General features: G+C 72.5%; 51 protein-coding genes (2 of these 51 running past the window's edge). 23 read left to right on the top strand and 28 right to left on the bottom strand.

Annotated features, from left to right (window positions below):
• Both K5S26_RS01505 and K5S26_RS01500 read right to left on the bottom strand, forming a co-directional pair.
• Positions 1-393, bottom strand: the 5' end (the start) of a protein-coding gene (locus K5S26_RS01505) for a DUF6020 family protein (protein ID WP_221855322.1). It extends 1,293 nt beyond the left edge of the window; the window shows 393 of its 1,686 coding nt (coding positions 1-393); the start codon lies at positions 391-393; its stop codon lies beyond the left edge, outside the window.
• The gene (locus K5S26_RS01500; RefSeq protein ID WP_221855321.1) at positions 393-2,213 is read right to left on the bottom strand and encodes a glycosyltransferase family 2 protein; all 1,821 of its coding nucleotides are present in this window, start codon (positions 2,211-2,213) and stop codon (positions 393-395) included. The genes K5S26_RS01505 and K5S26_RS01500 overlap by 1 nt, the downstream gene beginning before the upstream one ends.
• Positions 2,214-2,374: 161 nt before the next feature.
• Between K5S26_RS01500 and K5S26_RS01495 the strand changes: the two genes are divergently transcribed.
• Together K5S26_RS01495 and K5S26_RS01490 are read left to right on the top strand one after the other, a co-directional pair.
• A complete protein-coding gene (locus K5S26_RS01495; RefSeq protein WP_221855319.1) occupies positions 2,375-4,024 on the top strand; it encodes a glycosyltransferase family 2 protein in 1,650 nt (549 codons plus the stop codon).
• Positions 4,025-4,032: 8 nt separating this feature from the next.
• Entirely contained in the window at positions 4,033-6,060 is a 2,028-nt protein-coding gene (locus K5S26_RS01490; RefSeq protein WP_221855317.1) for an acyltransferase family protein, read from the top strand.
• 18 nt (positions 6,061-6,078) lie between these two features.
• Here the strand turns inward: K5S26_RS01490 and K5S26_RS01485 are convergent, their stop codons facing one another.
• Genes K5S26_RS01485 through K5S26_RS01470 form a run of 4 tightly spaced genes read right to left on the bottom strand, consistent with a single transcriptional unit; the run spans position 6,079 to position 10,109 of the window.
• Positions 6,079-7,482 carry a glycosyltransferase family 61 protein gene (locus K5S26_RS01485; RefSeq protein WP_221855314.1) on the bottom strand — a complete coding sequence of 468 codons (1,404 nt, stop codon included), beginning with the start codon at positions 7,480-7,482 and terminating at the stop codon, positions 6,079-6,081.
• A gap of 26 nt (positions 7,483-7,508) precedes the next feature.
• On the bottom strand, positions 7,509-8,267 hold the full coding sequence (locus K5S26_RS01480) for an ABC transporter ATP-binding protein (protein WP_221855312.1): 759 nt from the start codon (positions 8,265-8,267) through the stop codon (positions 7,509-7,511).
• Positions 8,267-9,058, bottom strand: coding sequence for an ABC transporter permease (locus K5S26_RS01475; RefSeq protein ID WP_221855310.1), 792 nt, complete (start codon positions 9,056-9,058; stop codon positions 8,267-8,269). Before K5S26_RS01475 ends, K5S26_RS01480 begins: the two co-directional genes overlap by 1 nt.
• Before the next feature lie 46 nt (positions 9,059-9,104).
• Positions 9,105-10,109, bottom strand: a complete 1,005-nt coding sequence (locus K5S26_RS01470; protein WP_308122715.1) for a glycosyltransferase — start codon at positions 10,107-10,109, stop codon at positions 9,105-9,107.
• A 145-nt stretch (positions 10,110-10,254) separates the two neighbouring features.
• Between K5S26_RS01470 and K5S26_RS01465 the strand changes: the two genes are divergently transcribed.
• Complete coding sequence (locus K5S26_RS01465; protein WP_221855309.1) at positions 10,255-10,740, top strand: GtrA family protein; 486 nt, start codon at positions 10,255-10,257, stop codon at positions 10,738-10,740.
• A gap of 15 nt (positions 10,741-10,755) precedes the next feature.
• Here the strand turns inward: K5S26_RS01465 and glf are convergent, their stop codons facing one another.
• A complete protein-coding gene (glf, locus tag K5S26_RS01460) occupies positions 10,756-11,895 on the bottom strand; it encodes a UDP-galactopyranose mutase (RefSeq protein WP_221855307.1) in 1,140 nt (379 codons plus the stop codon).
• A 200-nt stretch (positions 11,896-12,095) separates the two neighbouring features.
• The gene (locus tag K5S26_RS01455; RefSeq protein ID WP_221855305.1) at positions 12,096-12,557 is read right to left on the bottom strand and encodes a DUF3817 domain-containing protein; all 462 of its coding nucleotides are present in this window, start codon (positions 12,555-12,557) and stop codon (positions 12,096-12,098) included.
• 323 nt (positions 12,558-12,880) lie between these two features.
• On the opposite strand from K5S26_RS01455, the gene K5S26_RS01450 reads away from it, so the two are divergent.
• The 5 genes from K5S26_RS01450 (at position 12,881) to K5S26_RS01430 (ending at position 17,575) form a co-directional block, all read left to right on the top strand.
• On the top strand, positions 12,881-14,158 hold the full coding sequence (locus tag K5S26_RS01450; protein ID WP_221855303.1) for an HNH endonuclease signature motif containing protein: 1,278 nt from the start codon (positions 12,881-12,883) through the stop codon (positions 14,156-14,158).
• A 97-nt stretch (positions 14,159-14,255) separates the two neighbouring features.
• Positions 14,256-14,750: a GtrA family protein gene (locus K5S26_RS01445; protein ID WP_221855301.1), complete on the top strand. Its 495-nt coding sequence runs from the start codon at positions 14,256-14,258 to the stop codon at positions 14,748-14,750.
• A complete protein-coding gene (locus K5S26_RS01440; protein WP_308122714.1) occupies positions 14,747-15,595 on the top strand; it encodes a glycosyltransferase family 2 protein in 849 nt (282 codons plus the stop codon). Before K5S26_RS01445 ends, K5S26_RS01440 begins: the two co-directional genes overlap by 4 nt.
• Positions 15,592-16,638 carry a glycosyltransferase gene (locus tag K5S26_RS01435; RefSeq protein WP_221855299.1) on the top strand — a complete coding sequence of 349 codons (1,047 nt, stop codon included), beginning with the start codon at positions 15,592-15,594 and terminating at the stop codon, positions 16,636-16,638. The genes K5S26_RS01440 and K5S26_RS01435 overlap by 4 nt, the downstream gene beginning before the upstream one ends.
• 10 nt (positions 16,639-16,648) lie before the next feature.
• Positions 16,649-17,575 (top strand): NAD-dependent epimerase/dehydratase family protein, encoded by a 927-nt coding sequence (locus K5S26_RS01430; protein WP_221855297.1) that lies wholly within the window; start codon positions 16,649-16,651, stop codon positions 17,573-17,575.
• Between the two features lie 15 nt (positions 17,576-17,590).
• Here K5S26_RS01430 and K5S26_RS01425 read toward each other — a convergent pair whose 3' ends face one another.
• The gene (locus K5S26_RS01425) at positions 17,591-19,777 is read right to left on the bottom strand and encodes a YfhO family protein (RefSeq protein WP_221855296.1); all 2,187 of its coding nucleotides are present in this window, start codon (positions 19,775-19,777) and stop codon (positions 17,591-17,593) included.
• 73 nt (positions 19,778-19,850) lie between these two features.
• Between K5S26_RS01425 and rfbA the strand changes: the two genes are divergently transcribed.
• From rfbA to K5S26_RS01410, 3 genes are read left to right on the top strand one after another with little or no spacing between them, the layout of a single operon-like run.
• The gene (rfbA, locus tag K5S26_RS01420) at positions 19,851-20,720 is read left to right on the top strand and encodes a glucose-1-phosphate thymidylyltransferase RfbA (RefSeq protein WP_221855294.1); all 870 of its coding nucleotides are present in this window, start codon (positions 19,851-19,853) and stop codon (positions 20,718-20,720) included.
• A complete protein-coding gene (gene rfbB, locus K5S26_RS01415) occupies positions 20,717-21,715 on the top strand; it encodes a dTDP-glucose 4,6-dehydratase (protein WP_221855292.1) in 999 nt (332 codons plus the stop codon). Before rfbA ends, rfbB begins: the two co-directional genes overlap by 4 nt.
• Before the next feature lie 5 nt (positions 21,716-21,720).
• A complete protein-coding gene (locus tag K5S26_RS01410; protein ID WP_221855988.1) occupies positions 21,721-23,133 on the top strand; it encodes a sugar nucleotide-binding protein in 1,413 nt (470 codons plus the stop codon).
• 64 nt (positions 23,134-23,197) lie between these two features.
• Here K5S26_RS01410 and K5S26_RS01405 read toward each other — a convergent pair whose 3' ends face one another.
• Positions 23,198-25,303: an LGFP repeat-containing protein gene (locus K5S26_RS01405; protein WP_221855290.1), complete on the bottom strand. Its 2,106-nt coding sequence runs from the start codon at positions 25,301-25,303 to the stop codon at positions 23,198-23,200.
• 100 nt (positions 25,304-25,403) lie between these two features.
• Between K5S26_RS01405 and K5S26_RS01400 the strand changes: the two genes are divergently transcribed.
• Complete coding sequence (locus tag K5S26_RS01400; protein ID WP_221855288.1) at positions 25,404-26,513, top strand: glycosyltransferase; 1,110 nt, start codon at positions 25,404-25,406, stop codon at positions 26,511-26,513.
• On the opposite strand, the gene K5S26_RS01395 is transcribed toward K5S26_RS01400, so the two are convergent.
• Complete coding sequence (locus K5S26_RS01395; RefSeq protein WP_221855286.1) at positions 26,488-28,263, bottom strand: glycosyltransferase family 2 protein; 1,776 nt, start codon at positions 28,261-28,263, stop codon at positions 26,488-26,490. The genes K5S26_RS01400 and K5S26_RS01395 overlap by 26 nt on opposite strands.
• Positions 28,264-28,392: 129 nt before the next feature.
• Here K5S26_RS01395 and K5S26_RS01390 point away from each other — a divergent pair, with 129 nt between their 5' ends.
• Positions 28,393-29,694: a UDP-glucose dehydrogenase family protein gene (locus K5S26_RS01390; protein ID WP_221855284.1), complete on the top strand. Its 1,302-nt coding sequence runs from the start codon at positions 28,393-28,395 to the stop codon at positions 29,692-29,694.
• A gap of 7 nt (positions 29,695-29,701) precedes the next feature.
• Entirely contained in the window at positions 29,702-30,619 is a 918-nt protein-coding gene (locus tag K5S26_RS01385) for a glycosyltransferase family A protein (RefSeq protein ID WP_221855282.1), read from the top strand.
• Positions 30,620-30,644: 25 nt separating this feature from the next.
• On the opposite strand, the gene K5S26_RS01380 is transcribed toward K5S26_RS01385, so the two are convergent.
• The 8 genes from K5S26_RS01380 to K5S26_RS01345 form a co-directional block, all read right to left on the bottom strand.
• Positions 30,645-31,406, bottom strand: coding sequence for an ABC transporter ATP-binding protein (locus K5S26_RS01380; protein ID WP_221855280.1), 762 nt, complete (start codon positions 31,404-31,406; stop codon positions 30,645-30,647).
• Positions 31,407-31,414: 8 nt separating this feature from the next.
• Positions 31,415-32,311, bottom strand: coding sequence for an ABC transporter permease (locus K5S26_RS01375; RefSeq protein ID WP_221855278.1), 897 nt, complete (start codon positions 32,309-32,311; stop codon positions 31,415-31,417).
• A 58-nt stretch (positions 32,312-32,369) separates the two neighbouring features.
• On the bottom strand, positions 32,370-33,449 hold the full coding sequence (locus K5S26_RS01370; protein ID WP_221855276.1) for a glycosyltransferase: 1,080 nt from the start codon (positions 33,447-33,449) through the stop codon (positions 32,370-32,372).
• 49 nt (positions 33,450-33,498) lie between these two features.
• Entirely contained in the window at positions 33,499-34,872 is a 1,374-nt protein-coding gene (locus K5S26_RS01365) for an LCP family protein (protein ID WP_221855986.1), read from the bottom strand.
• A 145-nt stretch (positions 34,873-35,017) separates the two neighbouring features.
• Positions 35,018-35,485 (bottom strand): 5-(carboxyamino)imidazole ribonucleotide mutase, encoded by a 468-nt coding sequence (gene purE / locus K5S26_RS01360; RefSeq protein WP_221855984.1) that lies wholly within the window; start codon positions 35,483-35,485, stop codon positions 35,018-35,020.
• Positions 35,486-35,615: 130 nt separating this feature from the next.
• On the bottom strand, positions 35,616-36,734 hold the full coding sequence (locus K5S26_RS01355; protein ID WP_221855274.1) for a 5-(carboxyamino)imidazole ribonucleotide synthase: 1,119 nt from the start codon (positions 36,732-36,734) through the stop codon (positions 35,616-35,618).
• Between the two features lie 93 nt (positions 36,735-36,827).
• The gene (locus K5S26_RS01350) at positions 36,828-37,367 is read right to left on the bottom strand and encodes a PH domain-containing protein (RefSeq protein ID WP_221855272.1); all 540 of its coding nucleotides are present in this window, start codon (positions 37,365-37,367) and stop codon (positions 36,828-36,830) included.
• Between the two features lie 116 nt (positions 37,368-37,483).
• Positions 37,484-38,224, bottom strand: coding sequence for a biotin--[acetyl-CoA-carboxylase] ligase (locus tag K5S26_RS01345; protein ID WP_221855270.1), 741 nt, complete (start codon positions 38,222-38,224; stop codon positions 37,484-37,486).
• 149 nt (positions 38,225-38,373) lie between these two features.
• On the opposite strand from K5S26_RS01345, the gene K5S26_RS01340 reads away from it, so the two are divergent.
• Both K5S26_RS01340 and K5S26_RS01335 read left to right on the top strand, forming a co-directional pair.
• On the top strand, positions 38,374-39,975 hold the full coding sequence (locus tag K5S26_RS01340; RefSeq protein WP_221855268.1) for an acyl-CoA carboxylase subunit beta: 1,602 nt from the start codon (positions 38,374-38,376) through the stop codon (positions 39,973-39,975).
• Entirely contained in the window at positions 39,972-40,217 is a 246-nt protein-coding gene (locus tag K5S26_RS01335; protein ID WP_221855266.1) for an acyl-CoA carboxylase subunit epsilon, read from the top strand. The genes K5S26_RS01340 and K5S26_RS01335 overlap by 4 nt, the downstream gene beginning before the upstream one ends.
• A gap of 301 nt (positions 40,218-40,518) precedes the next feature.
• Here the strand turns inward: K5S26_RS01335 and K5S26_RS01330 are convergent, their stop codons facing one another.
• The 4 genes from K5S26_RS01330 to K5S26_RS01315 all read right to left on the bottom strand — a co-directional run bounded on the left by K5S26_RS01330 (position 40,519) and on the right by K5S26_RS01315 (position 44,880).
• On the bottom strand, positions 40,519-41,562 hold the full coding sequence (locus K5S26_RS01330) for a hypothetical protein (protein WP_221855264.1): 1,044 nt from the start codon (positions 41,560-41,562) through the stop codon (positions 40,519-40,521).
• Complete coding sequence (locus tag K5S26_RS01325) at positions 41,559-42,803, bottom strand: sensor histidine kinase (RefSeq protein ID WP_246603409.1); 1,245 nt, start codon at positions 42,801-42,803, stop codon at positions 41,559-41,561. Before K5S26_RS01325 ends, K5S26_RS01330 begins: the two co-directional genes overlap by 4 nt.
• 4 nt (positions 42,804-42,807) lie before the next feature.
• Positions 42,808-43,455, bottom strand: coding sequence for a response regulator transcription factor (locus tag K5S26_RS01320; RefSeq protein WP_221855262.1), 648 nt, complete (start codon positions 43,453-43,455; stop codon positions 42,808-42,810).
• Between the two features lie 78 nt (positions 43,456-43,533).
• Positions 43,534-44,880 (bottom strand): class I SAM-dependent RNA methyltransferase, encoded by a 1,347-nt coding sequence (locus K5S26_RS01315; RefSeq protein WP_221855260.1) that lies wholly within the window; start codon positions 44,878-44,880, stop codon positions 43,534-43,536.
• A 66-nt stretch (positions 44,881-44,946) separates the two neighbouring features.
• Here K5S26_RS01315 and K5S26_RS01310 point away from each other — a divergent pair, with 66 nt between their 5' ends.
• Both K5S26_RS01310 and K5S26_RS01305 read left to right on the top strand, forming a co-directional pair.
• On the top strand, positions 44,947-45,606 hold the full coding sequence (locus K5S26_RS01310; RefSeq protein WP_221855258.1) for a Maf family protein: 660 nt from the start codon (positions 44,947-44,949) through the stop codon (positions 45,604-45,606).
• Between the two features lie 125 nt (positions 45,607-45,731).
• The gene (locus K5S26_RS01305) at positions 45,732-47,504 is read left to right on the top strand and encodes an acetyl/propionyl/methylcrotonyl-CoA carboxylase subunit alpha (RefSeq protein WP_221855256.1); all 1,773 of its coding nucleotides are present in this window, start codon (positions 45,732-45,734) and stop codon (positions 47,502-47,504) included.
• Positions 47,505-47,587: 83 nt separating this feature from the next.
• On the opposite strand, the gene K5S26_RS01300 is transcribed toward K5S26_RS01305, so the two are convergent.
• On the bottom strand, positions 47,588-49,021 hold the full coding sequence (locus K5S26_RS01300; protein ID WP_221855255.1) for an NAD(P)H-quinone dehydrogenase: 1,434 nt from the start codon (positions 49,019-49,021) through the stop codon (positions 47,588-47,590).
• Between the two features lie 94 nt (positions 49,022-49,115).
• Between K5S26_RS01300 and K5S26_RS01295 the strand changes: the two genes are divergently transcribed.
• Positions 49,116-49,940 carry a purine-nucleoside phosphorylase gene (locus tag K5S26_RS01295; RefSeq protein WP_221855253.1) on the top strand — a complete coding sequence of 275 codons (825 nt, stop codon included), beginning with the start codon at positions 49,116-49,118 and terminating at the stop codon, positions 49,938-49,940.
• A complete protein-coding gene (locus K5S26_RS01290; RefSeq protein ID WP_221855251.1) occupies positions 49,937-51,595 on the top strand; it encodes a phospho-sugar mutase in 1,659 nt (552 codons plus the stop codon). The genes K5S26_RS01295 and K5S26_RS01290 overlap by 4 nt, the downstream gene beginning before the upstream one ends.
• Before the next feature lie 54 nt (positions 51,596-51,649).
• Here the strand turns inward: K5S26_RS01290 and K5S26_RS18555 are convergent, their stop codons facing one another.
• The gene (locus K5S26_RS18555) at positions 51,650-51,892 is read right to left on the bottom strand and encodes a hypothetical protein (protein WP_246603408.1); all 243 of its coding nucleotides are present in this window, start codon (positions 51,890-51,892) and stop codon (positions 51,650-51,652) included.
• Here K5S26_RS18555 and K5S26_RS19350 point away from each other — a divergent pair.
• A complete protein-coding gene (locus K5S26_RS19350; protein WP_504739571.1) occupies positions 51,789-52,088 on the top strand; it encodes a four-helix bundle copper-binding protein in 300 nt (99 codons plus the stop codon). The genes K5S26_RS18555 and K5S26_RS19350 overlap by 104 nt on opposite strands.
• Positions 52,089-52,122: 34 nt before the next feature.
• On the opposite strand, the gene K5S26_RS01280 is transcribed toward K5S26_RS19350, so the two are convergent.
• On the bottom strand, positions 52,123-52,371 hold the full coding sequence (locus K5S26_RS01280) for a hypothetical protein (protein ID WP_221855250.1): 249 nt from the start codon (positions 52,369-52,371) through the stop codon (positions 52,123-52,125).
• Between the two features lie 177 nt (positions 52,372-52,548).
• Positions 52,549-53,469, bottom strand: a complete 921-nt coding sequence (locus tag K5S26_RS01275; protein ID WP_221855248.1) for a hypothetical protein — start codon at positions 53,467-53,469, stop codon at positions 52,549-52,551.
• Between the two features lie 225 nt (positions 53,470-53,694).
• On the opposite strand from K5S26_RS01275, the gene K5S26_RS01270 reads away from it, so the two are divergent.
• Positions 53,695-53,949: an HPr family phosphocarrier protein gene (locus K5S26_RS01270; RefSeq protein WP_221855246.1), complete on the top strand. Its 255-nt coding sequence runs from the start codon at positions 53,695-53,697 to the stop codon at positions 53,947-53,949.
• Positions 53,950-53,970: 21 nt separating this feature from the next.
• Here K5S26_RS01270 and K5S26_RS01265 read toward each other — a convergent pair whose 3' ends face one another.
• Positions 53,971-55,911 (bottom strand): BglG family transcription antiterminator, encoded by a 1,941-nt coding sequence (locus K5S26_RS01265; RefSeq protein WP_221855245.1) that lies wholly within the window; start codon positions 55,909-55,911, stop codon positions 53,971-53,973.
• Between the two features lie 155 nt (positions 55,912-56,066).
• On the opposite strand from K5S26_RS01265, the gene K5S26_RS01260 reads away from it, so the two are divergent.
• Positions 56,067-56,387, top strand: the 5' portion of a protein-coding gene (locus K5S26_RS01260) for a PTS sugar transporter subunit IIB (RefSeq protein WP_221855244.1). Its footprint extends 93 nt past the window's final position; only the first 321 of its 414 coding nucleotides appear in the window; its start codon is at positions 56,067-56,069; its stop codon lies beyond the right edge, outside the window.

Raw genomic sequence — 56,387 nt, 5'->3', positions numbered from 1 at the left:
CCACTGCAGCTGCTGCGTGATCGTGTCGGAGTCGACGTTGCCCGGGAAGTGCACGAGCAGCCAGACGAGCCAGCCCGCCAGGATGACGCCCGCCGAGGGCAGCGCCCAGCGCCGGATCGCGTCGCGGACGGACGGCGGGGAGACGGGCTCCGCGCCCGCGGAGGCGTCCCACAGCCGGTCGAGCCGGCGGGAGAGCGCGAGGAGCGGGGCGTAGACCAGCACGGCGACCCCGACGATCACGAACGCCGTGCCGACGGCGGCGCCGACGGACGACGCGAACCACTCCGCGCTCTCCGTCTCGCGATAGGAGTACCCGGTGACCGTGAACGCCGCGAGCGCGAGCGACAGGCAGGCGGTCGGCAGATCCCAGACGCGGCGCAGCCGGGCGCGCATCAGGCCTCCGGCTCGCGCCAGCCGCGCCACTGCTCGAACGACCCGTTCAGCAGCTGCGAGTCGCTGCGCTCCCACGTGTGCTTCGACGAGTGCCGGATGTACATGTACCCGAGCGAGTGCGTCCGGTAGCCGATGCCGCCCTGCGACTCGACGCGGATGAGCACGGACCGATCGGTGGAGTTCGGCGTGGGACGCCAGCCGCCGAGCGCGTCGAACGTCGCGCGCGACAGCAGCATCGCGCCGCCCGCCACCTGGTCGTGGTACCGCTCCGTCGCGAAGGTGCGGTGCACGGTCTGCTCCGCCTCCTCGAAGTAGAGGTACTCGGTGGTCTTGCCCACGACGTCCGCCCGCGAGTAGAGGTGCGCGAGCACGAGGTCGAAGACGTGGTGCTCGCTGTACCAGTCGTCATCGTCCAGCTTCGTCACCAGGTCGCCGGACGACCGACGCACGCCCTCGGCGAGCGCCGCCCCGAACAGCACCGTCCCGGGCACCTCCACCACCGTGACGTCGAGGTCGCCCAGGTCGAGCGCCGTCAGGTCGGGCGCGGCGACGCCGTGCGCGACCACGACCACCTCGACGTGCGGATAGGTCTGCGCGGCCATCATCTTCAGCACGTCGGGGATGAGCTCCGCGCGCATCGTCGACAGCACGACGCTCACCGACGGCAGGTAGCGGTGCCCGGTGCGGTGCTGCACGGCCGAGGCCAGCCGCATGAAACCGCCGTGATCGTGCATGGCGGCACGACGGAGCGCGACCGAGCGGCGCTCTCGCGCGAGTCCCTTGGAGGGGCGGTAGCGCTGTCGCGCGAGCTCGACGATGCGCGGCGAGAGCTGCTCGGGCGCCACCTCGACGTTGTCGGGCAGCGAGTGCAGGATCACCCCCGCCGCGGCCAGCTCGGCGAAGCGGGTGGTGAGGCCCTCCGGGAGGCTCCCCCGGACGCCGCGGAGCGGCGACAGGTCGACGGCCTCCACGCCGCGCAGCGCCGCGACGTCGCGCGCGGAGAGCGGGTCGGCGACCGGGAACTCGATCGGGGTCACCTCGGCGCCGGTCGGGTCGGCCGCCTCGAGCCGCGCGACGCCGCGCGGGCGGTCGAGCACGAGGCGCCGCGCCGGAGGCGACGGCTGGAAGCCGAGGAGGCGCCCGATGGGGTTGTGCACGTTGAGGTCGACGACCGGGAGCTCGACGCGCGGGGAGCCCAGCAGCGCCTCCCCGACCGTCAGCTGGTGCACCGCGTCCTCGGCCTCGCGCGCGAGGTCGGTCTGCGCGGTCAGCAGCACGTCCGCCTTGCGCAGGTGCACCCCGGCGAGGGCGGGCGCGATGGGCTCCAGCTGCGGCACGCGACGCCCGGGCAGCAGCGGCAGCACCGCGCTCCCGGCGCTCGGGTCGACGGCCAGCAGCGGGAAGCCGGCGCCGACCATCGGCGCGTCGGGGGTGAGGGCCGGGACGCAGGCGTTGATCACGCGCGCGAGCGACAGCGGCTCCTCGAGCGTCACGTGGACGGTCGCCGTCCGGTGCGCCGCGTCGTAGGAGACCTGCGCGTACCGGACCCGCGGGAGCGGGCCGATCGCCCCTCGCCAGCGCTGGAACGGCGCCTCCCACCGGTCCACGCGCACCCGGGCGTCCTGCGTGAGGACGTCGGCGGCGACGACCGCGAGGTGCCGCAGCGCGTCGACGTCCGGCACCCGGAGGCGCACCGGCTGCGGCTGCGCGTCCGAGGTCGCGGGCGCGACGATCGTGCGCGGGTCGGTCACGATGTCGTCGCCGTCGCGGTTCGACGCGTCCGTCTGGAGGGGGCGGCGGAACCAGCGGCGGGCTGACATAGGCGGATCGGCTCCTGATGCGACGGATGACGCTCGACGTGCGGCGTGGCCGCAGGCGCGGCGGGACGAGAGTCTAGCCTGCGAGCCTCGGCGCCCCGTGTGAGGACGCGCGGGCAGCGCGCCCCCATGGGGCGGTGATCCCCGTCGCCTACAATGATGCGGTGATCAGGCCCGCCGTCTCCTCCGAGCCCTCCCCCATCGTCTTCCAGAACCAGTGGCGCGACGTCTTCGACGGCACGCTCCCCGAGGGCTGGGAGCCGACGAAGTCGGTCTCCGTCGTCATCGCCGCCTACAACAGCGCGACCCTGCCGCTGACTCTGGCGTCGCTGGCCGCGCAGGACTACCCCCAGGACCTGCTGGAGGTCGTCGTCGTCGACGACGGCAGCGAGCCGCCGGTGGAGCTCGGCGACGTCGTGCCCGAGAACCTGCGGCTCATCCGCGTCGAGGAGGGCTGGGGCCGCTCGAACGCGACCGACATCGGCATCAAGGCCACCACGGGCGACATCATCTACTGGGTCGACTCCGACATGATCCTGTTCCGCGACAACGTGCGCCAGCACGCCAAGTGGGCGCACTTCATCCCGGAGGCCGCCACGATCGGCGACAAGGGCTTCATCGAGTCCTGGGACTACACGCCCGAGACGGTGTACCAGAAAGTGCTCGACGGCACGATCGGCGACGACTACGACCGCTCGACCCTGCACGAGCACTGGTCGATCCAGATCTACCGCGACACCGACGACCTGAACGCGTCCCACGGACGCAACTACTCGACGCACATGGGCGCGTGCGCGTCCGTCACTCGCGAGGTCTACGACCGCACGTCCGGCCAGGACACCCGCCTGCACCTGGGCGAGGACACCGAGATCGCCTATCAGCTGTGGCAGGCGGGCGCCGTGTTCATCCCCGTGCACGAGGCGCTGACCTGGCACCTCGGCCCCGGCACCGTGCAGAACCACGCGGCCAAGGTCGCCCGCGTCAACGACGCGCACTTCGCCCAGCGCATGCCGATCCCCCGCTACCGCCGCACCTCCGACAACCGCATCTGGGAGGTGCCGCTCGTCAAGGTCGTCGTCGAGGTCACCCCGGAGACGGCCCACCTCGCGCGCAACTGCGTCGACCGGGTGCTCACCAGCACCCTCACCGACGTGCACGTGCTGCTCGTCGGGCCGTGGTCGACGCTCGACGAGGGACGGCGCAAGATGCTCGCCGACCCCCGCACCGAGCTGTTCCTGGTGCAGGAGTGGTTCCGCACCGACAACCGCGTGCTCTTCGCCGAGGAGGTGCCCGACACCGTCTTCCCGGCGCCGTACCGCGTCGACCTCCCGGTGACCGTCGGGGTCACGAGCGACAGCCTGATGCAGATGTACCGGCAGATCGACGGCAACCGCCTGGGCGCCGTCCGCTACTTCACCCCGGGGCACACCAAGGACGAGTCCGTCACGATCTGGGACTCGGCCGCGGTCGCCCGCTCGCGCCGCTACCTCGACGGCGAGGCCGTCCTGGAGGACCTGGTCGACCGCATCTGGGGCTTCGAGTGGGGCTCGAACGACACCGCCCAGCTCGTCGACCTGCGTGAAGCCGACCTGTCGGAGCGCGTGACGCGCGTGGAGCCCGGCGTCGCTCGCCTCGAGGCGGAGATCGCCGTGCTGCGCGAGGTCGCCGAGCCGGCGTCGCTCCCCCGGCAGATCGCCCGTCGGGTCAACGCGATGTCCGGCAACCGGCTCGCTCCCGCCGTGCGCCGCGTCAACGCCCGTCTCGGCGGTGCCCCGGCCGCCGCGCTGCGTCGCCTCCGCGGCATCCTGCGCTGAACGACCGGATGCAGTCCCGAGGAGACACCGCACGGCAGCAGGGCTTCCGCCCCGACATCCAGGCCCTTCGCGCGCTCGCCGTCCTGAGCGTCCTGCTGTACCACCTGTGGCCGGAGAGCCTGCCCGGCGGCTTCGTCGGCGTCGACGTGTTCTTCGTGATCAGCGGCTACCTGATCACGTCCCACCTGGTGCGCGAGCGGGAGCGCACCGGGCGCATCGCCGTGGGCCGGTTCTGGGCGCGACGCGCGGCTCGGCTCCTCCCCGCATCGCTGCTCGTGCTCGCCGTGACGGCGCTCGCGGTCCTGGCCTGGGCGCCCCGCTCGCTCTGGGAGCGCTTCGTCGCCGAGATCACGGCCTCCGCGCTCTATGTCCAGAACTGGCGCCTCGTCGCCGACAGCGTCGACTACCTCGCGGCGGAGGACAGCGCCTCGCCGGTGCAGCACTTCTGGACGCTCTCGGTCGAGGAGCAGTTCTACGTCGCTCTGCCCCTGCTGATCCTCGCCGCCACGCTGCTGCTGCGACGGCTGCCCTGGCGCGCCGTGGTGGTCGGGACCCTCGCCGTCGCGACGGCGGCGTCGTTCGGCTACGGCCTGTGGCTCACCGACTGGTCGGCGGGCGCCGCGTACTTCTCGACCTTCACCCGCGCCTGGGAGTTCGGCATCGGCGCGTTGATCTCGTTCGTGCCGTTCGCCGGCAGGCGGGTCGCGGCGCACGGCCTCGCGCTCGGGGGCGTGGCGCTGATCGTCGCGAGCACGGTGCTCCTGTCGGGCGAGGTCCCCTTCCCGGGCTTCGCGGCCCTGCTGCCGGTCGTCGGCGCCGCACTGATCGTCTGGGCGGGCGGCACGTCCTTCCTGATCCGTGCCGGGTCGACTCCCCCGGTCCGTCTCCTCGGCGACGTGTCGTACGCCGTGTACCTGTGGCACTGGCCGCTCATCGTGATGCTGCCGTTCCTCACCGGCCACACGCTCACCCCGCTCGAGAAGATCGGCATCGCCGCGGCCTCCATCCTGCTGGCGTGGCTGTCGACCCGGTTCGTCGAGAACCCGGTCCGGCTCTCTCCGCGGCTGCTGTCGGGGCGACGCCCGCTGGTGGTCGCCGCCTGGGCGGCGGGCGGCATGGCCTGCGTCCTCGCGATCACGGTGACGACCGGCGCCGTCGTGCGCGAGGAGGAGGCGCGCGACCGGGCGGCGGTCGCGGACGTCCTGGCCGCCCCGCCCGAGTGCCTCGGCGCCGCGGCGATGGCCGCCGGCGGCTGTGAGGCTCGCGCGCTCGACGCGACCTCCCTCGTGCCCGCCCCCGCGATCGCCGAGGCCGACGACGCCAACCGCGACGAGTGCTGGTCGAGCGGGGACGACGACTCGCTCAACGTGTGCACGCTGGGCCCCGAGACGGACTACGACAGGCGCCTGGTGGTGATCGGCGACTCCCACAACAACGCCTATCTGAGCGCGTACGAGCGCATCGCCGAGGAGCGCGGCTGGCGCCTCGATGTCATGGGCCACGCGGCCTGCTACTGGACGGACACGCGGACCGAGCTCGCGACGCCGCAGCAGACCGAGGCGTGCGCCACGTGGCGCGGGCGAGTCGCCGACTACGTCGCCTCGGCCGAGGACGTGGACGCCTTCCTCGTGACCCGGTCCTCGGGAGGGGTCGACGCGGACGCCGAGACCGTCGACGGCATGGTGTCCGCCTGGGCCGCTCGACCGGACGAGGGCATCCCGGTCCTCGCGGTTCTCGACAGCCCGCGGCTGCCGTCCGACACCGTCCAGTGCATCGAGTTCGATCCGGCGCAGGCCGACGCGCGATGCGGCCGGCCGATCGACGAGGTGCTGTACGACGACGGCCAGGCGGAGGCCGTGCAGCGCGATCCGAACGCGACGGCGATCGATCTCACCGACCTGTTCTGCGCCGACGACGTCTGCGCTCCCACCATCGGAGGTGTCGTCGTCTACCGCGACGGCCACCACCTCACGGCGACCTACGCCGCGACGGTGGCGCCGTTCCTCGCCGAGCGCATCGAGGCGGCGCTGGGCTGAGGCCGGCCCGCCGTCGGCTCAGGCGCGCTCGACGCGCAGGACGGCGTCGTCGCCGACGCTCTCGCGGTGCACGGCGAACGAGCCGCGCGCCCGCAGCTCCGCCGCGGCGGAGTTGCCCGGGACGTCGTCGTCGAGCAGCCAGACGGTGCCCTCGTCGGAGAACGCCGCCGTGTCGTCGACGTCGCGCACGACGGCGGAGGCGTCGTCGCCGCAGACGCGGATCAGCTCGTAGGGCTGCGGCTCCGTCACGAACAGCTCCGCATACTGGGCGAACGGCAGCTCGTCCACGCGGCCGGCGAGCGAGCGATAGGCCCGCGGGTCCTCCTCCAGGCGGGTGCTGACGACGAGAGCGGTGCGGGCGCCGGACGTCGCAGCGGGGTACGCCGTCCGCGCCCCGACCACGAGCAGCCGCGAGACGCCGCGGGAGCGCGCCACGGCCGCGGCCGCCCGGTCGCCCGGACGGGGCGGCGACGGCAGCGCCGGCGGCTCGTCGAGCGCGTCGAGCAGCGCCGCCGCGCTGCGGTTGACCTTGGTGACCTCGCGTCCCTCCGCACGCAGGATGCGCTCGCCGGCGAGCGAGTGGAAGTCCTGCTCGAGGCCGCGCGCCTCGCCGATCGTCCGGAAGTTGCGGTGCTCCGGACCGCGACGACGGATGACGCGCAGGCGGCGCCCCTCCAGCTCGGCGAGCAGCAGCACGCCGTGGAAGGCCGAGCCCTCCTCCCCCGCGATCACCTCGGCGCGGGACAGGTGGTCCAGCTGCTCGCGCACGCTGAGGCGCTCGGGGTGGATCACGAACCACCCGGCGGCCCGCAAATGCCGCTCGGCGGCCTCGGCGCTGACGTCCCGCACGTCCGAGTCGATCGCGCTGCGGGACAGCCAGATCCGGCGACCCGGCTCGCGAGGCGGGCCGACGTGACGTGCCAGGAAACGCGCATGGTCGGGATGGATCCAGTCGTCGTAGCGGTACCCGATGTCGGGCACGTGCAGGGCCGCGAAGCGCGTCGGCCGCGTGACGAAGCGGACGGGGTTCGTGAGGCCGAGGATGTCGAGGATCTCCCTCTGCCACGGTCGGAAGCTCTCGTCGTCGCCCCACGAGTGAGCGGCGGTCCACACGATGGGCAGCTCGGGGTGCTCGGCGGCGTACCAGAGGCGCGCCAGGCTCTCGAGCAGGAAGTGCCCGTAATGCATGTGCAGGTCGCCCGCGTAGACGGCCTCGGGGACGTCGCCGTCATCGATCTCCGGCAGCAGGTCCTGCGGGATCGGAGAGCCGCGCAGGCCCGAGCGGCGATCGGTGGCCGTGCGGTCGACGTACTCGCCGTCGCCGTCGAAGACGCCCATCAGCAGCTCGTCGGGGCGGTCGTCCCTCGTCACCACGGGGTAGACCACGGCGGAGGTGACGAGACGGGTCGCGAGGCGGTCCATTCCGATCACTGTAGTGCCCGGTCCCGTCACTCCGCGTTGTCGGCGTTGTAGCGGTCGATGACCTCCGCGATCGGCGCGTCGAGAGCCAGAGCGTGGTCGCGGATGTAGAGCCCGCGCGTGCAGAAGCGGCGCAGGTCCTTCTCGTTGTGGCTCACGAAGAACAGCGTGCGCCCTTCCGCGAGCAGCTCGTCGATGCGCCGGTAGCACTTGGCGCGGAAGCTCTTGTCGCCCACCGCGAGCACCTCGTCCACCAACAGGATGGGCTCGTCGAGCTGCGACACGACCGAGAACGCCAGGCGCACCTTCATGCCGTTCGAGAGGTGCTTGTAGGGCGTCTCCTGGAAGTCCTCGAGCTCGGCGAACCCGATGATGTCGTCGTAGCGCCGGGCGACCTCGGCCTTCGCCATGCCGTGCAGGCCGGCGGTCAGCCGCACGTTCTCGCGCACCGTGAGATCGCCGACGAAACCGCCCGTGATCTCGATCAGGGGCGCGACGCCGCCGTTCACGCGCACCTCGCCCTCATCGGCGAGCAGCACCCCCGCGACGAGCTTGAGCAGCGTCGACTTGCCCTGCCCGTTGCGCCCCACCACCCCGATGGACTCGCCGGGGCTGACCGTGAACGACACGTCGCGCAGCGCCCAGAACTCGCCGGGGCGGCTGCGGCGCGACGCGTCGGCGAACATGTCCTTGATGCTGCGGCGCCCGCGCCGGTTCCGCCGGAACCGCACGCCGAGGCCGGTGACCTCGATGGCCGTCCCGCCGGCCTCCACCGCGCCGTGCGTCATCACAGCTCCTTCAGCAGGGGACGCTCGAGGCGACGGAACGCGAACACGCCGACGGCGAGGAACAGCAGCGACATGGCGGCGGACACGCAGACGGCGAACGGGTCCCACGCCTCGGGGAAGAAGCCGACGCGGTAGAGGGTGAAGATGCCCGCGAGGGGGTTGAACGCCATCACGTCGGGCAGGTCGCCGGGCAGGTCGGCGGTGGCGTAGATCACCGGGGACGCGTAGAACAGCGCTCGCAGCACGAGCCGGGTGGTGCGCTCGAGGTCGGCGAACAGCACGCACAGCGGCGCCACGAGCAGGCCGATGCCGACCAGCAGGATCGCCTGCAGCAGCACGCCGAGCGGGAACAGCAGCAGCCCCCAGCCGACCTGCGCTCCGCCGAACACGGCGAAGAGCGCCAGCACCGGCAGCGCGAACAGGAACTCGATGCCCTTGCTGAGCACGATCCGGTTCACCCAGATCGAGCGCGGGATGGCCGTCGAGCGCACGAGCTTCGCGTCCTTGTTGAAGGCCCGCGTGAAGTCCGTGACCGCCGAGTTGAACCAGACCCACGACAGCAGCGCGGTGATCAGGAACACGATGTAGGGCTCGAGCCCGACGGTGCGCTCGAAGACCATCGTGAACACGAACCAGTAGATCGCGCTCATCACCAGCGGGTCGAGCACCGACCACAGGTAGCCGAGCCAGCTCGTCGCGTAGCGCACCCGAAGGTCGCGCGCCGAGAGCAGCCACAGCGAGTGCACGTAGCGCCGGGCGGTACCGGGGGCTCCGACGACGCTGCTGGTCACGGCAAGATCCTATGCGGGCGTCGTGTGGGGCACGCGCAGACGCGGCTCACGCGGGAGGCGCGTACGTCAGATAGGTCAGCCGGCTCATCTCGCGCCGCGACCGGAGCACGCCGTCCAGAACCAGCCCGATGACCCAGGCGAGCGCTCCGAACAGCACGAACCCCAGCGCGAGCACCGCGGTGGGCAGGCGCGGCACGAGGCCGGTGTCGAAGTACTCGACGATGACGGGGATGCCCAGGACGACGCCCACCAGCGCCAGGAGAGCGCCGAAGATGCCGTAGAACAGCAGCGGGCGCTCGTGTCGGATGAGCTGCCCGATCAGGGCCAGGATGCGGAAGCCGTCGTGGTAGGTGCGCAGCTTGCTCTCGCTGCCGGCCGGGCGGTCCTTGAACCCGACGGCGACCTCGGCGTGCGGGACCCGGATGCTCATCACGTGCACCGTCAGCTCGGTCTCGATCTCGAACTCTCGGGAGGCGGCCGGGAAGCTCTTCACGAACCGGCGCGACATCACGCGGTAGCCGCTGAGCATGTCGCTGACGTGCGTGCCGAAGACGCTGCCGACCAGCCAGTTGAAGCCGCGGTTGCCGAGCTCGTGCCCGGGGCGGTAGGCCGTCTCCGTCTCCTGGCTGCGCACGCCGAGGACGTGGTCGTACGGGCCCTCGCGCAGCACCCGGATCATCTCCGGCAGCGCCGCGGCGTCGTACGTGTCGTCGCCGTCGATCATGACGTAGACGTCGGCGTCGACGTCGGCGAAGGCGCGCCGCACGACGTTGCCCTTGCCCTTCAGCTCCTCGTGCCGGACGATCGCCCCGGCCGCGCGGGCGACGTCCGCCGTGGCGTCGGTGCTGTTGTTGTCGTAGACGTAGACGACGAGCCCGGGCACGGCCGCGCGCAGGTCCTCGACCACCTTCGCGACGGCGAGCTCCTCGTTGTAGCACGGGACGATCGCGGCGATGACCGGCTCCGTCTCGGGCCGGGCGGCGGTCGCGGGCGTGGCGTTCGCGGGCTCCAGGTTCTCAGGGGCGTCGAGCGTCGTCATCTCCGTGGACACATCTCCCTTGCATGCCGATCCGGAGGTTCCGGGGAACATAGAATCGGGGCTTGCGACGCGCGCCCACCGGCACCGTCAGAACCGCTTGAGAATATCACGCGGCGCCCCCGCTCCCCGTGAGCGCCGACCCGGAGGAGACACCCCCATGAGCCGATCCGCGGCGCAGCAGCACACCAGACGGGCCGGGGCGTTCCTGGTGATCGGCGGCCTCGCGTTCCTCGTCGACTTCGCGGTGTTCAACCTGCTCGCGTTCTGGGTGACGGGTCACGGGCCCCTGTACGACCAGCCGGTGATCGCGAAGACCATCGCGATCGTCCTGGCGTCCGCCGTGACCTACGTCGGCAACCGCTACTGGACGTTCAACGACCGTCACCTGCCGCACCGGTGGTCCCGCTACGTGCTGTTCGTGCTGTTCAACCTCATCGCGATCGGCCTGCAGCTCGGCTGCCTGGCGTTCTCCCGCTACGTGCTGCAGCTCGAGGGCCCGCTGCCCGACAACATCTCGGGCACGCTGATCGGCCAGGCTCTGGCGACGGTGTTCCGCTACCTGACCTACGACCGCTTCGTGTTCCCGCATCACGAACAGCCCCAGGAGAGCGATCAGGGCGCGCCCGTGTCGAGCGCGCCCTGATCCTCGATCGTCGCCTCAGACGTTCAGCTGGTTGTTCCACATCGACAGCGCCGACCCGATGGCCATGTGCATGTCGAGGTACTGGTAGGTGCCGAGGCGGCCGCCGAAGTGCACGTCGCTCTCGCCCTTCTGCAGCTCGCGGTAGGCGAGCAGGCCCGACCGGTCGTCGGTCGAGTTGACCGGGTAGTACGGCTCGTCGTCGCGCGTGGCGAAGCGTGAGAACTCGCGCATGATGACCGTCTTGTCGGTCGGGTACACGTCCTTGCGCTCCGGGTGGAAGTGCTTGAACTCGTGGATGCGGGTGTACGGGACGTCGGCGTCCGGGTAGTTCATCACCGAGGTGCCCTGGAAGTCGCCGACCTCCAGCACCTCCTCCTCGAAGTCGAGCGTGCGCCACGACAGCTCGCCCTCGGCGTAGTCGAAGTAGCGGTCGACCGGGCCGGTGTAGACGATGGGCAGCTGGCCGACGAGCGCCTTCTTGTTGAGAGGCTGCGACTCGTCGAAGAAGTCGACGTTCAGCTTCACCTCGATGTTGGGGTGGTCGGCCATCCGCTCGATCCACGCGGTATAGCCGTCGGTCGGCAGCCCCTCCCACGTGTCGTTGAAGTAGCGGTTGTCGTAGTTGTAGCGCACGGGCAGGCGGCTGATGATGTCGCCCGACAGCTTCTCGGGCTCGGTCTGCCACTGCTTGGCCGTGTAGTGCGCGAAGAACGCCTCGAACAGCGGCCGGCCCACGAGGGCGATGCCCTTCTCGACGAAGTTCGCCGCCGTCTTGGCGTCGAACTCGCCGGCCTGCTCCCTGATGAGCGCGCGCGCCTCATCGGGGGTGTACGCCGAGTCGAAGAACTGGTTGATCGTGTGCAGGTTGACCGGCAGCGCGAACACCTGGCCGTTGTGCGTCGAGTACACCCGGTGCACGTAGTTCGTGAACGTGGTGAAGCGGTTGACGTACTCCCACACGGTCGGGTTCGACGTGTGGAAGAGGTGCGCGCCGTAGCGGTGCACCTCGATGCCCGTGGTGGGCTCGTTCTCGCTGTAGGCGTTCCCGCCGATGTGGTGGCGGCGGTCGATCACGGTCACCTTGCGGCCCGCGTCAGCTGCGCGCTCCGCGATCGTGAGGCCGAAGAAGCCCGATCCGACGACAAGCATGTCCATGGCGGCGATCACATTCTCTCTGGTCGTAGCGTCGTGGAGTGCTCGCGGGCCCTGGGCGCACCGGGAGCGGGCGCGATCCGGCCGCGCCGTGACGATCCTAGACGCCGCTGCCTGGGCGCACGCGGAGCGCCACGTCGCGGAGCCGACCGTCCCGGGTCCGAGCCGGTGCGCAGCAGCCGTTCATGTCACGCCCGTCCATGTCACGCCCGTCCGGGAGGCCCGACCACCAGCAGGACAGTGTATGCCGCGACGATCCCGACGGCGAGGACGACGGCAAGCGTCGCGGGGCGTCGGACGAGCCAGCGAAGGAGCCGGTCTCCTGGGCGCTGGTCACGGGGGTCGTCGGTCGCTCCGGTCCGCCACTCCCCCGCGAGCAGCCCGCGCCGTCGCAGCACGATCTCCGTGGGAACCGTCGCGTAGGGGACGACGGCGGCCGCGACCGCGCAGAACGTCGGCACCACCGCCCAGCGGTTGTTCCATGCGACCAGGACGGCCGTCGCGCCGTAGCAGAGGAAGACGAAGCCGTGGATGCCGCCGCCGATCGTCACGGCGACCGGGAGGTCGAAGGCCGCGCGCAGGACGAGGCCGAGGATGAGCAGCGTCCAGGAGACCGCCTCGGCGAACGCGAGCGCGCGGAACATGGTCGACGGGGTTCGGAACACCCTCGAACCCTATCCAGCTGACTCAGACGACTCCTGCGCGGGCGCCGTCCATCGACGCCGGATCACCGTGCTGCGGGTCGAGTCGGCGACGGCCCGAGACGGATCGAGGTCCCGCACGCGAGGGGGCGATGTCCTTCGGCCGGGGCCCCGTCGCACACGCGTCGATGCCCGTCGCACCGGCGCCGACGAACCGTCGGCGGGACGCGGCCTCGGTCAGGGAACCCGGGACGACCTTCGAGCAGCTCGCGTGCGAACGCGGCGTGGAAGCTCCCGGCCACGGCATTGTCGTCTCGAAAATCGAACATTTGTTCTATACTCGAGACATGTCCCGTACCCCGTTCGAAGCCCGGTGGGAGCTGTCGGACGCCCAGCGCGAGCAGGTACGGACGATCAAGGCGGCTCTGGCGCAGATCGAGAACGCGCGGGCGGGGCTCGCCGCGATCGAGGCGGGGCTGCACGCTCAGGCGCACGCGATCGCACGCGAGGTGCTGGACGCGATGCCGGGGACGGCACCCTCGGCCTATCAGGTGCCGTTCCGGTCCATGGCGGCCGACCTCGCGACGGTGCAGCACGTCTCCGACGGGGTGGTGCGCAGCCGCATGGACGACGCCATCACCCTGGTCGAGCACTTTCCCGCCGTGTTCACCGCGTTGTCCGAGTCGCACGTCTCCGCCGCGCATGCTCGAGCGATCTGCGACGAGGGAGCCCGACTCGCGGAGGCCGGGACGCGGGCACGGTACGAGCAGATCGTGCTGAGCCTGGTCGACACCACGCCGGCGAGGCTGCGACGCATCTGCCAGGTCGTCGCCGAACGTCTCCTCCCCGAGCCGATCGCCGAACGCCACGAGGCCGCCGCCGCAGGACGCGCGCTGTGGCTCGCGCCCGCCGATGACGGGATGGCCGAGATCCGTCTCCTGGTCGATGCGGCCCTCGCCGCGGGCATCGAGGACCGCGTCGCTTCCATGGCTCGCACGGTCAAGGCCGGCACCGCGGGCGCCGCCGTCGACGAGCGCACGCTCCCGCAGATCCGCGCCGACGTGGCCGCCGATCTGCTGCTCACCGCCGCTCCCACCGGTCACGGCGAAGGACTCGACGAGATCCGCGCCACCGTGCACACCGTGCCCGCCGAGGTCATCTCAGGCGACGACACCCGGGCCGCGCATCTGCACGGCGGGGGCATCGTCGCCCCGGCCACAGCCCGCCGCCTCGCCGGGAAGACCCGCACCTGGGCACGGCTGTTCATCGACCCGCGTACCGGCGTTCCCACCGCGGTCGACACCTATGTCCCCACCGCCGAGCAACGCCGTTACCTGAGCGCCCGCGACGAGCACTGCCGCTTCCCGGGCTGTCGCAGACCGATCAGGCGCTGCGACATCGACCACACCGTGCCCTACAGCGAAGGCGGCGCCACCGACATCGGGAACATGGCCGCGCTGTGCCGAGCCCACCACGTGCTGAAGCACCATTCGCCCTGGCGCGTGAGCCACCTCGGCGACGGCGTCCTCGAGTGGACCACGCCGACGGGCCAGATCCTCCACGACCGGCCGACCCCGACCGTCAGGTTCATGGCCACCGCCGACAGCGACCCACCGCCGTTCTGAGGCTCGCCACCGAACCGCCCGGGACCCGGGGAGACACGTCCCGACGCCGTGCCGACGCGCCCGTCCTCTCAGCCGCGCCCCTGTAGCGTGGAGGGTGATGAGCGCGCCCGACGAGACCTCCGCCGACGGCGGCGACGCGGCGTCGGCGGCGATCGGCGGCGCTGCCGCGCCCGACGGCCCGCTGCTGCGACTGATCAAGGACCGCCGCGTCGCGTTCCTGATCGTGGGAGCCGTGAACACCGGCGTCGGGTTCGTGTGGTTCACGCTGTTCTCTCTGCTCTTCCGGCACTGGTGGCCGGACGAGCACGCCACCGTGTTCGCCGTCATCCTATGCGCGCACATCATGAGCACGCTCAGCGCGTTCGTCTTCTACCGCAAGCTCGTGTTCCGCGTCCGCGGGCACCTGTGGCTCGACTTCTGGCGCTTCCAGCTGGTCTACCTCGGCGCCTTCCTGCTCAACATCCTCATCGTCCCGCTGCTGAAGCTCTGGATGGACGAGATCCTCGCGCAGCTGCTGTTCACGGTCGTGACCGTCTTCATCAGCTGGTTCGGCCACAGCCGCTTCTCGTTCCGCCGGAAGGAGAACACGTGACAGACACCCCGCACCTGAGCGTCCCGCACCTCAGCGTGGTCGTGCCCGCCTACAACAACGGCCGCACCCTGCGCGAGACGCTGAGGTCCGTGCTCGACCAGGACGTCGACGGCCTCGAGCTCATCGTCGGCGACCACTCGTCCGCCGACGACACCGCGCAGGTCATGGCGGAGTTCGCCTCCGACCCGCGGGTGACGCTGCTGACCACCGAGGCCGGCGGCGGGGCGGGACGCAACTGGAACCGCGTGACCTCGGCGGCCACGGGCACCTACCTCAAGCTCGTCTGCGGCGACGACGTGCTGCGACCCGGAGTGCTCCGCCGCCAGGTCGAGCTGCTCGAGCGCACCGGCGCCGTGCTCACCGCCTGCCGACGCGACATCATCGACGCCGAGGGGCGGGTGCTGATGCCCGCCTGGGGCCTGCGCGGCATCGCCCGCCCGATGGCGGGCGCCGAGGCCGTGCGCCGAGCGGTCAGGGCCGGATCGAACCTGTTCGGCGAGCCGGCGTCCGTGACGATGCGCCGCGATGCCCTGGTCGCGGCCGGCGGCTGGTCCGACGCCTTCCCGTACCTGATCGACCAGGCCACGTACAGCAGGGTGCTGCTGCAGGGCGGGTTCGTCCCGGACGACGAGGTGGGTGCGACGTTCCGGATGAGCGACGCGCAGTGGAGCGTGGCGCTCGTGGCGGAGCAGTCGGCGCAGGCGCGCGGCTTCCACGCGTGGCTGCGCGACGAGCACCCGGAGGTGCTGTCCTCGTTCGACCGTCGCTACGGCGACCTGAGAGCCTCACTGATGGCCCGGGCCCGGCGACTCTCCTATCGTGTGTTGCAGAGGAGGATGCGATGAGCACCGTGGAGACCGGAGGCGGCGAGCCGTACGTCCATCGCATCAGCGTCGTCGTGCCCGTCTATCAGGGCGAGAAGACGCTTCCCGGCCTGGTGGAGGAGCTGCGTCCCCTCACCGCCGTGTTCGCCACTCCGAACGGGCACTCGGCCCGCATCGAGGAGGTCCTGCTCGCCTACGACCGGGGGCCGGACCAGTCGGATCGCGTCATCCGCCAACTCGCGACCGCGAACGACTGGATCGCGCCGGTCTGGCTCAGCCGGAACTTCGGTCAGCACGCGGCCACGCTGGCGGGAATGGCCAGCTCGGGCGGCGAGTGGATCGTGACGATCGACGAGGACGGACAGCACGACCCGAACCAGATCGGGATCATGTTGGACACCGCCCTCGCCGAGCGCGCCGACCTCGTGTACGCCGCGCCGCTGAACAGCCCGCCGCACGGCTTCGTGCGCAACCTCGCGTCCAAGGCGTCCAAGCAGGTGCTCGAGACGGTCTTCGGTGGCGGTCACGCGTCGCGTTTCCACAGCTACCGCCTGGTGCTGGGCGAGATCGGGCGCAGCGTCGCCGCATACGCGGGCACCGGGGTGTACCTCGACGTGGCGCTCAGCTGGGTCGCGGCCCGCACCGTCACGGCCCCGATCATGCTGCGCGAGGAGGGCGACCGCCGGTCGGGCTACTCGTTCCGCCGCCTGTTCGCTCACTTCTGGAGCATGGTCCTCACGTCCGGCACGCGCGGGCTGCGCCTGGTGACCGGCGCGGGCGCGGTGGTGTTCGCCGGAGGGCTGCTGTTCGCGCTCTACCTGGTGGTTGCGCGACTCGTCGGCGGCGAGCTCATCGAGCCGGGGTGGACCTCCCTGATGGTCGTGCTGCTGCTCGGCTGCGGCGTGGTCCTGGTCGCGCTCGGCATCATCGCCGAGTACCTCGGCGTCGCCGTCAACATGGCGCTGGGCAAGCCGACCTACCTCATCGTCCGAGACCCCGCGCAGGGTCCCCTCGGCCTGTCGGGTCGCGGCGGCGAGACGCGGTCCGCGCCCGCCCCGCGATGACCGGCCCGGCATGACGACCGTGCGCCGCTGGATCGTCGGCAGAGGGCTGCTCGGTCGAGCGGTCGAGCGCGCCCGGCCCGACCGGGCGTACGCGGTCGACGTGCCGTGGGGCGACCCGGAGGGCGCCACGACGGCGCTGCTCGCGGGGCTCGCCGGCTTCGTCGCGTCCGCGGCGCCCGGCCGACTCGAGATCCACTGGTGCGCGGGACGGGCGGTGACCTCGACGCCGCGGGAGAGGGTGTTCGAGGAGGTCGGCGTCTTCCGCGCCTTCCTCGCCGGGGTCGCCGAGCTGCCGGACGACGTCCGCGACCGTCTCGTGGTGTCGCTCGCCTCCTCGGTCGGGGGCGCGTACGCGGCCGCTGGCCACGCCCCGTTCAGCGAGGCGACGCCCGTCGCGCCCGCATCCGCCTATGGCGAGGGGAAGCTGGCGATGGAGGCGGCGCTCGGCGAGACCGCCGCGTCGGCGGGACTGCGCGCGGTCGTGGCCCGGATCACGAACATCTACGGCCCGGGGCAGGATCTCACGAAGGCCCAGGGACTCATCTCGGTGCTGGCCCGCGCCCACCTCACGGGGCACCCCGCGTCCATCTACGTGCCGCTCGACACCCTGCGCGACTACGTGTACGAGGACGACGCGGGCGCGATCATCTCGGCGGCCGCGGAGCGTGCGGCCCGCACCCCGCGAGGCACGACGACCCTGAAGATCGTCGGCAGCGGGCGCGCGGTGTCGATCGGGGCTCTCGTGAGCGAGCTGCAGCGGCTTCGCCGCCGTCACGGGGCCATCGTGCTCGGCGGCGGCGACGCCCGTGGCCAGTCGAGCGACCTGCGCGTGCGCTCGCGGGTCTGGACCGATCTCGACGCGCTGGCCGGCACGACGCTCCCCGAGGGGCTCCATCGCGTGTTCGTCGCGCAGCTGCGCGGCGCCGCACGCCGCTGACGGCCCCGCGACCGGTCAGCGGCGGACGCGGCGCCTCTGCCGACCCCAGACGACCAGCCAGGCGGCGCCGGCGAGCGCGGCGAGCGCGGCAGACGCCACCAGCAGCGGCGTGGCCGGCGGGGCGAAGCGCACCGTGACGGTCTCGCCCGGTGCGACGTCCGAGACGTCGACGGTGAGCAGCCAGCCGCGGATCGGGTCCGCGAGCTGTGCGCCGCCGTCGACCGAGTAGCCGGGGTAGTCGAGGCGGCTGAGCGCGACCCGCGCGTCGTCGCCGACGGCGTCCACTGTGAACGTCGCGCTCGCGCCGTCCCTGGTCACCTCCGAGACCTGCGTGCCGTCGCCCTCCCAGACGACGCCGCCCGCCTCCGGGAGGGGCTCGTCGCGCCGGACGACCCAGGTGTAGTCCCCTTCCGCGGCGAGGGTCCACCCTTCAGGCACGTCGGGGGCCTCGGGGAACGTGCGCTTCATGGCCACGACGGTGCTCACCGACATCAGATCGCTCACCCGCATGCCCGTGTCGGGGTCGACCGACCACAGCGCGCCGAGGCCCGCCTCGTCGACGCAGGTGCGCAGGTGCTCGCTCTCGTCGGCGCAGAGATCGTCGATGAACGCCGTGTACGGCAGCACCGTGTAGAGGTTGATGACGTTCGTGTCGCTCAGGTACCAGAGGTTCTCGCGCAGGCGCTCGTGCCAGCTGGCTGGCTCGTCGTCGTAGGCACCCGTGTTCCCGACCGCGACGGCGTCGCCGCCGGCCTCCGCCTCCGGCAGGACCGACCGCATGGTGGCCACGTCGGGGGCATCGCCGTCGGGCAGGGGCGACCTCGGCAGGGTGAGCACCTGGGCGGCGGTGGCCACGGTCGTCACCAGCACCGCCCCGGCCACGGCGAGCGCCGTGGCCCTGGTCGTCGACCACGGCGCCCGTCCGACGCGCGCGGTCGCCCAGGGCCGTCGGGCGATCCAGAGGAGGGCGACGAGCGCGACCAGCTGGAGGGCGGCGGCGGCGCCGATGCTCTGCCAGGCCGTCGGCGCGTCGGTCCAGGACACGGCGGCCGCCAGCGTGATCGCGCCCGCGCTCCACCACGCCCCGCGCGGCGTGATGCGCCGCGGATACGCCTGTGAGGCCGCGACCGCGAACAGCACGATCAGCGCGAGCGAGAGGTCCGGGATGAACCGCAGCGGCCAGCGGATCGCGCCCATGTGGCTCGGGGCGAGCACCGCGAACAGCGCGATGCCGCCCACGACGAGCAGCGGCAGCACGCGGCGCACCGTCGAGCGCCGCAGGGGCAGGAACAGCGGCAGCAGCGGCAGCGCCCACGCGATGTACACCAGCGGGGCGAGCGTGACGTCGCCGTCCCACGCCCGGATCGTCGCCGTAACCGTCGGCGACGCCGCGGCCGCCAGGTCGGTCAGGTCGGCGTTGAGGAACCGGTAGTTGTCGAAGGGGGCGGCCCCGCGCTCGGACACGCCGGCGGTCAGGATGCCGGGAAGGTAGACCAGGATCGTGAGCGCGCCGCCCCAGACCGACGCGAGCAGGGTGCGCACGACCCGTCGCCCGTCGCGGCGCACCGCGTGCCGCACGAGCGACTCGACGAGGATGACGACCAGCACCATCACGCCGAACACGTACCCGAAGGTGATGAGCACGTAGGACGCGATCAGGTAGGGCACGGGCGAGCGGCGACCCTCCACGGCCCGGCGCAGGCCCCACCACACCCAGGGCAGCAGCGCCGTGTTGAACAGGCCGTTGGACCAGGACGCCGCGTCCATGTAGACCGTGAAGCCGACCTGCGGCAGCAGCACCCCCGCGAGAGCCGCCCAGGGACGGTGGGCGCCGAACGAGCGCGCGAGCAGGTAGGCGCCGACCGCCATCACGCCGAGGAAGACCACCTTGACGACGGTGACCAGCAGCACCGGGTCCTCGCTGCCGCGGGTCGCGAGGGCGATCACCCACACGACGGGGTTCAGCAGGCCCCACTGCCCCTCGGCCAGGTAGTTGCCCGCCTGCCAGGCGGACGGGTCGAGCAGCGGGATCCGCCCCTGCAGCAGGTGCTCGCCGAGCTGCCACCACTGGCCGAACGAGCCCCGCTCGGTGTCGTCGGTGAAGTAGAAGCGCGGCGTGCGCACCGTGCGGGCCAGCGCCAGCGCCACGGTGACGACGAGCGCGAGCAGTGGCCAGGACAGGCGCGAGAGGCGTTGCTTCACGAACATCGATGCTAGGGCGTGTCCGCTGAAGACCGTCCGGATCGCACGGCGGGTGCTGTGACACGATGGTCAGGTGAAGGGCATCATCCTCGCCGGCGGATCGGGCACACGGCTGCATCCGATCACGCTGGGCGTCTCGAAGCAGCTCGTCCCCGTCTACGACAAGCCGATGGTCTACTACCCGCTCTCGACGCTCATGCTGGCCGGAATCCGCGAGATCCTGGTGATCACGACGCCGCACGACGCGGACGCGTTCGAGCGGCTGCTCGGCGACGGGTCGCAGTTCGGCGTCTCGATCACGTTCGCGCAGCAGCCATCCCCGGATGGGCTCGCCCAGGCGTTCACGATCGGCGCGGACTTCATCGGCGACGACAAGGTCGCCCTCGTCCTCGGCGACAACCTGCTGTACGGGCCGGGCCTGGGCTCGCAGCTCAAGCGGTTCGCGGACGTCGACGGCGGCGCGGTGTTCGCCTACTGGGTCGCGGAGCCCTCCGCCTACGGCGTGGTCGAGTTCGACGCCGACGGCACCGCGATCTCGCTCGAGGAGAAGCCGGTCGCGCCCAAGAGCAACTACGCGGTGCCCGGGCTGTACTTCTACGACAACGACGTGGTCGAGATCGCGCGCGGGCTCGAGCCCTCCGCACGGGGCGAGTACGAGATCACCGACGTGAACGCGGCGTATCTCGCGCGCGGCAGGCTGAGCGTCGACGTGCTGCCGCGGGGCACGGCGTGGCTCGACACCGGGACGTTCGACCAGATGACCGACGCCGCCGACTTCGTGCGGACGATGGAGCGCCGCACGGGCCTGAAGATCGGCGCGCCGGAGGAGGTCGCCTGGCGGGCGGGCTTCCTCACCGACGACGAGCTGCGCGAGCGCGCGCAGAAGCTGGTGAAGTCCGGGTACGGCTCGTACCTCCTCGAGATCCTGGAGCGTGGGCGATGAGTCGTCTTCTGGTGACCGGCGGCGCCGGGTTCATCGGCTCGAACTTCGTGCACCACGTGGTCGAGCACACGGACCACACGGTGACCGTGCTCGACAAGCTCACGTATGCCGGCAACCTCGCCTCCCTCGAGGGCCTGCCCGCCGAGCGCGTCTCGTTCGTACAGGGCGACATCGCCGACGCGGAGCTCGTGGACGGCCTCTTCCGGGATGCCGACGCGGTCGTCCACTATGCCGCCGAGTCGCACAACGACAACTCGCTGAACGATCCGCGTCCCTTCCTCGACACGAACATCGTCGGCACGTACACGCTGCTCGAGGCCGCCCGGCGGCACGACGTGCGCCTGCACCACATCTCGACCGACGAGGTCTACGGCGACCTCGAGCTCGACGACCCGCAGAGGTTCACCGAGCAGACGCCGTACAACCCCTCATCGCCGTACTCGTCGACGAAGGCGGGCTCCGACCTGCTGGTGCGCGCGTGGGTGCGCTCGTTCGGCGTGCGCGCGACGATCTCCAACTGCTCCAACAACTACGGGCCGTTCCAGCACGTCGAGAAGTTCATCCCGCGGCAGATCACGGGCGTGCTGCGCGGCGTGCGTCCGCGGCTGTACGGCACGGGCGAGAACGTGCGGGACTGGATCCACGCCGACGACCACTCCTCCGCCGTGCTCACCATCCTCGACAAGGGCGAGCTCGGGCAGACGTACCTGATCGGCGCCGACGGCGAGCAGAGCAACAAGGACGTCGTCGAGCTCATCCTCGAGCTGATGGGACAGGAGCGGGACGCCTACGATCACGTCGCCGACCGCCCGGGCCACGACCTGCGGTACGCCATCGACTCGACGCGCCTGCGCACCGAGCTGGGCTGGCAGCCCCGGTACCGGGACTTCCGCTCCGGCCTCGCCGCCACGATCGAGTGGTACCGCGACAACGAGTCGTGGTGGGAAGGCGCGAAGGACGCGACCGAGGCGTTCTACGCGTCGAAGGGCCAGTGACGCCGATGACGGAGCTGGGCAAGCGGCTGGCCCCGGTGACGACGCCGATCGACGGCATGGTGCTGTTCGACCTGCCCGTGCACGGGGACGCGCGCGGCTGGTTCAAGGAGAACTGGCAGCGCGAGAAGATGACGGCGCTCGGCCTGCCCGACTTCGGCCCGGTGCAGAACAACGTGTCGTTCAACGAGACGGCGGGCGTCACGCGCGGGCTGCACGCCGAGCCGTGGGACAAGTGGGTGTCGGTGGCGACCGGCCGCGTGTTCGGGGCGTGGGTCGACCTCCGCGAGGGCCCGGGCTTCGGCGCCGTGTTCACCGCCGAGCTCGACCCGTCGCGGGCGATCTTCGTGCCGCGTGGCGTCGCCAACGGCTTCCAGACGCTCGAGCCCCGCACCGCGTACACGTACCTGGTCAACGACCACTGGTCGCCCGACGCCGCGTACTCGTTCGTGAACCTGGCCGACCCCGCCGTCGGGATCCCGTGGCCCATCCCGCTGGAGCGCGCGGAGATCTCCGACAAGGACCGCGCGCACCCGCCGCTCTCGGAAGCGTCCCCCGTGCAGCCCCGGCGCGTCCTCGTCCTCGGCGCGCGCGGTCAGCTCGGCCGTGCGCTGCGCGCAGAGCTCGGCGACGCGCCGCACATCGAGTACGCGGGCCGCGACGACCTCGATCTGACGTCGCCCGACCTGTCGACGGCGCGGCGCTGGCGTGACTACGGCGCCATCGTCAACGCCGCCGCGCACACCGCGGTCGACGCGGCGGAGAGCCCGGCCGGCCGTGCAGAAGCGTGGGCGACGAACGTGACCGGGGTGGCGGCGCTCGCACGGGTGGCGTCGGAGAACGGCGTCGCGCTCGTGCAGGTGTCCAGCGACTACGTGTTCGACGGCACGGCGGGACGGCCGTACCGCGAGGACGACCCGGTCGCGCCGCTCGGCGTCTACGGCCAGACGAAGGCGGCCGCGGAGGCGATCGCCGCCACGGTCCCCCGCCACTACGTCGTGCGCACGTCGTGGGTGATCGGCGACGGCGACAACTTCGTCCGCACGATGGCGTCGCTCGCGGAGCGCGGCGTCTCGCCCACGGTCGTCGACGATCAGGTGGGACGCCTGACCTTCGCCTCCGAGCTCGCCCAGGCGATCCGCCATCTGCTCGAGGTGGGGGCGCCGTCGGGTGTCTACAACGTCACGGGCGGCGGCGAGCCGCGGTCATGGGCGCAGATCGCCTCCCGCGTCTACGAGCTGACCGGCCACGACGCGTCCCGTGTGGTGCCCGTGACCACGGCCGAGTACTACGCCGGGAAGGCGGGCGTGGCACCCCGTCCCGCGAACAGCGTGCTCGACCTGTCGAAGATCACCGCGACCGGCTTCTCGCCCTCCGACCACGACGCCGCTCTGGCCCGGCACCTCGCCGCGACGCGCTGATCGTGCCGCGTGTCCAGGCGAGCCGCGCCAAGACGACGCCCCTGGCTCGCCGCAACGTGTCGCGCTACGACCGTCGGACCACTGCCCCTGTGGTGGACGACCAGGTGATGCGACCCCGTTGGAAGTTCTGCACGCACACGCCCTTCGCGTTGCAGCTCTCGTCGGACGTCGGGTAGCCCAGCGTGCCTCGCTCGTAGCCACGTGCTTTCCAGGCCGTCAGGATCGCGCCCCAGACCGCGTGGGAGCCGGTCTTCGAGCTCCAGTAGACCTTGCCGCCCTGGAAGTCCTGATAGCACCCCTTCGAGGGCAGGCCGCACCACTCGTTCGAGGTCGGGTAGCCGAGCTTGCCCCTCTCCCAGCCCGTCGCGCGCCAGGCGTTGCGGATCGCTCCGCGGGTCACGTGGGCGCCGGTCGACGGCGACCAGTGGATTGAGCCGCCCTGGAACGTCTGATAGCAGCCGCCGCCCGGCAAGCCGCAGGCCTCGTCCGTCGTGGGATAGCCGAGGGCGCCGCGCTCCCAGCCCGCATCTCGCCAGGCGTTCCGGATCGCGCCACGGGTCATGTGCGACCCTGTTGCCGAGGACCAGTGGATCGAGCCGCCTTGGAACGTCTGATAGCAGCCGCCGCCTGCAAGACCGCAGACCTCGTTCGAGCTCGGGTAACGGAGCGTTCCCTTGCTGCCGCCGACGGCTCGCCAGTGAGTGCCGATGCTGCCCCAGGTTGCGCGTGCCCCTGTGTTCGCCGTCCAGTGAATGGAGCCGTTCTCGTAGTGCCGGTAACAACCGCCTCCTGTCAAGCCGCAGCTCTCAGCCGAGATCGGTTCCCCGAGCTTCCCCTTCGCCGAACCGAGCGCCGCATAGGCCTTCGAGATGGCCGTGGCCTTCGCCGTGCCGCCGCTGGAGGAGCCGCCGCTCGTCGAGCCGCCTCCGGTGGAGCCGAACCACGCACGGAAGTACGTGTAGAAGTTGCGGTTGCCGTACGACGAGCAGGAGTCGCCCGTGCCGGACCCGGCGGCCAGCGCCGCCTTGTTCGGCTGGTACGGCGTGTAGTAGTAGAGGTTCGCCGTCGCCTGGTTCTGCACCTTCACCGCGGACGAGCCGCAGGAGGCCTTCGGGTGGTAGCGGATCTGGTGCGTCGCGCCGGGGGCGTACCACGTGAAGTAGTTGCTCTGCCCGTAGATCTTCATCTGCCGTGCCGCGCCGTAGACCTGGTTGAAGAAGCCGTAGTAGTTCTTGTCGCAGTCGGCGGTGTCGGGGCAGCCCATGCCCATGGCGATCGTGAAGCGCCAGTCGCTGGGCCAGGTGTGCGTGACGAGGCCCTGCTCCTTCTGCAGCATGACCAGCAGCACCTGCGGGTTGATCCCGCACGCCTGCGACACCTTGTGGATGATGCGCGCCGCGCTCTCGCGCTGGCCGCCCGTGTACTTCGAGCAGTACGAGTCGGCCTTGCGCGTGGGCGTCTTCTCGGCGTAGTTCTCGAGGCACGTGTAGCCCGACTGGCACTTGGCGACCTTGCCGTCGATGAAGCTCTTGATCTGCTTCTCCGTCATCGTCCCCTTGTTCGTGAAGACGGAGTTGCTGATGATGTTCCCCGCGGAGAAGCCCGTGACGGGGGCCGCCGGGACGATCGCGGCGGGCGCGACGAGCTCGAAGCGGCTGCCGGAGGCCCCGTCGCCGGAGCCCGACGACGATCCGGACGCCGGATAGGGCACGTTGCCGGGATCGGCGACGTCCATGGTCACGTCGCCCGCCGCGTCCTCCTCCACCACGGGCGTGGTCGCCACGACGTCGGAGAGGTCGTCGCGCTCGACCGTCTCGACCGGCGGCGCCGCGTACTCCGTGTCGGGGCCGGGCAGGTCCTCGTCGGGGACCGCATCGGGCTCGGCGCTCTCGACGGGCGCCGTCGACGGCTCGGCGGTGGGCGTGGCCTTCGGGGCCGACGTCGTCTTCGGCGCGGGGCTCGGAGTCGAGGTCGGCGTGGGCGTCGCTGTCGGCGCGGGCGTCGCGGACGCCGCCGTCGGCGCGGGCGTCGGATCGGCCGCGACCGCCGCGCCGGTGGGGATCAGGCTCACGGTCAGGGCGAGCACCGCACCCCAGACGGCGAAGGGACGCGCGCGGCGGGCCGCGCTGTGCGCAGGCAGGCCGGACGGGACGCGGGAGGGGGCACGCATGTGAACAGTGTGACAGATGTTACCAGCGCGCACATAGGGACGATCGGATAACGGAATCGCGTCAGCCGGGAGGGCGGCGACGCGCACCTATACTCCGAGGGTGAGATCCGGCCCGCAGGTGCTCGTCTTCCCGGCCTTCGACGAGAACCCCTATCTGAACCTGCTGGCGCTCGCCGCCCGCGCCGACGGCTTCCGGTTCCTCGGCTCCGGCACGTATCGCGAGCTGTCCGAGCGTGCCGCCGGACTGCGGGCGGGCGACGTGCTGCACGTGCACTGGACCACCCCCCTGCTGCAGCAGGAACCGTCGGCGTCGGTCGCGTCTCGTCGGCTGCGCGGGCTGGTCGCGCTGCTGGGCCGACTGCGCGGCCGAGGGGTGCGCATCGTCTGGACCGTCCACAACCGGCTCCCCCACGAGCTGCGGCACCCCGCCCTCGAGGTGCGCCTCTACCGGGCTCTCGCGGCGGCCGCCGACGCGATCCACGTCATGTCGCCCGCGACGCCCGAGGTCGTGGCGGACGTCGTGACGCTCGACCGCCAGAAGGTGCGCGTGATCCCGCACCCGAGCTACGAGGGCGTGTACGAGACGGGCGTGACGCGGGAGGCCGCGCGGGCGTCGTTCGGGCTCGAGGACGACGAGCGGGCGGCGCTCTTCCTCGGCCAGATACGCCCCTACAAGGGCGTCTCCGAGCTCGTCGACGCGACCGCGCTGGCGGCGCGCGGCGACGGGCCGCGGCTCCGGCTCATGCTCGCCGGCGCCGTCAAGGAGCAGTCGCGGGACGAGTTCGTCGCGTCGATCCCCGACGGGCTGCCGGTGATCTCGCAGCTGGACTACGTGGCCGACGGCGACCTCGCGCGCTGGTTCCGGGCGGCCGACGTCGCCGTGTTCCCCTACCGCTCGATCCTCAACTCCGGCAGCGTGCACCTCGCGGCGACCTTCCGGGTGCCCGTCGTGCTGCCGGACGAGCCGCACCTGCGCGACCAGTTCGGCGAGCAGGCGTGGGTCTCGTTCTTCGACAGGCGGCGTCCCGTCGAGTCGATCGCCGAGCTGCTCGCCTCGCGCACCGCGCAGCCCGCGCCGTCCGCCTACGACGCGTTCCTCGCCGGCATCTCGCCGTGGGACGTCTCGCGGAGCTATGCGGCCCTGCTCTCCGAGCTCTCCGGCGACGACCGCCGCTCCCGACCGATCAGCGGGGCGGACGCAGCCGCCTGAGGGCCACGATCGCGGCGCGGCGCAGGGCGCGAGGGGCCCAGTGCCGCCGGCGGCGTACGACGAGGACGCCGTCGATCCGGTCGTACAGGAAGCGGTCGCGCGGCTCGTAGGCGGGCGGCGCCGCCGGCCCGCCCATCGCGAGCACCTCGCCCGTGCCCGGCGCGGCGACGGCCGGCCGCAGCGGGCGGTGCATCGGCAGGGCGCCGGCCGGGAAGCGCGCGCTCCATGCGAGGCGCCCGTCGCCGGCCGCGGTCCATTCCACCTCCGCGGCCTCGATCACCGGAGCGCCCTCGGCGGCGCGGAGCCCGTCGAAGAGCACGGGACGCCACCTCCCGGAGACGTCGTCCGCCGCGATCGTGCCGCGGAGCACGAGCACCTCGCCACCGGACACGCTCTCGACGCGGGCCTCCAGCGCGCCGCGGCGACGCGCCCGCTGGGCGTCCCCCGGGACCGACGCCCGGGCCTCCGGCGAGAACATCAGGGCACGTTCTCCGAGCACTCGACGGGCGGCGCGCATGAGGGCGCGCCAGCGCACCGCGGCCGCCGCCGAGTGCGGCGCCGTCGCCTGCCGTGCGAAGCGCTCGGCCAGGAGCTCCCGCGCGTCGTCGCGCACGAGCGACGAGTCGCTCAGGCGGTCGAGCAGCAGCGTCCAGTCGTCGATCGCGTCGTCACCCCGCACCTCCGCCGACGGGTCGACCTCGAGCAGCCGCACGACGGTGCCGCTCGCCGCCAGCTCCCCGCCCGCGGCGAGCACCATCGCCAGCCGCCGCAGCGGATGGACCCGCTCCCCGCCCAGTCCGCTCTCGGGCTCGGTCGTCTGAGCGAGCAGCCCCCGCACGGCCGCCGCGATCGCCGCGTCGTCGCCCTGCGCGCGGCGTCGCGTGAGGACGTGCCGTGCGACGTGCACGTAGCCGTCCCGGTCCCAGACGAGGGCGCCGTAGGCGCGGGACAGGCCCGGATCGCCCGTGGCGGCGACCGCTGCGGCGCACGCCGTCTCCTGTCCGAGGTAGCTCAGCAGCGAGGCCGCGGCGGTGGCGCGGGCGGACATCGACCCGTCGCCCGGTCGCTCGCGATAGACGTAGACGACATCGGGCAGGACGTCGATCCGCTCGGCGGCGAGATACGCGGTGACCATCGGCACGATGTCGTTCGAGCGCGGCACGTCGGGGAAGGCGATGCCGGCGCGATCCCAGAAGGATCGGCGGAACGCGCGGTTCCAGCAGGGACGGCTGAACAGCAGCGTGGGCTCGTCCCTCACCGCGATGCCCTGCGCCGCACGGTCGAAGGCCGGCATCGCGTCGGTGGGGCGCCAGGTGTGCACGGCACGGAACTTCAGGTAGTCGCCCACGGCGAGGTCGGAGCCGGACCGCTCGAGGCTGTCCAGCAGCGCGCGATACGCGCCGTCCGGCACCAGGTCGTCGCCGTCGCAGAACACGAGGTAGCGGCCGCGTGCCTCCTCGACCCCGCGGTTGCGCGCGGACCCGCCGCCGGCGCTCTCGGCGCGGATCAGCCGCACGCGCCCGTCGCGCGCGGCGACGTCGGCGACCAGTTCGGGCGTGCCGTCGGTCGAATGGTCGTCGACGACGATGACCTCCATGCCGTCGACGTCCTGTCGCAGCACCGACTCGAGCGCCTGGGGCAGCCAGGGACGCACGTCGTGGGTCGGCATCACGACCGAGAGCAGCGGCTCGGACGGCGCCGGAGACGGTCCCCCGCTCGCGGGCGGCGTCGCGACAGCGTCCCCTGACATCCCGACCAGGATAGGCGACGGCGGGCCGAGCGGCCGCCGGATGCGCGGCGGGCAGGCGGCGCATGCGAGGATGGTCCTCGCGTCTGCGCGCGTGTGCTGCGCGCGGAGGAACGAGAGGAGTCCCACGAGATGAAGCTGAGTGTGTTCGGGTGCGGTTACCTCGGCGCGGTGCACGCCGCGGCGATGGTCTCGCTCGGTCATGAGGTGATCGGCGTGGACCCCGATGCCGCGAAGATCGCGAAGCTGTCGGCCGGCGAGACGCCGTTCTTCGAGCCCGGCCTGCCCGAGATCCTCGCGGAGGGCATCGCGTCGGGTCGCCTGTCGTTCACCACCGACCCCGCGGCCGCGGCCGACGCGGACGTGCACTTCGTCGGCGTCGGCACGCCCCAGCGCAAGGACGGCGCGGGCGCGGACATGACCTACGTGAACCAGGCGGTCGCCGACCTGATCCCGCACCTCAAGCCGGGTGCGCTGGTCGTCGGCAAGTCCACCGTGCCCGTCGGCACGGCGGCCCGTCTCGCGACCCTCGTCGAGCAGGCGGGGGCGCGGCTGGCGTGGAACCCCGAGTTCCTGCGCGAGGGCTTCGCGGTCAAGGACACCATCGAGCCGGACCGCCTGGTCTACGGCGTCGCCGAGGCGACCAAGGACCAGGACACCGAGATCCTCGACTCGGTGTACGCCACCGCGATCGCCTCGGGCACCCCGCGCATCGTCACCGACTACGCGACCGCCGAGCTCGTCAAGGTCGCCGCGAACTCGTTCCTCGCCACCAAGATCAGCTTCATCAACGCGATGGCGGAGATCGCCGAGGTCACCGGCGCCGACGTCACGCAGCTGGCCGACGCGATCGGTCACGACGCCCGCATCGGGCGGCGCTTCCTGAACGCGGGCGTCGGCTTCGGCGGCGGCTGCCTGCCCAAGGACATCCGCGCCTTCACCGCCCGCGCCGAGGAGCTCGGAAAGGGCGAGTCGGTCGCGTTCCTCAAGCAGGTCGACGAGATCAACCTCCGCCGCCGGCAGCGTCTGGTCGACCTCGTGTCCGACTCGTTCGACGGGCAGGTCTTCGGCCGCCGCGTGGCGGTGCTGGGCCTGGCGTTCAAGCCGGACAGCGACGACATCCGCGACTCCCCGGCACTCGACGTCGCCGTCCGCCTGAAGGGCCTGGGCGCCGAGGTCATCTCGCACGACCCGGAGGCGATGGACAACGCCCGGCGGGTGCACCCCCAGCTCGACTACGCCACGTCCGTCGACGAGGCGCTCGCGGGCGCCGAGGCGGTCGTCGTGGTCACCGAGTGGAAGCAGTACCGCGAGCTCGACCCGGCCGCGACCGCGAGCGCCGTCGCCCGGCCCGTCGTCTTCGACGGCCGCAACACCCTCGACCCGGCCGCCTGGCGGGCCGCGGGCTGGACCTACACCGGGATGGGTCGCTGACGCCGACATGAGCGCGCGCGTAGCCGTCGTCGTCCGGACGAAGGATCGCCCCGACTTCCTCCGCCGTGCCCTGCGGAGCATCGCCTCGCAGACCCTCGAGGACTGGGAGTGCGCGGTGGTGAACGACGGCGGCGACGCGGCGGCGGTCGACGCGGTGATCGCGGCGCTGCCGGAGGCCCACCGGAACCGCGTCAGCGCCGTGCACCACGAGACGTCTCGCGGGCGGTGGGTGAGCGCCAACGCGGGGGTGCTCGCCACGTCCGCCCCCCTGCTCGTGCTGCACGACGACGACGACACCTGGCACCCCGAGTTCCTGGAGCGGGCGGCCGCCTACCTCGACGGCCGCCCGGATCGCGCCGGCGTGGTGTCGCGGATCGAGATCCGCTGGGAGGAGCTGCGCGGCGGCTCCTCCGAGGGCGGCTTCTATGAGACCGTGTCGACCGAGATGTTCCAGGACCACCTGCCGGTGCCGACGCTCGCCGACACCCTGCTGTTCAACCGCTACGTCCCGATCGGCTTCGTCTACCGGCGTTCCCTGCACGCCGAGCTGGGGCTGTACGACGAGCGGCTCCCGGTGGTCGGCGACTGGAACTTCAACCTCCGCGTGCTGGCGCGGCACGCCCTCGAGTACCTCGACGACGCGACGCCGTACGCCTACTGGCACCAGCGCACGGGCGACGCGGGCGCGGCCGGGAACAGCGTGATCGCCGCCCGCGGCGACCACGCCAAGTACGACGCGCTGATCCGCGACGAGGAGCTGCGACGCCACGTCGACGAGCACGGCCTGGGTCTGGTGCTCTACCTGACCAAGTTCATCGACCGTCGCTTCGTCGAGGTCGAGGCCGGCATCCGCGCCGAGATCAGGGAGTCGCGGCCGGTCTCCACGCGTCTCCTGGAGCGCTTCCGCCGCCTCCGTCGTCGCTGACCCGTCGCAAGGCGCCGCCCGGCGATCAGTGGGGCGTGGTGCGGATCACCTGGACGGCCTCCTTGATGGGGCCGTCGTAGATCTTCTTGCCCTTGTGGATCACGATGCCGCGCTGGCACAGGCGCTGGATGGTGCCCATGTCGTGGCTGACGACGAGCATGGTCACGCCGCGCTCCGTGAGCTCCTCGATCTTCTCGTAGCACTTCTCGCGGAACGGGGCGTCGCCGACCGACAGCACCTCGTCCACGAGCAGCACGTCGAGGTCGACGTGGATCGCGACGGAGAAGGCCAGACGCATGAACATGCCCGACGAGTAGTGCTTGACCTCCTGGTCGATGAAGTCGCCGATCTCGCTGAACGCGACGATGTCGTCGAAGCGCTCCTCGATCTGCTTCTCCTGCATGCCGAGGATGGCCGCGTTGAGGTAGACGTTCTCTCGTCCCGACAGCTCGGGGTGGAACCCGGCGCCGACCTCGATCAGGCCGGCGACGCGACCGCGCGTGAACACGCGTCCGTGGTCGGGCTCGAGGACGCCGGAGACGAGCTTGAGCGTGGTGGACTTGCCCGATCCGTTGAAGCCGAGCACCGCCACCGACTCGCCCTCGCCGACCTGGAAGCTGACGTCGTCGAGCGCGAGGAAGAGGTCGCTACGCACCTTCCTCCGCTGGGTCCAGCCGACGAACGCCTCCTTGAAGGAGTGGGTGTTGCGCTTGACGAACTCCTTCGTCACGTGGTCGACGATGATCGACGGCGGCGTGGCGGTCGTGGCGACGAGCGTGTCCGACATGGCGTGCCTCACAGGTCCTGGGCGAAGGTGCGCTCGAAGCGGCGGAAGACGAGCTGACCGGCGACGAGGAACGCGATGCACACGACGATCGCACCGCCCGTGTAGTACTCGAAGTGCGGCGGGAATCCGTGGAAGCTCTCCCCCGGCACCGTGGGCTGCCAGAACGCGTAGTGGAAGTACTCCACCGCGATCGTGATCGGGTTCACCATGTAGACGTAGAGGAACCACTCGGGCAGCCTGTCCTGCACGAGGGTCCAGGTGTAGAGCACCGGCGACGCCCATGTGGCCAGCATGCGCAGGATCTCGACGAAGTTCTGCGCGTCTCGGAAACGCACGTTGAGCCCGGCGAAGAACAGCCCGAGACCCAGCGATGCCGCGCCCAGGATCAGCATGCCCAGGAGGGCGGCGCCGAGCGCGGCGAACGACGGGAGCCAGCCGCTGAGGAGGCACACCACCAGCAGGATCGCGACCTGCGGGAGGAAGTGGACGAACGCGACCCAGACGGCGGCGATCGGGAACAGCTCGCGCGGCAGGTAGATCTTCTTCACGAGCGCGCGGTTGTCGACGATCGCCGTGGTGGCGTTGCCGAACGCCTCGTTGAAGAAGTTCACCGCGATGAAGCCGGAGAAGAGGTACACGGGGTAGTTCTCGAGGCCGCGGTCCATCCCGAAGATGAAGCCCATGATGAGCCAGTACACGAGGAACTGGATGAGCGGCTTCACGTACGACCAGGTCCAGCCGAGGGCGGAGTTCCGGTACCGCGTCGCCGTCCCCTTGCGGATCAGCAGGCGGAGAAGATAGCGCCACTGGAAGACGTCGACGATCCCGCGGCCACGCCCCGGGACATCGAAGTCCGACAGATCAACCGTTGTCACTCGTCTGCGCCCCGCATCCTGTCCGTCCATCGGCCCGCGGGCCGGGTCCGATCCTATATCCGCACATCGGCTGTGCCTCCCATCCGCGTCACAGGTCTGCGTGGACCTGCCAGACCCGCGCCGCGGCCCCCGCCCAGGAGAAGGCGCGGGCACGGTCGAGGGCGAGCACCCGCAGCCGCTCGGCGGCCCCGCCGATCGCCTCCGCGACCGCGTCCTCCAGGCCCTCCTCGGGCACGACCAGGCCGCCGTCGAGCACGACCTCGCGGTGCACGTCCGAGTCGAGGGCGACGACGGGCGCTCCCGAGGCCATCGCCTCGACCACGCGCCACGGCCAGGCGCCGCGCGAAGACGGCGCGACGAACGCCGCCGCCCGCTCGAGCACCGCCGCCCGGTCGCCGTGGTCGAGCCCGGAGCGCGCGTGCACCCGCTGCGCAGCCACGCCCGACGCGGCGGCGAGAGCGGCGACCCGCTCCGCCTCGTCCTCCGGCACGTCGATCACGACCACGTCGAGGCCCGTGGGCGCGACCGCGCGCAGCCCGGCCGCCAGGCCGTCCGAGGCGGCCGTGCCGCCCGCGAGCAGCACGAACGCCGGCGGCAGGTCGAGGTCGCGGCGGCGCGCGTCGGCGTCCGTCGGGACGACGAAGCCGGCGGGCGGCGCCCCCGCGATCACCCGCACCCGCTCCCCGAGACGCGCGTGCTGCGCGAGGCGGTCGGCCATGGCGTGCGTCGGCACCACCACGGCGTCGGCATGACGGGCCGCGCGGCGCAGCAGCGCGCGCTCCCCCGCGGCCACGGCGCGCGGCAGCTCGTCCGGCGCCTCCCACGCGCGCAGGTCCCACAGCGTGACCACCGTCTGGTCGTGGCCCGCGCGGTCGTGACGCACGAGCGGCGCCAGCAGCGTGGGCGAGTGGATCATCCCGCCGCCGACGCCGGTGACGACGCCCAGCTGCCAGGCCGCCGCGGTCTCACGGCGGCCCAGCGGCAGCCGCCGTCCCTCCGCGACGCCGGGAAGCGGCGGCAGCGTGCCGGCCGGGGCGATCGCCTCGACGGAGCAGCCGTCGGGCGGCGCCTCGGCGAGCGCCGTCGCCAGCGAGCGCGACGCCATCGCGAGGTCGGGATGGGTGGCGGAGACGAGCTGGTCGAGCACGACCCGGAGTCTGACCGTCATGTCGCGACGCGTATCCAGCGCGCCCGGGAGCGCTCACGGACGTCCATCGTCACTCCGTGGGAGCGGGCGACGGCTCCGGCGGATGCAGCGCCTCGGCGATCAGCTCGCGGATGGCCGCGTAGTCCGGGTTCAGGTCGTCCACCAGCGGCGGCACGAGCTCGATCGTGGTGACCGGCTGCTCCTTGGCCTTGAGCCCGAGATCGAGGAAGTACGACACCATCGACTGCGGCAGGTCGGTGTCGATCAGGTCGACGCCGGCATCCGCCACGCTCTGGAAACGGGTCAGCACGACCTGCGGGGTGAACTGGGCGAGGATGGCCTCCTGCAGCTGCCTCTGCCGCTGCATGCGGTCCCAGTCGCTGGTCGTGTAGCGGGAGCGCGCGTACCACTGGGCGGTGTCGCCGTCCATGCGCTGCAGGCCCGGCTCGATCCATCCGGTCGCCCAGTCGTCCACCGGCTGACCCTCGTAGGCAGGTCCGCCGCCCATCGGCAGACGCTCCGCCACCTCGATCTCGACGCCGCCGAGGGCGTCGATCAGGCTGGCGAAGCCGTGCATGTCGATGAAGACGTAGTAGGGGATCTCGATCCCGAGCACTCCCTCGGCGGCGTCCTTGGTCGCCTCGATGCCGGGGGCCGAGCCGTGGGACGCGGCGTCCGGGTACAGCGAGGCGCCGCCGTCCTCCCGGCAGACCTCGGCCGCGGCGCGCACGTGGTTCATCCATCCGTTCCAGCCGCACGCCAGGTCGCCGTGACCCTCGAACCCGTTCGGGTAGAGCTCCAGCATCGGGCTGCCCTCGCTGAAGGGGGCGCCGGGCAGCTCCCGCGGGATGCCGGTGATGGTCGTGGCTCCGGTCTCCGCGTTGATGGACACGACCGAGATGCTGTCGAACCTCATGGAGTCGCGTCCGTCGCCGCTGTCAGCGCCGAGCAGGAGGATGTTGTAGTAGCCGTCGCTCGGCGGCACCGACGGCCCGCCCTGGCCGAAGATCGACCCCAGCGCGTCGCGCGCGGAGCCGATCGTTCCGGCGCCGTAGGCGGCCGTGCCGCCGGAGACGACCATGAGCAGCACGGCGAGGGCCGCGATGCCGTATCGCGCGGGCGTCGCCGTCTTCACGAGGCGCACGAGGCGCAGGGTGTCGATCCCGAGGACGATCCAGAGCACCCCGTACGCGGCGATCGCGACCTGGGCGATCGTGAGCAGCACGCCGCTGACGTTGACCGGACCGATCGCCCACGACGTCGCGGCCCAGGCGAGCGAGTCGCGGGCGAGCATCGCCCACAGCACGAGCAGGACCACGATCCCCCAGGCCGTCAGCGTGGCCCGCAGGCCGAGACGGCCCAGTCGCCGGTTGCCGGCGAGGGCCTGCGCCGATCCCGGGACCAGCCACCCCAGGACGACGAGCCACCAGCCGCGGCGGGTCATCACCGCGGCCGAGGAGGTGTCGGGGTGGCGGATCGGCCGCTGGTCGACGAGGTGCCCGCCGCGCGCGCCCGCCGCGCCGAGGCTGGTCGCCCCCGGACGGAGGCCGGCGACGGTCACAGGTCGCCCCTGAGCTCGGCCGCCATGCTCAGAGCGAGTCCTTCAGGCGTGCGTTCTTCTCCTCGACCTGGCGCTCCAGCTCGCGCGCGTACTCCTCGATGCGGTCGGCGATCCCGGGGTCGGCCGCGCCCAGGATGCGCGCCGCCAGCAGCCCCGCGTTCCGGGCTCCGTTGATCGACACGGTGGCCACGGGGATGCCGGCGGGCATCTGCACGATCGACAGCAGCGAGTCGAGGCCGTCGAGGGTCTTCAGCTGCACCGGCACGCCGATCACCGGCAGCGGCGTCATCGACGCCAGCATGCCGGGCAGGTGCGCGGCGCCGCCCGCGCCGGCGATGACGGCGCGCAGGCCGCGCCCGCGTGCCTCCCGTGCGTAGCGCATCAGCTTGTCGGGCGTGCGGTGGGCCGAGACGACCTCGACCTCGTGAAGAATCCCGAGCTCCGTCAGAGCGGCCGAGGCGTCGACCATCACCCGCCAGTCGGAGTCGGATCCCATGACCACGCCGATCAGCGGGGCGCCCTGGGCTGAGGCATCGGTCGAGTTCAGCACGCGTTACAGGCTAGGACGCGACCCTGTGGTTTCCCGTATGCGACCCGGGAAATCGTGGGAGATGTCCCGTCGCGTACTAGGCGAAGAAGCCCGCGGCGGCCCGCGCCTCGTAGACGGCGTCGTCGAGATCGTCGCCCACGGTGTTGACGTGACCGACCTTGCGCCCCGGCCGGGGCTCCTTGCCGTAGGTGTGGATCTTGGCCACGGGGTGCGCGGCCATCGCCGCCGAGAAGCGATCGGTCAGGCCCGCGTCCGTCGGGCCGCCGAGGATGTTCACCATCACCGACCAGTCGGCCAGCGGGTCGACGGCGCCGAGCGGCAGGTCGAGCACCGCGCGCAGGTGCTGCTCGAACTGGCTCGTGACCGCGCCGTCCTGCGTCCAGTGCCCGCTGTTGTGCGGACGCATGGCGAGCTCGTTGACGAGGATCCGCTCGTCCGCCGTCTCGAACAGCTCAACGGCGAGCATGCCCGTGACCCCCAGTCCCTCGGCGATCGTGACGCCGAGGCGGGCCGCGACCTCCAGCAGCCGCTCGCTCGCGCGCGGCGCGGGCGCGATGACCTCGGCGCACACGCCGTCGCGCTGCACCGTCTCGGCCACCGGGTAGGCGACGACCTCTCCCGAGGGCCGCCGCGCGACCTGCTGGGCGAGCTCGCGGTGGAAGTCGACGAGCTGCTCGACGAGCAGCGGCCCGTCCACGCTCTCGAACCAGTCGTCGGCCTGGTCGGGAGCGGACACGACCCGCACGCCCTTGCCGTCGTACCCGCCGCGCGGCGTCTTCACCACGGCGCGCCCGCCGTGATCGTCGAGGAACGCGCGGATGTCGTCCGGGGACTCCGCGGCGATCCAATCGGGCTGCGGGGCGCCGAGCTCGGCGAGCCGGCGGCGCATGACGAGCTTGTCCTGCGCGTACTGCAGCGCGTCCGGCCCCGGGTGGACGGCCACGCCCGCGTCGACCAGGGCGCGCAGCACCGGCTGCGGCACATGCTCGTGGTCGAACGTGATGACGTCCACGTCCCGCGCGAACGAGAGCACCGTCTCGGCGTCGCGGTAGTCGCCGACGCGGGTGGCGGCCAGCGAGGCCGACATGCCCTCGCCCTCCGCGAGCACCCGCAGCTCGACGCCGAGCTCGACCGCCGGGGCGATCATCATCCGCGCGAGCTGTCCTCCGCCGATCACGCCGACACGCATACCCATGGAACCTCCGCCTCACCCGCCTCTGTCCTGGCGTCCGCCTCTATCTTGGCGCACCCGGCCGCCCGCGCGTCACGCGAGAGCACGCAGGGGCGGTCAGGCCCCGAACACGCCCTGGGAGTCCCGGTGCGCGAGGATCTGGTTCATCTCGACCTGATCGGCCAGCACCTCTCCCACGAGGACGGCGCTCGGCACGTCCTTCATCACCAGCTCGCCGCCGAGGCCGTCGGACAACGTCAGGGTGCCGGTTCCGCGCATGCGCTGCAGGACGCTGCGCCGGGTTCCCACGGTGTAGCCGCGGCCGTGCGACAGCTCGGTGCGCGACCGGGCGAGCAGCCCGCGGCGCCCGATGACCCGGCGCGTCGTGATCGTGTAGGTGCGCGACAGCCACACGACGTACGGCACCACGACGCCGAGCAGGATCAGCAGCGCCGCCGCCGAGAGCAGCATCCAGTCCTCGAAGGGCCGCGGCAGGTTGCCGTAGAAGAAGCCCGCCGCCGCGGCGACGGCGACGAGGAGCAGCACGGACCACACCAATCGCCCTGCGTGGCCGCGCAGCGTCGCGATCGCGAGCTCGGGCGCCGGGGCGCCGGGCGGCGGCGTCGCGGGACGCGCGGCGGGGGTCGGCAGGCTCATGCTCCCATTGTGCCGATCGGCGCCGACAGCGCCGCGGGGCGCGCCGCGACCCGTCCACGCACGACGTCGGCACGCCCCCGTCGGGGACGCCCGGGCGGCGTCGTCTTCGGGTGTCGTCAGCGGACGTGCACCACGTCTCCGGCTGACACCGTCCGTCCGTCCACCACCAGGCGCCCGTCGTCGTCGATCGCCGATGCGACGCCACGCAGGGCAGACCCGTCGGGCAGCGACACGGTCACCTCGCGCCCGAGCGTGAGGCACCGACCGCGCACCGCCTCACGCGCGACGTCGGGGTCGGTCGCGAGCGCGCGCAGCAGACGGTCGAGCTCGCCCAGGTAACGGGTCACGAGCGCGTCCTCGTCGCAGGCGGCGCCCAGCGCCGCGAAGGAGGTCGCGGTCGGCACCGGGAGGTCCTCCTCGCGCATGGCCGTGTTGACGCCGGAGCCGATCACGACGGCGTCGCTCCCGACGACCGCCTCCGCGAGGATCCCGCAGATCTTCCGCCCGCCGACGAGCACGTCGTTCGGCCACTTCAGCCCCGTCCGTCCCCCGGGGAGCTGCGCGGCGACGGCGTCCGTCATGGCCGCGCCGGCGACGAGCGGGATCCAGCCCCGCGCCGCGGGCGGGACGTCGCCGACCCGCACCAGGACGGAGACCGCCAGCGCGCCGCCCGCCGGCGCGCGCCACACGCGGTCGAGACGCCCGCGCCCGGCCCGCTGGTCGCGGGTGAGCAGCACGCTGAGGTGCGCCAGGCCCGGATCGGCGGTCGCCGCCGCGACGAGATCGGCGTTGGTCGACCCGGTCGACTCGACCTGCCGCCACGATCCCGCCACGCCCCGCGCCCGCTCGAACTCCATGCCGCAACCCTACGCACGCGGCCGCGTCGCCCCGCCCCGCCGTCCGCCCGATCGGCGCCTCGCGCCTGGCGGGACACGACACAGGTTCCGCACGGTCGTTGTGCGCGGCCGCCAAGGACGGACGGCGACGCGTGGATAGGGTGGAACGCGTGACCGAACCGGACATCTCCACGCCCGACCTCTCGACGACCGCGGGAAAGATCGCCGACCTGCGCGCACGCTACGGCGAGGCCGTGGTCGAGGCCGAGGAGAAGGCCCGCAAGAAGCAGCACGCGAAGGGCAAGCTCACGGCGCGCGAGCGCATCGAGCTGCTGGTCGACCCCGGCAGCTTCGTCGAGTTCGACGAGTACGTGCGCCACCGCACGACCGCGTTCGGCATGGACCGCTCGCGTCCCTACGGCGACTCCGTGATCACGGGCGTCGGCACGATCCACGGCCGCACGGTCGCGGTGTACGCGCAGGACTTCACCACCTTCGGCGGCTCGCTCGGCGAGGTCGCCGGCGACAAGATCATCAAGATCATGGAGTTCGCCCTGCGCGGCGGGATGCCCGTCATCGGCATCCTCGACTCGGGCGGCGCCCGCATCCAGGAGGGCGTCGTCGCCCTCGGCAAGTACGGCGAGATCTTCCGCCTGAACACCGCGGCCTCGGGCGTCATCCCGCAGATCTCGATCATCATGGGCCCCGCCGCGGGCGGCGCCGTGTACTCCCCCGCCCTCACCGACTTCGTGATCATGGTCGACAAGACGAGCCAGATGTTCGTCACCGGCCCCGACGTCATCAAGACCGTCACGGGCGAGGACGTCGGCATGGAGGAGCTCGGCGGCGCGCACACGCACAACACCCGCTCGGGCGTCGCCCACTACCTCGCCGAGGACGAGGACGACGCGCTCGACTACGCGCGCACGCTGCTCGGCTTCCTGCCCGACAACAACATGGCGGAGCTGCCGACCTACGAGTCCGGGTTCGAGTGGGAGACCACGGATCCGGATCGCACGCTCAACACGATCGTGCCGGACTCGCCGAACCAGCCCTACGACATCCACGAGGTGATCTCGCACCTGGTCGACGGCGGCGACTTCCTCGAGGTGCAGCCGCTGTTCGCCCCGAACATCGTCATCGGCTTCGGCCGGGTCGAGGGACGCACGGTCGGCATCATCGCCAACCAGCCCTCGCAGATGGCGGGCACGCTGAACATCGAGGCCGGCGAGAAGGCGTCGCGGTTCGTGCGCTTCTGCGACGCGTTCTCGGTGCCGATCCTCACGCTCGTCGACGTCCCCGGCTACCTGCCGGGCACCGACCAGGAATGGACCGGCGTCATCCGTCGCGGGGCCAAGCTGCTCTACGCCTACGCGGAGGCGACCGTGCCGCTCGTCACCGTGATCCTGCGCAAGGCGTACGGCGGCGCGTACATCGTGATGGGCTCCAAGCAGCTCGGCGCCGACGTGAACCTCGCCTGGCCCACCGCCGAGATCGCGGTGATGGGCGGTCAGGGTGCCGTCAACATCCTCTACCGCGGCGAGCTGAAGCGCGCCGAAGCGGCGGGAGAGGACGTCGCCGCCGTGCGCACGCGCCTCGCCAACGAGTACACCTACAACGTGGCCTCGCCGTTCCTCGCCGCCGAGCGCGGCGAGCTGGACGGCATCATCGAGCCGTCGGCCACGCGCGTGGCTGTCGCGAAGGCCCTCCGCGCGCTGCGCGGCAAGCGTGCCGAGCTGCCGCCCAAGAAGCACGGGAACATCCCGCTGTGACCGCCGGCCACGACCCGGCGGCAGCCGACGACTCCGCCCCCGCTCCCCGCGTCGAGGTGGTGCGCGGCACCCCGAGCGAGGAGGAGCTCGCGGCCCTGCTCGCCGTCGTCGGCGAGGAGTACACGCGCGAGACCGAGGAGGCCGTGGCGGACGAGGCACGGCCCTCGGCCTGGCAGCTGACGCGCCGCCGGCTGCGCCGGCCGCTGCGCCGGGACATCCCGTGGGGACGCTTCAGCGGCTGACGGGCGGCGCCCTCATCGGGGCCAATCCAGATGTCCCCCAAAGTACCTACAGACACCGATCCGGCCCGCCGCCGATACTGGACCTGGAAACGCTTGAGCGTTGGCCGATCGTCAGCCCCAGGGTAGGCGGACGAATCATCGGCCCATCGCGGACGGTTTTCGGGTAACCGTTCCGCACCCGGTGGGGGTGGCATCGCCACCCCCACCCTTCTTTTCTCCGTGCGTGTCTTCTCCGTGCGTCGGCTTTTCTCCGCGCGTCGACCCTTCCCGCAGGGCTCGTCTCACCCGCACGCCGCCCGGTTCAGTGCCGCGGTCGGGGCACCTCGCGCCACAGCTGCACGTCGTCCTCGTCCGAGAGCCCCTCGCCGCCTCCCGAGCGGCCCACGATCGTCAGCGCGACGTCAGGGTCGGGCGCGGAGCGGATGATGATCCGCGCGGCGTCGGTGTCCCGCAGGGTCTCCGCGAGCTCGTGGCGCACCTGCTCGACGTCCGCGACCGGCAGATCGTCGAGCCCGCCCTCGTCGAACACGGTCACGGTCGCGCCGCGCAGGCGCGCCGCGGCGATCGCCTCCCGCACGTCGTCGTCCATCAGACGCGCGCCGCGCAGCTCGTCGCGCAGCCGACCCTCGGCGAGGCGGGCGGTCGTGCGCTCCTGGTCGGTGAGCTCGCCCGCGGTGGCGATCACGCGAGAGAGCGTCGGCCCGGCGACGGCGAGCGCGTACTGCACGCGACGTCGCCGCTCGAGGCGGCGCACCGCCTGGCTCGCCTGCCAGGCGGAGGTGGCCTGCTGCAGGGCCGCGAGACGCGCGGTGTCGCGGTAGGCGCGGTCCGTGAAGATCATGAGCAGCTGGGCGACCGCCACCCACACGGCGGACCCGATGAGACCGAGGGACAGCGCGTGCAGCGGCCCCATCGCCCATGAGGCCTCGAGACCGACGACGGCGATGCCGATCCACGCGGAGATCGGGCGGTGGCGGGCGCACACGATCGTCAGCACCGCTCCGAGCGCGCCGATGTAGGACGTGCCGTGCGAGGTCGCGCGCTCGCCCTCCGGCGTCGACGCGATCACCAGCACAGGGATGGCGGCGACGCCGGCCAGGACCACCGCGACGGCCCACGCCGGCAGCACCGACCCGGCGCGCTCGCGGGACGCCCCGCCGTCGTCGCCGGAGCGCTCCCGCGACTCCGCGTACAGCGCCACCAGAGTGATCGCGACGTACAGCACGAGCCCGACGATCGCAGCCGGGGCGGTGCCGCCGCCGTCGGGGCGCACGAGCGCCCGCACCGCGAAGTAGGCGGTGAAGGCCAGCGCGATCCCCTCGAACACGCGACGGACGCTTCTCATACGGGGTTCTCCCCCGTCCAGGTCAGCGCGACCCGGGTGCCGCGAGCGCCGGACGCGATGCGCGCCTCTCCGCCGGCGGCGGCCATGCGGGCGAAGATCGACGCACGGATGCCCAGGCGATCGGCCGGGATCGCCGCGACGTCGACGCCCGGTCCGGTGTCGGACACCTCGACGCGGACGCCCTCGCCCTCGCGCGACACGGACACGGCCAGTCCCGCCGCGTCGGCATGCTGCACCGCGTTGGCGACCGCCTGCGTGGCCGCCAGGACGACGGCACGGGCGACGCGACCGGGGACGACCTCGGCGTCGTCGTCCCCGCCGTCGGCGCGGCTCACCACGACAGGCACGCCGAGCTCGGCGGCCGAGCGCTCCACCGCGCCGGCGATCCAGGCCCGCGACACCGGCTCGTCGCTGCCCTCGCGGTCGTCCGACTCCGCGTTCGCGAGGCGGGTCAGCGCCTCGCGCGCCATGGAGACCGCGAGCTGGCGCTGACGCGGCGACTGCGCCCGCTCGGCGGCGATCAGGGCGGCGAGCACGCTGTCGTGCATGAGCGCGGCGACCGCCACCCGCTCCTGCTCGCCGGCGTCCGCCGAGGTGGCGCGCGCGTACGCGGCCACCGCCTGCGACCGCGCCTCGTCGACGCCGCCCGCGAGGCTGCGCAGCACCCATCCCACGGTCACGAAGACGCCGCCCTGGATCAGGGCGAACGACACGTCGTACCCGATGCCGACCCAGTACGGCGCCTCGAACCCGCCCCACGCCAGCCGCACCGCGGCGTACAGCACCGACATGGACACCGCCCAGACGTACTGCCACGCCAGAGGGAAGGCGAGCATCGCGGCGAGGGTCGCGAAGTTGACGAGGTAGAAGATCCAAGGCTGCGTCTGGGGATCCGGAGGCACCGCTCCCATGACCGCCGGCCACGCCAGGAGCGCCACGGGATAGACGATCGCCAGCGTCGCCGCGGCGACCCTCACGCCCCGTCCGACCACGCAGAGCAGCGCCATCGCGACGACGGCGACGAACATCACCGCGTGCAGGACACCGTGGGCCACTCCCGCGTGGTAGACCTCCCACGACGCGACGAACGCCTGCCCGCCGACCACGAGGGCGCCGACCGCGATGACGATCTGGATGATCCGCTCCATGCGGGCGGACGTGTAGCGACCGGCGGTCTCGACGGTCCGGCCGGCGGGCGGAAGCCGCCCCCAGGCCTCGTCGATCGCGTCCTGGGCGGGCACCCGATCAGCCCTCCGGCGCGGTGTCGACGATCCCGTCCTCCATGGCGCGACGCAGCAGATCCACCTTGGTCGGGGCGGGACGCCCCACCTCGGTGTACTTCACGCGCACCCGGGTGATGTTCTCCTTCGCGGTGGAGTAGGCGACGCCCAGCCGGTCGGCGACGACCTTCAGCGGCAGGCCCGCCGCATACAGCCGCAGCACCTCCCGTTCGCGGGTCGACAGCTGGGCGTCGGCGAAGGCGCGGTCGCTCTCGACCGCGCTGGCCCACTCGACGTTGTTCAGCGGCTCTCCACGCGCAGCCGTGCGGACGGCGCCGAGCACGTCGTCCAGCGGGGACGACTTGCTGACGACCCCGACGGCGCCCGCGGCGAGCGCCTCGCGGACCGCTGCGGGCCGATCCGCGACCGAGTGGATGATGACGGCGGACTCGCCGGCCAGCGCCGTGACGTTCTCGGTGACGGTCGTGCCGTCCCCGAGCGTCAGGTCGAGCAGCACGACGTCGGCCGGAGGCGCCCCGAACTCGGCGCGCCACTCGCGGTACCCGGCGACGCCCGCGCCGGCGAACACGACCTCCACGCCGTCCCTCTCGAGCGCCGCGACGAGCCCCAGTCGAACGGACTCGTGGTCGTCGATGAGGGCCGCGCGCGTCATGCGGACGATCCTATCCGGCGGCCCGGTCGTCCCCGTGGCGACCCGCGCCCGACGTGACCCGGCTCGCGACCGCGGAGGTCAGTCCCGGCCCAGGACCGCGATCGCCTCGACGTGGTGCGAGTTCGGGAAGAGGTCGAAGGCGCGGACGGAGCGCACCTCGTACCCGACGCCACGGAAGTAGCCGACGTCGCGGGCCAATGCGACGGGGTCGCACGCCACGTACGCGACGCGCGACGACCCGAGGTCGGCGACCGCCTCGACGATCTCGCGGCCCGCGCCGGAGCGGGGCGGGTCGAGCAGCGTCACGCCGCGCGTGAGCATCTCGCGATCGAACAGGCTCGCCTGGCTCGACAGACGCGACAGGAACCGGTCGACGCGCGCGGTGACGGCCTCGGCCCCGTGGTCGGCGAGGTTCTGCTCCGCGTGCTGCGTGGCACGCGGATCCGACTCCACCGTCGTGATGCGCGCACGGCCCGCGAGGTCGCCCAGCGCGGCGGCGAACAGGCCCACCCCGCCGTAGAGGTCGAGGTGCCATGCGTCGCTCGACAGCTCGCCCAGGGCGTCGCGCACGGCCCGATCGAGCGTCGCGGCCGCCGCCCGGTGCACCTGCCAGAAGCCGCCGACGTCGACCTGGAACGACCGGTCGCCCACGACCTCCGTCACGACCTCGGGACCCGCGGGGGCCTGGCGGTCCCCGGCGGACCGATCCTGCGGCGCGCGCGGCGGCTTGCCGGCGAAACGACGCCGACGCTCGCCGGTGCGGGCGGGCCGGCGCAGCGTGCGCACGCCGCCGTCGGCGGCCTGCACCAGGTCGACCCGCCCCTCGGGGGCGTTGCGCAGGGCGACGGCGACCGCCTCGACGTCGGGCGTGGCCAGGGGCAGCGCGTCGACGGGGATCACCGTGTGGCTGCGGGCGGCGTACGGGCCGTTGCGACCGGCGCCGTCGACGTGGAGGCTCACGCGGGTGCGGTACCCGGTGCCCGCCGTCGTGCCGCGCACGGCCGGGTGCTCGGCTCCCAGGACGTCCTCGGGCGCCTCCACCTCGACGTCGATCGGTCCGCCGGCGAAGCGCTCGAAGGCCTCGCGCAGCACCTGCGCCTTGAGCGCGCGCTGGCGCGCCAGGTCGATGTGGCCGAAGTCGGCGCCGCCCGGACGGCGTTCGGGCGCCTGCGAGATGTCCGCCTGGTCCCACACGTGATCGCGGCGGTCGTCGGACGCGTCGAGCACCTCGAGGGCCTCGGCGCGGGCGAACGACTTCTTGACGTCGGTGATGCGGGCGCGGATCCGCTCGCCCGGCAGCGCGTCCGGGACGAACACCACCTGCCCGCCGGCGGTGCCGTCGCGCCCCTCGCCGTGGCGCGCCACGAACACTCCCCCGTGTGCGACCCCGGTCACGTCCAGGTCGACCGTCTCCCCGCTCTGCATGGCTCCATCGTCTCAGAGACGACCTGACCGAACGCCCCGCCCCACCGTCGCGATTACGGTGGACGCATGCAGGTCTGCCTCGCCTCGACGTCCCCCGCCCGCCTGATGCTGCTGCGGCAGGCGGGGATCGAGCCGGAGACGTCGGCGCCGGACGTCGACGAGGAGGCCGTGGTCGCTCAGACCGAGGCCCGCGAGGGCCGCGCCCTCCCGCCCGCCGAGCACGTGCTGCTGCTGGCCCGCCGCAAGGCCGAGGACGTCGCGCTCCGCCTCGCGGACGAGCGCGCGGGCTTCGACGGCATCGTGATCGGCGGCGACTCGATGTTCGAGCTCGACGGCGTCGTCTACGGCAAGCCGCACACGGCGGAGGCGGCGACCGAGCGCTGGCGCGGCATGCGCGGGCGGACGGGTGTGCTGCACTCGGGACACAGCGTCTTCCGCGTCGCGCCCGGCACGGAGCCCGTGGAGGCGTTCGCGGTCGCCGAGGCGTCGGTGACGTTCGCCTCCGACGTGGACGACGCCGAGATCGCGGCTTACGTCGCGACGGGCGAGCCGCTGCACGTGGCGGGGGCCTTCACGGTCGACAGCCTCGGCGGGGCGTTCATCGAACGCGTCGACGGCGATCCGTCGACGGTCGTCGGGATGTCGCTGTCGACGATCCGCCGCCTGGTGCGCGATCTCGGCGTCGCCTGGACCGACCTGTGGAACGCCCCGTCCGCGACCACCTGACCGACGCAGCGGCGCCCGAGCGGGACGCCCGAACGCAGCAGTCGTAGACGGTGCGACACGTTCGCCGGGTTTTCTTGTCGAGGGTCCTCAAAGAACACCCGCCGGGCGTCGGTAGGCTCGAACCCATGCCTGCCATCGCCAAGGTGCTCATCGCGAACCGCGGCGAGATCGCCGTCCGCATCATCCGCGCGGCCCGCGACTCGGGGATCTCCTCCGTCGCCGTCTACGCCGACCCCGACCGCGACGCGCTGCACGCGCGGCTCGCCGACGAGGCGTACGCCCTCGACGGGGCGACCAGCGCCGACACGTACCTCCAGATCGACAAGATCCTCTCGGTGGCACGCCGCTCGGGCGCCGACGCCGTGCACCCCGGCTACGGGTTCCTCGCCGAGAACGCCGACTTCGCCCGCGCCGTCCAGGGAGCGGGCCTGATCTGGATCGGCCCGTCGCCCGAGGCCATCGAGGCGCTCGGCGACAAGGTCACCGCGCGGCACGTGGCGGAGAAGGTCGGCGCGCCGCTGGCCCCCGGCACGCCCGGTCCCGTCGAGACCGCGGACGAGGTGGTCGCCTTCGCGAAGGAGGTGGGCCTGCCGATCGCGATCAAGGCCGCGTACGGCGGCGGCGGACGCGGGCTCAAGGTCGCGCGGACGCTCGACGAGGTGCCGGAGATGTTCGAGTCCGCCACGCGCGAGGCGATCGCCGCGTTCGGCCGTGGCGAGTGCTTCGTCGAGAAGTACCTCGACAAGCCGCGCCACGTCGAGACGCAGTGCCTCGCCGATGCCGAGGGCAACGTCGTGGTGATCTCCACGCGCGACTGCTCGCTGCAGCGGCGCCACCAGAAGCTGGTGGAGGAGGCGCCCGCGCCGTTCCTCACCGACGAGCAGAACGCCACGCTGTACGGCGCCTCCAAGGCGATCCTGCGCGAGGTGGGCTACACCGGCGCCGGCACGTGCGAGTTCCTGATCGGCGCCGACGGCACGATCTCGTTCCTCGAGGTCAACACCCGCCTGCAGGTCGAGCACCCGGTGTCCGAGGAGGTCACCGGCATCGACCTGGTGCGCGAGCAGTTCCGCATCGCCGCGGGCGGCACGATCGACTACGACGACCCGGCGCCTCAGGGCCACTCCATCGAGTTCCGCATCAACGGCGAGGACCCGGGTCGCGGGTTCCTCCCCCAGCCCGGACCGATCCACGTGTTCAAGACCTTCGGCGGCCCGGGCATCCGACTCGACTCGGGCGTCACCGCAGGCGACGTCGTGGGGGGCGCGTTCGACTCGCTGCTGGCGAAGATCATCGTCACGGGCCGCGACCGCGCCGAGGCGCTGGAGCGCTCGCGCCGGGCGCTGGACGAGTTCGAGGTCGCGGGTCTGCCCACGGTGCTGCCCTTCCACCGCAAGGTGGTGCGCGACGCGGCCTTCACGGCCGAGGACGGCGTCTTCGGCGTCTACACGCGCTGGATCGAGACCGAGTTCGTGAACGACATCGCCGCATGGGACGGGGAGCTCGAGGCTCCCCAGCCCGCCGAGAACCGCCACACGGTGGTCGTCGAGGTCGCCGGCAAGCGCCTGGAGGTGAGCCTCCCCGATCGGATCGCGCAGGCGCCCGGCACGCAGGGCCGCCCCGCCATCGTGCCGCCCTCGCGCCGCAGCCACGCCGCCGGCGCCGTCACGAGCGGCGCCTCCGGCGACGCGCTGAAGTCGCCCATGCAGGCCACGGTCGTCAAGGTCGCGGTCGAGGAGGGCCAGTCGGTCGTCAAGGGCGACCTGGTCGTCGTGCTCGAGGCGATGAAGATGGAGCAGCCCCTGCAGGCGCACAAGGACGGGGTCGTCCGTGCCATCGACGCGGCCCCCGGCTCGACCGTCCCGGCCGGGCACCAGCTGCTGCAGATCTCCGACTGACGAGGCGCGCCGTCGTGCCCCCGGCGGGGGTGTCGGCCTCCTGACATCGGGCAGATCGGCCGCCGTTCGGGCCGCGGCGGGCGTCAGCTGGCGACGTGGTGCATGGCGCGCGCCGCGTCCGTGATGGACCCGGTCAGCGAGGGGTACGCGGCGAACGCCCGCGCGAGCTGGTCGACCGTCAGGCGGCGCTCGACGGCGAGCGAGAGCGGGAAGATCAGCTCCGACGCCTTCGGGGCGACGATGACGCCGCCGATCACGGTGCCCGACCCGGTGCGGGCGAACAGCTTCACGAAGCCGTCCTTGACGCCCATCATCTTGGCCCGCGGGTTGGCCGACAGCGGCAGCGTGTAGACCTCGCCGTCGACGACGCGGTCGTCGATCTGCTGCTCCGTCCAGCCCACCGTCGCGATCTCGGGGTTGGTGAAGATGTTGGACGCGATCTTCCGCTCCTCGAGCGGGATCGCGGTGTCGCCCATGGCGTGGAAGACGGCGGTGCGCCCCTGCATGGACGCCACGGACGCGAGCGGCATCAGCGTCGTGCAGTCGCCGGCGGCGTAGATGTTCGGCACCGAGGTGCGGCTGACCTTGTTGACGCGGATGTGCCCCGTCTCGGTCATCTGCACGCCGGCCTCCTCGAGGCCGATGCCGGCGGTGTTCGGGATCGCGCCGACGGCCATGAGGCAGTGCGAGCCCTCGACGGTCCGGCCGTCGGCGAGCGTCACGACGACGCGGTCGCCGACGTTCTCGACCTTCTCGGCACGGGCCTTCGCCAGCAGCGTCATGCCGCCGCGCTGGAAGACCTTCTCGAGCACCCGGGCGGCATCGGCGTCCTCGCCGGGCAGCACCTGGTCGCGGCTCGACACGAGCGTGACCTTCGCGCCCAGGTTCATGTAGGCCGAGGCGAACTCGGCACCGGTGACGCCGGAGCCGACGACGATCAGGTGCTCGGGCAGCGCCGTGAGGTTGTAGAGCTGCTTCCAGGTCAGGATCCGGTCGCCGTCGGGGCAGGCGGCGGGCAGCTCGCGCGGCGTCGCGCCGGTCGAGATCACGACCGTGTCGGCCTCGATCCGGTCGAAGTCGGTGCCGTCGGGGCCCGTGGCGACCACCACCGCGTCGTCGCCCTCAAGCCGGCCGTGGCCCGCGATGATCCGGACGCCCGCCTCGAGCAGCCGGCTGCGCATGTCCTCCGACTGCTGCCCGGCCAGGGCGAGCAGGCGCTTGTTGATCGCGAGCAGGTTGATCGCGATCTCGGGCTTGAGCGGCTTGCCCGTGTCGCCCTTCGCGTAGAACTGGACGCCGAGGTCGCCGGCCTCTGCGACGGCCAAGGCGGCGTCGGCGGTGGCGATCAGGGTCTTCGACGGCACGACGTCGGTGATCACGGCGGAGCCGCCGATGCCGGCACGCTCGACGACGGTCACATCGGCGCCCAGCTGGGCGCCCGCGAGCGCCGCCTCGTAGCCGCCCGGACCGCCGCCCAGGATCGCGATCCGCTGCCTGCGCTCGAAATCGAAGACCATGCGCCCATTCTTCCCCACTCGGCAGGCGGCGGCGAACGACGACGGGCCGGCGGCTCCCAGCATCGAGCGGCGACGCGCTGGGTATCGTGATGCCATGACGAACGCCCATCCCCTGGACGCCGCTGCCTCGCCGTTCGAGGTCGCGCAGACCGCCGCCGCCGACATCGCCCGCCTGACCGGCGTGGAGCGCCACGACATCGCCGTGACGCTGGGCAGCGGGTGGGGCAAGGCCACTGAGCTGATCGGCGAGACCGTCGCCGAGATCCCGGCGACGGACGTGACCGGCTTCTCGAAACCCGCCCTCGCGGGTCACGTCGGGACGATCCGCTCGCTGCGCACGCCGGGCGGCCGCGCGGTGCTCGTGATCGGCGCGCGCACCCATTACTACGAGGGCCACGGCGTGCGACGCGTCGTGCACAGCGTGCGCACCGCCGCCGCGACGGGCGCGACCACCATGGTGCTCACCAACGGCGCCGGCGGCATCCGGGAGACGTGGCAGCCCGGCCAGCCCGTGCTGATCAGCGACCACATCAACCTCACGGCCGACTCGCCGCTCGAGGGAGCGACGTTCATCGACCTGACCGATCTCTACTCCCGGCGCCTGCGCGATCTCGCCCGCGAGGTCGACCCGTCGCTCGACGAGGGCGTCTACTGCCAGTTCCGCGGACCGCACTACGAGACGCCGGCCGAGGTGCAGATGGCGAAGGCCATCGGCGGCCACATCGTCGGCATGTCGACGGCGCTGGAGGCCATCGCGGCGCGCGAGGCGGGCATGGAGGTGCTCGGCTTCTCGCTCATCACCAACCTCGCCGCCGGCATCTCGCCCGATCCGCTCAGCCACGAGGAGGTCATCGAGGCCGGCCGCACCGCGGAGCCCGTGATCTCCGACCTGCTCGCACGAGTGATCGGGCGCCTGTGAGCGCCGACGTGCTGGACCTGGCACGCGACTGGCTCGCGCAGGACCCGGACGACGAGACCCGCGCCGAGCTGGAGGACCTGATCGAGCGCGCGGAGTCGGGCGACGAGGACGCCGTCGACGACCTGGACGACCGGTTCGACGGCCGCCTGCAGTTCGGCACCGCGGGACTGCGCGGCGCGCTGGGCGCGGGCAGCAACCGCATGAACCGCGTGCTCGTGGCCCAGGCGGCGGCCGGCTTCGCCGCCTACCTGCGCGAGCGCGATCCCGAGGGGACCCCGACGGTCGTCGTCGGCTACGACGGCCGCCGCAACTCCGACGTGTTCGCGCGCGACTCGGCCGAGCTGTTCGCGGGCGCCGGCCTGCGGGCGGTGCTGCTGCCGCGGCGCCTGCCGACCCCGGTGCTCGCCTTCGCCGTGCGGCACCTCGGCGCCGACGCGGGCGTCATGGTCACCGCGAGCCACAACCCTCCGCAGGACAACGGCTACAAGGTCTACCTCGGCGGCGGCGACCAGGGCTCGCAGATCGTGGCGCCGTCCGACGCCGCCATCGCGGCCAGCATCCGGCGGATCGCGGACGGCACGACCGTCGCGGAGCTTCCCCGCTCGACCGACTACGAGGTCGCCGACGAGGCGGTCGTCGACGCGTACGTGACGGCGACCGCGGCCGTCGGCCCCGCCCCCGACGGCGCGGCCGGCACCCGCTGGGTGTACACGGCGATGCACGGGGTGGGCTGGGAGACGTTCTCGCGCGTCCTGGAGACCGCCGGGTACCCGGCGCCGGTTCTGGTGACCGAGCAGATCGAGCCGGACGGCTCGTTCCCCACCGTGTCGTTCCCGAACCCCGAGGAGCCGGGCGCGATGGACCTCGCGTTCGCCGCCGCGCGCGCCGCCGACGCGGAGTTCGTGATCGCCCAGGACCCGGACGCCGACCGCCTCGCCGTCGCGATCCCCGCGGCGGACGGCTGGCGACGCCTCACGGGCAACGAGGTCGGCCTGCTGCTGGGTCGCCGTGCCGCCCGCGCCGCATCCGGCACGCCCGGTGCGTCCCTCGCCTGCTCGCTCGTGTCGTCGCCGGGGCTCGGCGCCATCGCCGAGCAGTACGGCCTCGGCTTCCACGAGACCCTCACGGGCTTCAAGTGGATCTCGCGCGCGCCCGGCATGGTCTTCGGCTTCGAGGAGGCGCTCGGCTATCTGGTGAACCCGGACACCGTCCGCGACAAGGACGGCATCTCGGCGTCGGTCGCGTTCCTGGAGCTGGCCGCCGAGGCCCGTGGGCGCGGCGCCACCATCGCCGACCTCCTGGCCGAGCTGACCCGCGAGATCGGGTTCTACGCGAGCGGGCAGGTGTCGGTGCGCGTCGCGGAGGTCTCGGCGATCGCGACGATGATGGCCGCGCTGCGCGCCGATCCGCCGGTCGCGTTCGGCGACCTGTCGGTCGACGCCGCCGACGACCTGCTGCAGGATCCGGCGGGGCTGGGCGGCGACGTCCTGCGCTACCGGCTCGTCGACGGCTCGCGCCTGATCTTCCGCCCCAGCGGCACCGAGCCCAAGCTCAAGGTCTACCTCGACGTGCGCGGCGAGTCCGTCGAGGACTCCGCGGCGCGGCTGGCCGGTCTCGAGGCCGCCGTGCGGGAGCTGCTGGACCGGCTCGCCTGAGCTCCCTTGTCGGCCCGGCCGGGCCCGACGTAACCTGCCGACAGGACGTCCCGGTCAGGCGGACGGCGACTCGAGAAGGGGAACCGGAATGAGCACGATGATGGACATGATGAGCGCGATGCCGAAGGCGTCGTCGACGGGCATGGAGATGCCGATGATGCAGGAGTGCATCGAGGCGTGCTCGGCGGTCAGCATGACGGCGACGATGTGCGCCGACGCGGATGCCGGGGACGACATGGCGACGTGCGCGGCGATGTGCGCCAACATGGCGGACGTCGCGACCACGACGATGCGCATGATGATGCGTCCGATGGGCTACGAGCCCGGAGTCATGCGCGCCATCATGACCGCGTGCATGACCATGGGCGAGGCGTGTGCCGCCGAGTGTCGCATGCATGCCGAGATGCACGAGCACTGCCGCATCTGCGCCATGGCGTGCGAGGCGATGGTCGAGACCTGCCGCACGGCGATGGCCTCGATGTCGATGGCCTGATCGCCGTCCGCCGCGGGCCCGGCCCGCGGAGCGCTCAGCGGCGGCGCGCGCGGATCAGCTCGCCGCCGACCGAGAGCACCTCGGCGACGCGGTGGAACGCCACCGGCTCCCCCGCGGCCGCGGTGACGCGTGCGTCGAGCGCGATGGTCTCGCCGTCGAGCGCGACCAGCGTGATCCCGCCGTCGTCGGAGCACATCGCGAACGCGTCGATCCATGCGCTCGGCCAGGCCGAGACGATGGCCCGCTGCACCGGCAGCAGCTCTCGCGTCGCGTTGTCGCTCATGCCCCCCACGCTAGGAACCCCCGCGACCCGTGTCACGCTGCCCGTCACACACCGCAACACACGCCGCCCACGGTGCCCGTCCGCCCGTCCGTCTGCCGAGCCCGCATGTTCCCCGCGACCCGGCAGGTGATCCGATGCCGGGTGGACGAGGACATGCCGGCTCGAGCGGCGGACGTCTCAGTCGGGGACGATCCCGAAGCCCGCCAGGTGCGCGCCGAGGGCTCGCGGCGTGGGCATGTCCCGGTCCATCCAGCGGACGAACGGCTCCTGCGAGCGGCCGCGCACCCAGTCCTCGCGTCGTTTCTCGTCGAGAAGCACCTGCTGCGGGGGCCTGCCGCGCAGGTAGGCCGGCTCGGTGTACTTCGCGGCGCCGTCGAACTCGCCCCACCCCCGGCGGAACCGGAAGTCGATCCTGATCTCGCGTCCGTCGGGCCCCGGGAAGCCCACCTGGATCTCGATCGTGCGGAAGCCGAGCACACGCAGGAACCAGCGGCTCGCGCTCTCGCCCGGCGACTCGGACCTCTCGTCGGCGAAGGCCAGCACGGCTCGGGCCCGGCGGATCCCGCGGGCCCCCGGGGCACGCGCGATCCGTTCGGCCACAGCCGCGCGGAGCGCCTCCCCGTCGGCGGCCGCCCGCAGCGCCGCGTCGGCGAGCGCGACGCCGGCCTCCGCGGGCAGCAGCCGGATGAGGTCGAAGACGGTGCGGTCGAGACGGGTGACCACCAGGCCGTCGACCTCGATCAGCTCATCGTCCGTGTACGCGTCCTCGTGTCGCACCACCAGCCGGTTCGCGGGCGCCGCCCGCTCGGTGCGGCTGAGGACATGGACGCGATCGTCGACGACCCGGAAGAGCGGCAGACCGTGCACGGCCGCCGCGGTCGCGAGCGCGAAGACGGGCGGGCGCTCGGCCGCCTGCCGCGCCGCCTCCGCGCGCACGCGCTGCTGCGCCTCAACGTGCAGGGCGCGCCACTCTGCGGCGTTCACGAAGCGTCCGGGACGAAGCCGGACGGCACGCCCCGCCGCGACCGCACGCGCCACCGCGCGATCGCTCATGCCGAGCGTCTCCAGATCCTCGCGGGAGTACACGTCGATCGCCATGGCTCGATCCTGGGCCCGCCCGATCACACCCTCCCTCTCCCGCCTCCGCCTCCTGCACACCCGCTCGCCCCACCCCCACTGGGGACGACAGCCGGGGGCGCCCGCCCCACCCCGCCGAGCCCGCATGTTCCCCGCGACCCGGCACGCGATCCGATGCCGGGTGGATGAGGACATGCCGGCTCGAGGGATCGCGAAGGGACGGGTGCGCCCCGGTAGCGTGGGCGCATGGCGCAGCGCAGCATCGTGGTGACGGCGGAGGGCGGGCTGCACGCGCGACCGGCCGCCGAGCTGGTGCGCCTCGCGCAGAGGCTGAGCGGGGGCCTGCGCATCCGCGCGGGCGCGGAGGTGGTAGACGCCGCGAGCGTGCTGTCGCTCATGGAGCTCGCGCTGGCGCCCGGCGACCGCGTCGTGCTCGAGGCCGACGGCGAGGGCGCCGACGCCGCGCTCACCGCGGCCGCGGCGCTCCTGGCGCCCGCCTGAGCGCAGTGAAGACGCGCGCCGTCAGCCGTCGATGACGGCGGCGAGCTCGTCGAGGAACGACGAGCGGTCCGAGCTGCGGCGGATGATGCGCGAGGCGCTGTCGGGCTCGCCGAACACCTCCACGAACTGCTCGAACACCGTCTGGAACGCCGGGCGATCGCTCTCGCTGAAGGCGACCAGCGCGACCACGTTGACCCGCGCGTCGCCCCAGGCCACCGGCTGCTCGCTGACCCCGATCGCGATGGCCGTGCGCTCGGCGGTCATCCGCAGCGCGTGCGGCACCGCCAGGGTGTCGGTGAACGCCGTGGACGATAGCCGCTCGCGCTCGATCGTGCTGTCGACGTAGTCGCCGTCGATCACCCCCTGATCGATCAGCAGGGCGCCGAGGTCGCGGATCATCCCGTCCGCGCCGCGGGACGCGTCGAGGCCCCGGACGAAGGCGCCGGGCGCGAAATAGCGGGCGAGCTCGGCCCGCAGCCGGCCGAGGCGACGGGCGCGGCGCACGCGGCTCGCGGCAGCCGACACGCGCTCGACGTCGGCGTCGGTCAGGAACGGCTGGATGCGGACGATCCGGTCGGACATGGCGCGCCCGTCCGCGCCGAGCGGCGGCTCGATCGTCGTCAGCACCAGGTCGGTGCCGATCGCCTCCCAGTCGGGGTCGACGCGCGTCTCGACGCCCGTGACCTCGATCGAACGGCCGAGCGAGCGGTCGACCGACGAGCGCAGCAGCTCGTGCAGCTCGTAGTACCCGGGGCACACGATCGTCGCGGTGAGCATCGACTCCGCCCGGCGGCTGCGCTCGAGGCGACCGCCCACGTGCATCGCGATGTACGCGATCTCGTCGTCGCGGATCGGCACGCCGAGAGCCTCGGACAGCTCGCTCGCGATCGAGACGGCGACGTCGAAGATCATCGGATACGCCGACTTCAGGGTGCGGGTGAGCGGGTTGCGCGACCACGCCTGCTCGCGCGCGCGGTGCACGAGGTTCTGCACGTGCAGCGCCAGCCGCTCGACGAAGTCGGCGTGCGCGATGTCGACGAGGTAGTCCTGCGCCGCGCGGGAGACCGCCCCTCGCACGGCCGCCTCGATCGCGGGGTCGAGCCCGGGCGACGCCGGGTCGTCGCTCGACCCCGGGACGACGATGCGCGTGAGCACGAGAGCCGCGAGGTGCAGCCGGTCGCCCTGCCCCAGTCCGACGCCGAAGTGCCGCTCCGTCAGCTCGCCGAGCGCGCCGGCGATGCGCTCCCGGGTCGCGTCGGGCTCGCCGTGCACGGCCTCGAGCGCCCTGCCCTGGGCCACGCGGTCGGCCGCGATCGCCACGTGGAGCACCACGTCGGCGGCCGCGAACTCGTTGACGAAGAAGCCGAGCTCCCCCAGCCGCGCCACCAGGTCGGTCTTGAACGCGCCGAGCGCCTCGGACGGGATCGCCATCGTGTCGGCCGCGCGCCGCAGCGCGTCGAGGTCGAAGGCGCCGTCGTCCATCTCGTCGTGCGCCAGCCGGCTGACGAACCGGCGCTGCGCGAGCTCGGATCCGGCCAGCCGCACGCGCGAGCCCGCGCGCTCGAGCGCGAGGTCCGATCCCGACAGCAGCGCGCGCACGCGCCCGAGGTCGGCCTCGAGGGTGGCCGAGCTGACGTGCATCCGATCGGCGGTGGCGTGGACGTCGATGCCCCCGTCGGCGTCGAGCAGCGCCCGCACGATCGCGTGGAGGCGCTCGCGCGGCGTGCCGGGGTCGGGCTCCGCGCCGGCCCGCAGGGCGGCCGCCGCGCCGGCGGACGCCCGGTACCCCGCCGGGCCCGACTCGATCGCGTCGCCGCCCGGCACGCGGGCGTTCACGGCGGTGACGTACGACCGGACGCTCCGCGGCGTGACGCCGAGCTGGTCGGCGAGCGTCGCCGCGGTCACCCAGTCGCCGCGGCGCATCAGGATGCCGAGCACCCGGTCCTGCCGCCGCCTGGTCATGACCGCCAGTCAATCATCTCGCCGACCCCGCACGGGCATCCGTCCCGGCCTGCGGAGCACCGTGGCGAGACCTTCTTCCGCATGGGCGGAAAGAACCCTCCTTGCCGCGCCCTCGCGCGCGGGACAGGATCGTTCGGAAGGGAAGTGACAGATCAATGAGGATCCTCGTGGTGTGCGGTGCGGGCGCGTCCAGCACGTTCGTCGCCCTTCGCGTCCGTCGGGCCGCCGCTGCGGCCGACCTGCCACTGACCGCCTTCGCCGGCGCCGAGCAGTCGCTCCCGATCGACCTCGACTCCGCGGACATCGTCCTCGTCGGCCCCCATCTGAGCCGCTCGCTCGACGACATCCGCGCCCTCGCCGCTCCCCGCGGCGTCTCCGTCGCGCTGCTGCCCGACGACATCTTCACCGACCTCGACGGCAGCCGCGCGCTGGCCCTGGCCGTCTCGGCCCGGGGCGGCGCGGCCGCCGTCACCGAG

The sequence above is a fragment of the Microbacterium marinilacus genome (genome assembly GCF_019753765.1).
Classification (GTDB): Bacteria; Actinomycetota; Actinomycetes; order Actinomycetales; family Microbacteriaceae; genus Microbacterium; species Microbacterium marinilacus.
This window is presented reverse-complemented; position numbering and strand designations above follow the sequence as displayed.

Excerpts from the sequence above, each read along its gene's own strand:
- K5S26_RS01500 (WP_221855321.1), bottom strand. The coding sequence starts at position 2,213 with ATGTCAGCCCGCCGCTGGTTCCGCCGCCCCCTCCAGACGGACGCGTCG.
- K5S26_RS01490 (WP_221855317.1), top strand. The coding sequence starts at position 4,033 with ATGCAGTCCCGAGGAGACACCGCACGGCAGCAGGGCTTCCGCCCCGAC.
- K5S26_RS01485 (WP_221855314.1), bottom strand. The coding sequence starts at position 7,482 with ATGGACCGCCTCGCGACCCGTCTCGTCACCTCCGCCGTGGTCTACCCC.
- K5S26_RS01480 (WP_221855312.1), bottom strand. The coding sequence starts at position 8,267 with ATGACGCACGGCGCGGTGGAGGCCGGCGGGACGGCCATCGAGGTCACC.
- K5S26_RS01465 (WP_221855309.1), top strand. The coding sequence starts at position 10,255 with ATGAGCCGATCCGCGGCGCAGCAGCACACCAGACGGGCCGGGGCGTTC.
- glf (WP_221855307.1), bottom strand. The coding sequence starts at position 11,895 with ATGGACATGCTTGTCGTCGGATCGGGCTTCTTCGGCCTCACGATCGCG.
- K5S26_RS01450 (WP_221855303.1), top strand. The coding sequence starts at position 12,881 with ATGTCCCGTACCCCGTTCGAAGCCCGGTGGGAGCTGTCGGACGCCCAG.
- K5S26_RS01445 (WP_221855301.1), top strand. The coding sequence starts at position 14,256 with ATGAGCGCGCCCGACGAGACCTCCGCCGACGGCGGCGACGCGGCGTCG.
- K5S26_RS01435 (WP_221855299.1), top strand. The coding sequence starts at position 15,592 with ATGAGCACCGTGGAGACCGGAGGCGGCGAGCCGTACGTCCATCGCATC.
- K5S26_RS01430 (WP_221855297.1), top strand. The coding sequence starts at position 16,649 with ATGACGACCGTGCGCCGCTGGATCGTCGGCAGAGGGCTGCTCGGTCGA.
- rfbB (WP_221855292.1), top strand. The coding sequence starts at position 20,717 with ATGAGTCGTCTTCTGGTGACCGGCGGCGCCGGGTTCATCGGCTCGAAC.
- K5S26_RS01410 (WP_221855988.1), top strand. The coding sequence starts at position 21,721 with ATGACGGAGCTGGGCAAGCGGCTGGCCCCGGTGACGACGCCGATCGAC.
- K5S26_RS01405 (WP_221855290.1), bottom strand. The coding sequence starts at position 25,303 with ATGCGTGCCCCCTCCCGCGTCCCGTCCGGCCTGCCTGCGCACAGCGCG.
- K5S26_RS01395 (WP_221855286.1), bottom strand. The coding sequence starts at position 28,263 with ATGTCAGGGGACGCTGTCGCGACGCCGCCCGCGAGCGGGGGACCGTCT.
- K5S26_RS01390 (WP_221855284.1), top strand. The coding sequence starts at position 28,393 with ATGAAGCTGAGTGTGTTCGGGTGCGGTTACCTCGGCGCGGTGCACGCC.
- K5S26_RS01385 (WP_221855282.1), top strand. The coding sequence starts at position 29,702 with ATGAGCGCGCGCGTAGCCGTCGTCGTCCGGACGAAGGATCGCCCCGAC.
- K5S26_RS01380 (WP_221855280.1), bottom strand. The coding sequence starts at position 31,406 with ATGTCGGACACGCTCGTCGCCACGACCGCCACGCCGCCGTCGATCATC.
- K5S26_RS01375 (WP_221855278.1), bottom strand. The coding sequence starts at position 32,311 with ATGGACGGACAGGATGCGGGGCGCAGACGAGTGACAACGGTTGATCTG.
- K5S26_RS01370 (WP_221855276.1), bottom strand. The coding sequence starts at position 33,449 with ATGACGGTCAGACTCCGGGTCGTGCTCGACCAGCTCGTCTCCGCCACC.
- K5S26_RS01365 (WP_221855986.1), bottom strand. The coding sequence starts at position 34,872 with ATGACCCGCCGCGGCTGGTGGCTCGTCGTCCTGGGGTGGCTGGTCCCG.
- purE (WP_221855984.1), bottom strand. The coding sequence starts at position 35,485 with ATGGGATCCGACTCCGACTGGCGGGTGATGGTCGACGCCTCGGCCGCT.
- K5S26_RS01355 (WP_221855274.1), bottom strand. The coding sequence starts at position 36,734 with ATGGGTATGCGTGTCGGCGTGATCGGCGGAGGACAGCTCGCGCGGATG.
- K5S26_RS01350 (WP_221855272.1), bottom strand. The coding sequence starts at position 37,367 with ATGAGCCTGCCGACCCCCGCCGCGCGTCCCGCGACGCCGCCGCCCGGC.
- K5S26_RS01345 (WP_221855270.1), bottom strand. The coding sequence starts at position 38,224 with ATGGAGTTCGAGCGGGCGCGGGGCGTGGCGGGATCGTGGCGGCAGGTC.
- K5S26_RS01330 (WP_221855264.1), bottom strand. The coding sequence starts at position 41,562 with ATGAGAAGCGTCCGTCGCGTGTTCGAGGGGATCGCGCTGGCCTTCACC.
- K5S26_RS01320 (WP_221855262.1), bottom strand. The coding sequence starts at position 43,455 with ATGACGCGCGCGGCCCTCATCGACGACCACGAGTCCGTTCGACTGGGG.
- K5S26_RS01315 (WP_221855260.1), bottom strand. The coding sequence starts at position 44,880 with ATGCAGAGCGGGGAGACGGTCGACCTGGACGTGACCGGGGTCGCACAC.
- K5S26_RS01310 (WP_221855258.1), top strand. The coding sequence starts at position 44,947 with ATGCAGGTCTGCCTCGCCTCGACGTCCCCCGCCCGCCTGATGCTGCTG.
- K5S26_RS01305 (WP_221855256.1), top strand. The coding sequence starts at position 45,732 with ATGCCTGCCATCGCCAAGGTGCTCATCGCGAACCGCGGCGAGATCGCC.
- K5S26_RS01300 (WP_221855255.1), bottom strand. The coding sequence starts at position 49,021 with ATGGTCTTCGATTTCGAGCGCAGGCAGCGGATCGCGATCCTGGGCGGC.
- K5S26_RS01295 (WP_221855253.1), top strand. The coding sequence starts at position 49,116 with ATGACGAACGCCCATCCCCTGGACGCCGCTGCCTCGCCGTTCGAGGTC.
- K5S26_RS19350 (WP_504739571.1), top strand. The coding sequence starts at position 51,789 with ATGACGGCGACGATGTGCGCCGACGCGGATGCCGGGGACGACATGGCG.
- K5S26_RS18555 (WP_246603408.1), bottom strand. The coding sequence starts at position 51,892 with ATGCGCATCGTCGTGGTCGCGACGTCCGCCATGTTGGCGCACATCGCC.
- K5S26_RS01280 (WP_221855250.1), bottom strand. The coding sequence starts at position 52,371 with ATGAGCGACAACGCGACGCGAGAGCTGCTGCCGGTGCAGCGGGCCATC.
- K5S26_RS01275 (WP_221855248.1), bottom strand. The coding sequence starts at position 53,469 with ATGGCGATCGACGTGTACTCCCGCGAGGATCTGGAGACGCTCGGCATG.
- K5S26_RS01270 (WP_221855246.1), top strand. The coding sequence starts at position 53,695 with ATGGCGCAGCGCAGCATCGTGGTGACGGCGGAGGGCGGGCTGCACGCG.
- K5S26_RS01265 (WP_221855245.1), bottom strand. The coding sequence starts at position 55,911 with ATGACCAGGCGGCGGCAGGACCGGGTGCTCGGCATCCTGATGCGCCGC.